A 57671-nucleotide genomic window follows, 5' to 3' on the forward strand; every position below is an offset into this window, starting at 1 on the left:
CAGAATTACACATCATTGCGACATTCTTGAAACTGGCAATGATTCTTACCGTTTCAAGCATCGAAAACAATGCATAAAGACCGATTAACCAACTATAAACAAGGTGGAAACTTTTCGACGCCGATAACTGGAAAATTTTCAATGCCGATTGACACTTCTCGATCCAGTCAGTGTTGTAACCTGCCTCATGCAGTAGCGTACTAGCAGTTCGGCGTAGATCATGCGGACCAAATTTTCCAAGCTGCTCACCATCTTTCTGCGCAGCCTTATACGTCGACGATAGAACACGATTCAACGTTGCAGCGCTCATAGGCAAGTCAGAATCATACCGAGACGGAAGCACGTAGTCGGATCCACCAGCAAAGGTTTTCAACGCGATGAAGATGTCGAGCGCCTGACGAGACAGGAACACCAGGTGCGGAGTTCTTCGTTTCATCCGTTCTTTCGGAATCGTCCAAAGCGCCTCGCTGAAATTGATCTCTGACCACGTCGCATTCGACAGCTCAGATTTCCTCACCATGGTCAGTAGCAGCAGCTTGATGGCAGCCCGGTATTGCGGTGATGTTCCTACCCGGTCCATATACCGATACATCAGGCCAATCTCTGCCGGTGTCAGCGCACGGTCGCGCGGCTCGAATCTGGCGATGGTGGTCGGTCGCACCATTTCCGCCGGATTCTCCACGTTCTGTCCGCGCTCGATGGCCCAACGATAGACCTGCAACACCACTTCTCGGGCATGCACCGCCGTTGCTGGCGCTCCCCTTTCGACAATGGCATCGGTCAATGCGCGCAGATCCTCATGCGTGATTTCGGTCAGCTTTTGACTTCCGAAACGCTTTTTCAATTCGCGGGTGTATACCGATTTGCGCATGTCGCGCGTTGACTCAGCCATCTGATAGCCACGCAGCCATTTTTCGGCCCATGCACCGAACGTCACAGCATTTTTCACGCGCTTCTTGTCGCGTGCCTTTTCCCTGGCTGGTGATTTCCCGGTCGCAATCATCTTCTTTGCTTCGCTGAGTCGTTCTCGCGCTTCCGCAAGCGTAACGCCACGAACACCATACCGGCCTATCGTCAGCGTCTCCTGTCGACCGTTAATCGCGTAGTTGTATCTGAAGGAGATACCTCCTGCTGGTGTCACCGCCACATAGAGCCCATCGCGGTCGTTCACTTTGTAGAGTTTGTCCTGCGGTTTCAAATTTCGCAGCTTGGAATCTGTCAGCATCACAAGTCCTCCCCCTAGGGGAAAAAATACCATGATCGTTCATGGCGTGTTTTTCTTATGTTTTTCGTTTTATATCAGTGACTTGGCGATTTTTAATACCATGAATGTGCTGAACAACATGGCATGGTATTTTGTCGAACCCCTGATCTTGAGGGCGACAATACCATGATTTATACCATTGAAAAAGTTTGCTTAGCGGTGCCTGCCAGTGCCAGCAGGTGCCAGACGGAAATGATAATTTACCAGCTAATACAATAAGTTATATTCTGATTGATGCCTGCAGGTGCCTGCCAGTACCAGACGTGGAATCATTCCCACTCAATCGTCGCCGGTGGTTTTCCAGAGATATCGTATACGACCCGGTTGATTCCCCGGATCTCGTTGATGATACGGTTTGAAACCTTGCCGAGCAGCGAATACGGCAGCTCGGCCCAGTTGGCGGTCATGAAATCCTGGGTTTGCACCGCGCGCAAAGCGATTACATATTCGTAGGTGCGACCGTCTCCCATGACACCGACCGATTTGACCGGCACAAAAACGGCAAACGCCTGGGATGTTTTTTGATACCAGCCAGCGCGATGCAGCTCTTCAATAAAAATCTGATCGGCGTGCCTGAGCAGCTCGGCATACTCGTATTTGACTTCGCCGAGGATTCGTACGCCCAGCCCCGGGCCAGGAAAAGGATGGCGATTGATCATATCGCGTGGCAGGCCAAGCGCCAGACCAAGCTCGCGCACCTCGTCTTTGAACAGTTCACGTAAAGGCTCGAGGAGCTTTAAATGAAGTGTTTCCGGCAAACCGCCAACATTGTGGTGTGATTTGATGGTATTCGCTTTTTTGGTCTTGCCGCCAGCCGACTCAATCACATCCGGATAAATCGTACCCTGCGCCAGCCACTGGGCATCGGTGATTTTAGCCGCCTCACTCTGAAAAATCTCGACAAACTCACGACCGATAATACGACGTTTTTCTTCAGGATCGGTGACGCCCTTAAGCCGCTCAAAAAAAATACGGCTGGCATCCACATGAATCACCTTAACCTCAAGATGATTGGCAAAAGTATCCATTACCTGCCTGGCTTCGTTAGCACGCAGTAATCCGTTGTCTACGAACACACAGGTCAGCTGGTTGCCAATCGCTTTGTGGATCAGTGCCGCTGCAACCGAGGAATCCACCCCGCCCGACAAACCCAGAATTACGCCATCATGCCCGACTGTCGCACGTATCCTGCCGATTGCCTCTTCGACATAATCAGGCATATTCCAGTCGCGACCGAGATTGCAAACGTCATGCAGAAAACGGTCAACAATCGCTTTTCCCTGCAACGTATGCGTCACTTCTGGATGAAACTGGATGCCATAAAAACGGCGCTGCTCGTCGGCCATCGCGGCAATCGGTGTTGCCGCATTCAGCGCCATTACCTGGAAACCGGGCGGCATCGTTTCGACCTTGTCGCCGTGACTCATCCAGACATCCAGTATGTTTTGACCCTGTGTGTCGGTACGGTCCTGAATGTCCATCAATAGTGTGCCGCTGCCTGTAGTCGAAATCTCGGCATACCCGAATTCGCGGACGACTGCATTTTCAACGATTCCACCAAGCTGGGCAGCCATCGTCTGCATGCCATAACAGATACCCAGAACAGGTACACCAAGCTCAAATACGATCTGTGGTGCACGCGGCGTTTCCATTTCAACCACAGAAGCCGGCCCGCCCGACAATATAATACCCTGTGGAGAAAAGCATTCAATAAATTCAGCAGTTACATCGTAGGGATGCAGCTCGCAATACACCCCTGATTCACGCACACGCCGGGCAATCAGCTGCGTATACTGGGACCCGAAATCCAGGATAAGAATTTTTTGGTGCATGTCGGCCTGGTTTACTTGATATGATAGTTAGGCGCTTCTTTCGTAATCTGCACATCATGTACATGAGACTCCCGTACTCCTGCGGCAGTTATCTGGACAAATTCAGCTTTTTCATGCATCTCCGCAATACTGGAGCAACCCAAATAGCCCATACTGGAACGTACGCCACCCATCAACTGATGAATGATTAATGCAATGCTGCCTTTAAATGGCACACGCCCTTCAACGCCTTCCGGCACCAGCTTGTCGTTATTTTTTTGCTCTTTCTCTTGAAAATAACGGTCGCTGGAACCCTGCTGCATGGCTGAAAGCGATCCCATGCCGCGATAGGTTTTATAGGAACGTCCCTGATACAGTTCAATCTCACCGGGCGATTCTGCGGTTCCAGCCAGTAAGCCGCCCAGCATCACCAGATCGGCACCGGCTGCCAGCGCTTTGGCAATGTCGCCTGAATAACGAACGCCGCCATCCGCGATAACCGGCACGCCGGTTCCGCTGAGCGCCTCGGAAACGTTATGAATCGCCGTTATCTGGGGAACACCGACACCGGCAACGACACGCGTCGTACAGATCGAACCCGGCCCGATCCCGACTTTGACGGCATCAGCCCCGCAATCCACAAGTGCACGTGCTGCATCTGCGGTGGCCACATTGCCACCGATAACCTGAATCCCCGGGTACTGCTGTTTGATCCATTTAATGCGCTCGAGCACACTTTGCGAATGACCATGCGCAGTATCCACGACAATCACATCGACACCTGCCTTTACCAGTGCTTCAGTTCGCTCGTCACTACCCTCGCCTACGCCGATCGCGGCACCAACACGCAAGCGTTCCTGGTCGTCCTTACAGGCAAGCGGATATTCTGAAATCTTGGTGATATCCTTGACTGTAATCAGCCCTTTTAATTCAAACTGTTCATTCACAACCAGCACGCGCTCAAGTCTGTGTTTATGCAGCAGGTTCATCACTTCATCGCGTGGGGTATTCTCGTTGACGGTAACCAGCCGTTTTTTGGGCGTCATGATATTTTTCACCAACTGATCCAGGTTGGTTTCAAAACGGAGATCTCGATTGGTTACGATACCGACAACTTTTTTTCCGTTCACAACGGGCAGGCCGGAGATTTTATGGGCACGAATCAATTCCAGCACCTCCCGCACCGTCATATTCTGATGAATCGTAATAGGGTCTTTGACAACACCGCTTTCGAAACGCTTGACTTTTGCCACTTGAGCTGCCTGCGCTTCAATCGGCATATTTTTATGCAAAATACCAATACCGCCCTCCTGGGCAATGGCAATTGCCAGGTCGGCCTCGGTAACGGTGTCCATCGCTGCGGACGCCAATGGAATATTCAAAGAAATTGTGCGCGTCAATTGCGTTACGAGACTGACTTCTCTCGGCAAGACTGCAGAATATGCGGGAATTAATAGAACATCATCGAAGGTAAGCGCTTCTTGAATTAACTGCATACGAAATATCGATTCATTGCAAAGCGGTATTATATCCAATTCATGAATATTTTTTGCAGCAATTCAACCATCGAATGATATGTTTTTCAAATTATTACCGTTTTAACGCTCACTTTATGATGGATTGATCCGTAATGAATACTGTTAATGTCGGTCATTTTATATTGACTTATCAGTTTTCTGGAGAAAAAAATGCGTTATCTTATTTTCGTAGTATGGATGTTGTTTTTCAGTTTGCCGGTATCGGCACAGCTTTTTAAATGGGTCGATGAACAGGGCAAAACACAGTATTCAGATCAGCCGCCCCCGTCTGCCAATGTTCAGAACGAACAGCAGCTTAAAATTCAAGCATCGCCCACACCTGTATCTGCTGCCAGCACGATGAGCGACACTGAGACGGACAAGACTGATGAGCTGGCCGAACAAAGACTCGAATACGACAAACGCCGCCAGGAAAGATTTAAAAAAGAAGCACAGCGAAAAACTGAAGCAGCCGAGAATCAAAAAAAATGTGTTGACGCACAGAGCAGATTAAGAGTATTTTCTGAGTCACCCCGGTTACGAATACCGGATGGCAAAGGAGGTCTGGTCTATGCCGATGACAACCTGCGTCAGCAAAAAATTGATGAAGCCAATGAAAGCATTAAAACGTTTTGCAAGTAAAATTTAATTTACAGCAATTTATCGAACATTAAATGCCGCATATCAAATTAACAACATTTTTGATTATTGTCCCTGTGTTGTTATTTTCCGGTGCCGTATCAAGCGATACGGCACCGCAGCATCATCCAGATCATTCCGACGAAACCCCTATCGATACACGATTATTGCAGGCGATTAACGCGCTGGAACAGAAAGCTGCTGAAGAAACCCGAATTATCGAATCATTGAACGAACGTATAGCACGTCTGGAACAAAAAATTGCCGTCCTCAATACTGCGGTCATCGATCAGCAAAAACCGGTGCAGACTATTCAGATAGAAAGCGATTTGGACAATCAGGGCGGTTCCCAGGAAACCGCCAAGGCCGAACCCGACCGGTTCATGGTTGGCTCAGCAACAACACAAATTCACTCCGAAACGAATATATCCTTTTTGGATGTACAATACTGGCGGACTCTCTTCTCCCGGTATTCGACATATTTGATACCCGCATCAGCCGGAATTATGGCTGCTATTATTCTGCTGCTTGTACGTCATGTCTTCAGTGTCAGGCGCGTCAAAAAAGCGCAGTCTGCAAACGAAAAAACGCCTGCAACTGCAGCAACTGCTTTTATCCATCAGAACCCGATCGCCACGAATGAAAAAAATGCAGTACTTGCGCAAAAACTGGCAGCTTTACGAAGCGCTGTAGCGCAGGGTAAACAGAAGCGTCAGGAACAGAAGTAATCAGACACTTAACAAATTCAGCCAGATCCTGAAAAACCGGTTTCAGACAAACACAAGCGCAAAAACACGTCACGCGCTGTAATAGCGCATACGTAAACGCATCATTTTGCTGATTAATCAGCAAGATGTAATCAGCGCAATAACGTGTTTTTAACTCTGTATTCAGATCACTCCGATCATTTCAGAGACAGGCTCTGCATTGCCTTTTCATGATCCCACTTGCCATGAAACAAATGGCCTTTTTTGGCCGGCACACGATCACTGGTCCATGTCAGGTAATTTCCGTCCGGTGTAAAAACAGGCAAACCGTCAAATCCAGGTTTATCGGTAACACGGACAGGCGATTTTTTTCCTTCTACATCTACGATGTACAATTCGAAATTTCTGTGCCCATGTATATTGGTCGAGAAAATAATATATTCGTTGGACGGGTGATAAAACGGCGCCCATGACAGTGCCTTCAGATGCGTAACCTGTTTTTGATCGGTACCGTCGATATTCATTGTGTATACTTCCGCTTCCCTGCCATTTGGAGAAAAGCGCCGCCAGACGATGCGTTTGCCATCCGGACTAAAAAAAGGACCGCCATCGTAGACATTGGTATGCGTGAGTCGTTTTACATTCGAGCCATCAGCATCCATGATATAAATATCGATCATTGAAGACGGATCCTTTTTGAACAATTCCGTCTCGGCTTCAGTCAGTTTCTCGGTATAGGCACGCCTGTTTGAAGCAAATGCAATATATTTACCGTCCGGAGACCATGACGCTTCCGCATCATACCCCAAAACATCGGTCAAATTCCTGATGTTTTTGCCTTCCAGATCGGTTTCGTAAATATCATAATGCTCATCATAATCCCAGGCATATGATTTTCGTTCACCCGATTTTCTACGCTCCAGTTCCGCTGTCATTTTGTTCTTTGCATCCGGATCTTCGTGCGTCGAGGAAAACAGCACTTTGTCCACCGATGGATGAACCCAGGAGCATGTGGTTTTCCCGATACCGGGTGATACCTGACGGATATTGCCGGTCTCAAGATGCTTCAGATAAATCTGGTAAAAAGGGTTTTCGTCTGCCACTTCCGCCTGATAAACCATCCATTTCTGGTCGGCCCGGTAATAAGCTTCGCCGACGCGCTTTTCTTTTTCGGTATCGGACAGCACGAAATCCTCAGTGATAAAATCTGTTTTACCTGCGTTGGCAAAGCCAAACATTACTGTTATCAGTACCGATAGCAGAACGCGGGCAAACATGCCTGACAAAAAATTGGAGATGTACAGTCTTTTTCTCATAGAATCACTTACTCACGTTAAAAAAATACAAACATTAGCATATCGTCCAGTCGATTTCGCAAACAATTGCACAATCAATTGCATCATATAAGATCAGACAATCGCGTACCATATGCTAATTACTGTGCAGTAAAAACCGGTCTGACGGCGCCGAATCATGTTGTCGACACCCTATGGCGCACCAGTCACCGCTTTTAGGACAGGAACTTTTATACCTGGCCACGATTCACATTGATAAAATCAGGAGCTGCCATGAATCAACAAGAATCCAATCAGATATTTCGCCGTAATGATTGTCCCTGGGGTAAAAAAGCCGTTAAATTATTACGCGAAAAAGATATTGATTTTAAAGATCACATCTTCGCATCCTCAACCGATGAAGATACATTCAAGGCAAAATGGAATGTAGAGACAACGCCCCAGATATTTTTGAACAATGAGCGCATTGGCGGCTATACCGAACTGGCTGCTTATTTTGATATCGATACCGATGACCAAAATGATAACAGCGATGAAACATCCTATATTCCGGTAATCGCCGTATTTGGTATCGCTCTGCTGATGGCATTGTCGACCGACACCATCATGTTCAGCTTCATGGGATATGCGCTATGTTTTCTGGCATGCCTGAAACTGATGGACATAAACAGCTTCATATCAGGGTTTAAAAATTACGATCTGATCACACAGCGTCTGCCGTTTTATGGAAAAGTCTATCCTTTTGCCGAACTGATCGCAGGCCTGGGTTTTTTGACCCCCCAATATCTGCATATTACCGGATGGGTATCATTGTTTGTCGGTATCGCCGGCGGTATTTCAGTGTTTAAGGCGGTATATATCGACAAAACCGATTTGAACTGCGCATGCGTTGGCGGCAATTCAAATGTTCCGCTGGGTGCCGTCAGCTTTACCGAGAATGCAATGATGGCTATCATGGGTGCCTGGGTACTGTTTGTGTAAAACCAACCCGGGCAAATAATCGCATTTGACGCAGAGGGCTACGTGTCACAGAATAGTTATGGCAATGCAGGATCGCCTGTATCAGATGTATTCTTACCGGCTGTCAACCGATCACGCTTAACTGAGACAAATACTGGAATGCGCTGTAAGCGCACGTAAACAAGGATATTTTATGCTCACGACACTGCGCCGTCACCTCCTGACCCGTCCTATCCTTAAACGTATGCGCAAGGCTCTGCCAGGCATATCAGATACTGAGCGTGAAGCGCTGGAAGCTGGGGATGTCTGGTGGGACGCAGAACTGTTCACCGGCAATCCTGACTGGTCAAAGCTTCTGCAGACACCTCCTGTCAGGCTGTCACAAGAAGAGCAGGCATTTCTGGATGGCCCGGTCGAAGAATTGTGCCGTATGCTCAATGACTGGGAAATCAACTGGGAACATAAAGATCTGTCACCTGAAATCTGGCATTTCATCCGTACCCGTAAATTTTTCGCGATGATTATTCCGCAGCAATACGGTGGGCTCGGTTTTTCAGCCTATGCCAATTCACAGGTCATCCGCAAAATCGCCAGCCGGTCCGTTGTAGCCGCAGTCACAGTCATGGTACCCAATTCACTCGGTCCGGGTGAATTACTCATGGAATTCGGCACTAAAGCGCAGCAGGACCACTGGCTGCCAAGGCTGGCAAACGGCACGGAAATTCCCTGTTTCGGATTAACCAGTCCGCAGGCAGGTTCAGACGCTTCCTCCATGGATGACAACGGCGTCATCTGCAAAGGCACTTTTCAGGGCGAGGAAATGACCGGTATTCGTTTAAACTGGCATAAGCGTTACATCACGCTCGGGCCTGTAGCAACCGTACTGGGCCTGGCTTTCAAACTGTATGATCCCGAGCATTTGATTGGTAACCAGGAAGAACTCGGCATTACAGTCGCCTTGATTCCGACTAACCTGAACGGCATCAATATCGGTCGACGCCATTTGCCATGCTACCAAATGTTTCAGAATGGCCCCAACTGGGGGAAGGATGTATTTATTCCACTGGATTTCGTCATCGGCGGACCGCAGCAGATCGGTAAAGGCTGGAAAATGCTGATGGAGGCACTTGCAGCCGGGCGAGGCATTTCACTCCCTTCACTTGCAGCCGCTGCAACCGCTTTTTCAGCACGAACAACAGGCGCCTATGCCCGCATCAGACAGCAATTTCATATTCCGATTGGAAAATTCGAAGGTGTGCAGGCCCGCCTTGGAAAACTGGCTGCAAACGCCTATCTGCTTGACGCTGCACGTCAATTAACCTGTGCCGGACTTGATCAGGGTTACAAACTCGCCGTAATTTCCGCAATCATGAAAGCGCACACAACCTACCGGATGCGTGATGCGATCAATGACGCTATGGACGTACATGCCGGCAAGGCTGTAATCGATGGACCGTCAAATTATCTTGGCAACCTATACCGGGCGGTACCGATCGGAATCACGGTTGAAGGTGCAAATATCCTGACACGCAACATGATCATCTTCGGACAAGGTGCTATCCGCTGTCATCCCTGGCTATTGCGTGAAATACTGGCACTGGAAGAAGAAGATCAGAAAAAGGCGCTTGCCGAATTCGATACAGCGTTCTGGGGCCATGTTGGACACAGCACAAAAACTCTCGGTCGTGCATGGCTTCGCAGCTGGACAAACGGAAAATATTCACCCGTACCATCCGTCCCTCAGCAACTGTTGCAGTACTATAAGCAGTTAAACCGCTATGCGGCTGCTTTCGCCCTGGTTGCCGATTTCGCGTTTCTGACACTGGGGGGAGCATTAAAGCGCAAAGAAATGTTGTCCGCGCGTCTGGGCGACATCCTCTCAGAACTCTATTTTATCTCTGCCGTATTAAAACGATGGCAGGACGACGGTAAAAAAAACGAAGACCTGCCCCTGGTTGAATATTGTGTACAGGAAAGTTTTACCGTTATTGAAAACCGGCTGGACGCCGTGTTCAGAAATCTGCCGAACCGCTTCATGGCCTGGCTGGCCCGCTTCATCACCATGCCTCTGGGACCGCGAACCTACGGCCCCTCGGACAATCTGACCAGGCAATGCGCGGAATTTTTGCTTGAGCCATCCACGCAGCGGGAACGTCTGACTGAAGGCCTGCATGCCGGTAATGAGCACGGCGCCGTGTCGATTCTGGAACAGGCCTTCAGATTAGTCGATGCAAGCAGCCCGATAACTGAAAAAATGAAAAAAGCGCGTATCTACAATATCGAACAGGCGCTCGAGCAAAACATTTTGTCGAATACCGAAGCCGAGAAACTCAAAGCAGCAGAAGCAGCTGTAGCACAGGTCATCGCGGTGGATGACTTTGATGCCGGAGTATTAACAGAAATACAAAAGGGATAACCATGGTGCAGACAACATTACATCAACACAATGAAACACAGGTACGTCAGGGACGCCCGGTGTATATCATCGACGGAGCCCGCACACCGTTTATCAAGGCGCGCGGCAAGCCCGGCCCGTTTACACCGGTGGATCTTGCCGTGCAATGCGGTCGCCCGTTGCTGTTGCGCCAACCTTTTCACCCCAGCGATTTCGACGAGGTTATTCTCGGCTGCGTCAGCGTTATATCCGATGAGATGAACCCGGCTCGCATCGCCGCATTACGCTTGGGCATGGGTAACAGCATGCCGGCGTTTACCGTACAAATTAATTGCGGTTCGGGCATGCAATCCATCGACACCGCATATAAATACATCCGCGCCGGTGATGCCGACCTGATACTCGCGGGTGGTGCGGAAGCATTAAGTCACGCGCCACTGCTTTTCAGGCGCCAGGCGGTTGAGTGGTTCGCCTCGCTAAACAGGGCCAGTTCTTTGGTCCAGAAAATCAAATCCCTGGCCGCCTTCAAACCGGGGTACCTCAAGCCCGTCATCGGCTTGCTGCGTGGCCTGACCGATCCTGTAGTCGAAATGAACATGGGGCAAACCGCCGAAAAGCTGGCATATTTGTACGATATCACACGTCAACAGGCTGATGAGTATGCAGTAGCCAGCCATTCACGGCTGCACCGGGCGCAGCAGGAAGGATTCCTGCAGAACGAAATCGAACCGGCTTTCAGCAGTTGCGGGCAGGTTTTTGAACATGACGATGGTGTGCGTCCGGATTCATCACTTGAGAAACTGGCGAAGCTCTCGCCTGCTTTTGAACCGCCACACGGAAAAGTAACGCCAGGAAACAGCTCCCAGATAACCGATGGCGCTTCATGGGTTATCCTCGCTTCAGAAGATGCTGTCAACCGATACAAGCTGGAACCCAGAGCAATAATAAAAGACAGCGAATGGTCGGCGCTCAGCCCCTCCATCATGGGACTGGGGCCTGTTTTATCCTCGACGGCCATCATGAAACGCCATCAGCTTACATTGGATAATATTGATTTGTGGGAAATTAACGAAGCATTTGCTGCACAGGTACTGGCATGTCTGAAAGCATGGAATGATACGGATTTCTGCAAATCGGTGCTGGGACTCGAACAACCGATGGGAGAAATGGATCAGTCCATTCTCAATGTAGATGGCGGCGCAATTGGACTGGGACACCCTGTTGGCACCAGCGGCAACCGTATTGTTTTGCATCTGGTCAACGCGATGCACCGCCTGGATAAAAAAAACGGTATTGCCACAGAATGCATCGGCGGCGGACAGGGCGGCGCGATGCTAATAGAAAAGGTATAAATCATGAAAGTTGACGTACTCGAGCATGTAGAGAACCTGAATCAATACGGACCATCGTATTCATCAGTAAAGCCTAACTGGCTCTCCCGGCTTGATGAGCGTAGCGTATTATGGCTGCAGCTGGACAAGCAGGACAGCAGCGCCAATACGCTGTCCGAAGACGTACTTCAGGAGCTCAGTGAAATACTTGATGATATCGACAATAAACCGCCTACGGCGCTGGTTATCGGTTCCGCCAAGTCCAAGGGATTCTGCGCAGGCGCTGATATCAAATCATTCGAGAGCTACGATGAATCCGAAATGGCAAATATGCTGCAACGCGGCCATGCAGTTTTAGACAGGCTGGCGTCGCTGGACATCCCTACCGTTGCCGTAATTCACGGACACTGCCTTGGCGGTGGTCTGGAACTGGCGTTAGCCTGCCAGCAACGCATTGGTGTCAAAAACGGACTGGAAATGGGTTTTCCCGAGATTCGTCTCGGCGTACACCCCGGGCTGGGCGGCACATACCGTTTGACGCGTTTGATCAACCCAGTCACTGCCATGACCATGATGCTGACCGGTAAATCAGTATATGACAGGCAAACCAAAAGCCGGGGGTTGGTTGACGATCTGGTCGAAAGCCGCCATGTCGAAAATGCTGTACGCGCAGTGATTGAAAAAGGCGCCAGGAAGCGCAGACGCAAATTCAGTAATTTTATGCTGAATACGCTGGCAGTACGTAGATTTGCCGCAAAAAAGATGCGTGCCGAGAGCGAAAAAAAAGCACCTTCCACCTATTACCCTGCGCCTTATGCACTGATCGATCTCTGGGAAAAATTCGGCAGCAGCACACATAAAATGCAGGCAGCGGAAATTCAGTCATTTGCCAATCTGATAACGAACGAAACTGCCCGGAATCTTGTGCGCGTTTTCTTTCTGCACCAGTCGTTAAAAAATCAGGTAAAAGCGCGCGCCGATATTCAACACGTCCATATCATCGGCGCCGGTTCAATGGGCGGTGAAATTGCGGGTTGGTGCGCCATGCAGGGCCTGAAGGTAACGTTGTCCGATCAACAGACTGAGCCTGTCGCCAAGGCCGTCAACAACACCGGGCAGCTTTGCCGGGACAAACACAAAACCGGCGCTGAGACACGCGATACACTTGACCGTTTGGTTCCGGACATGCGCAATGACGGTCTCGAAAGCGCGGACTTGATAATCGAAGCTGTTCCTGAAAAAATCGAGATCAAGAAAAAACTGTATCAAACCATTGAACCGCGCATGAAAGCCAATGCCATTCTGGTGACCAACACTTCAAGCATCCTGATCGAAAAACTTACAGACAGCCTGAGAACTCCGGAGCGCTTTATGGGTCTGCATTTTTTCAATCCGGTTTCCAGAATGCTTATGGTGGAAGCGATTGCTCATGACAATACCAGTTCGGATGTTGTTGAACGAATGCTTGCGTTTACTCGCGAAATAGGAAAAATTCCGGTACAGGTAGCGAGTTATCCCGGCTTTCTGGTCAACCGGGCATTGACACCTTATCTGCTGGAAGCGATTGTCATGCTCGAGGAAGGTATCGACAAAACACGTATTGATGAGACAGCTAAAAACTTCGGTATGCCAATGGGTCCAGTGGAGTTGATCGACCAGATCGGCCTGGATATTTGTATTCATGTGGCAGATATGCTGGCTGACTTACTGGACAAACCGATGGCCAGGATTCCAGACAATGTTCGCAAAAAAGCCGAAAACGGAGAACTTGGTAAAAAATCCGGTAAGGGCTTTTATCAATGGGAAAATGGAAAAATCAAACGTGACAAAAAAAGCGCCAACAAACAGGAAACGAATACACCCGATGATCACTTAACCGATCGGCTGATTCTGCCTATGCTTGATGCCTGTGTGGAATGTCACCGTTTGAGGATCGTCAATGATCCAGATCATCTTGATGGCGCAATGATTTTTGCGACCGGCTTTGCGCCTTTCCGGGGCGGCCCTATCCACTACGCCCGCACACGAGGCGCAAACGAAATTGTCACGACACTTGAAAAGCTGTGCCAGGAGCATGGCGAGCGGTTCAAGCCGGATCAGGGCTGGCAGTCGTTATAACTGTTTCATGGAAAAAAAGCCAGTTGTATACTCGTGTCCCGATGCGCTGGCGAGTGACATTATCAGGCGGGCGGGCAAACGCATCCAACTTGCTTTGCCGCTTGGTCTTGGAAAAGCCAACCATATTGCCAACGCATTGGTCGAACGTGCGCTAGCAGACCCGAGTATCAATTTACAGATCTTTACCGCCTTGACACTGGAACGCCCAGAACTGAACAGCGAGCTCAAGCGCCGTTTTTTTGAACCCGCACTCAACCGCCTTTTTGGCGATTATCCGGATCTGGTTTATGCGAAATTGCTGCGGATGGGAAAACTGCCACAGAATATTGTGGTGAATGAGTTCTTTTTTCTTGCGGGACAGTGGCTGAAAATCCCAGCAGCGCAGCAGCAATATATCCCGGTCAATTATTCACATGCTTTGGACTGCCTTCTGGACAACGGCGTGAATGTTCTGGCGCAGCTGGTAACGCACGAAGGTGATGAATACAATCTGAGTTGCAATCCCGATATTACGGCGGATTTATTAAGAGCCCGGCGCACAGGACGTGCCCGGTTTCTTTTTGCGGCACAGATCAACCGCCAGCTACCGTTCATGTACGGTGATTCGCAAATCGGAACACAGGAACCGGATCTGTTGCTTGAAAGCCCGGACAGTGAACACGAGTTGTACAGTGCACCCAAACGCCCTGTCAGCCTGGCGGATCAGGCGATCGGACTTCATGCATCCCGATTGGTGCGTGATGGCGGCACACTTCAGATCGGGATCGGCTCGATTGGCGACGCAGTCTCGCATGCGCTGATTCTACGCCACAAACATAACGCCACTTTCAGAAAACTGATTGACGATCTTGCCGGTCAGCATACTGCTGATAACAGTGACCACTATGATGACCAGCCGTTCCGGGACGGTATTTACGGCATGAGCGAGATGTTCGTTGATGGTTTTCTGAGACTGGCAGAAAATGGCATACTCAAACGCGAAATCAATGGTGCTGTTCTACATGGCGCTTTTTTTGTTGAATGCAGGGACTTTTATCATCGTTTACGCGAAATGACCGAGAAAGAAAGGGCGCGCTTTCAAATGAAGGCTGTCAGTTTTACCAATGAGATTTTTGGCGATGAGATGAGCAAGCGTCGTGCACGCTATAAAGCCAGCTTTATCAACAACGCCATGCTTGCAACCCTGCGCGGCTCTGTCATATCGGACGCATTGGAGGATGGCGCTGTCGTGAGCGGGGTCGGTGGACAGTATAATTTTGTTGCTCAGGCTTTGTCGCTCGACGATGCATTTTCTATTATCACACTGAATGCCACACGTCAGTCCCAAGGCCAGACGGTGTCGAATATTACCTGGTCCTACGGCCATGAAACGATACCCTGGCATCTGCGTGACCGAGTAGTCACAGAATATGGCATAGCAAAGTTGCGTGGCAAATCAGACGCACAAGCCATAGCCGCAATGCTGTCCATTACGGATTCACGTTTTCAGGGCGATTTGCTGAAAAAAGCGAAAGCGGCCGGCAAGATCGACCCGCACTGGACCATACCAGAGGCCTACCGCAACAATACACCGGATCGAATCAGGACAGCACTGCAACCGGCCAGAGAAGCGGGTATACTGCCGACATTTCCATTTGGCACCGACTTCACACAAACCGAACAGCGCCTGCTGCCGGCACTGGAAGTTTTAAAACAGAAATCCCGTTCAAAACATGCGCTGCTGCGTCTGTTTATCGATGGATTCATGTCAGGAGACCTGACTTCAGCCGAAACTGCATGCCTGGAACGCATGCAATTGAATAAACCGGCAAGCCTTAAAGAGTTCGGCTATCGAAAAATACTCACAGCGGCACTTCGGGAATCAAGAGAGCTATGAGTAAATTTGATCGTGGTGGATGCATGCTTGTGCCAGACAGCCACTATTGACTTGACGCAGTTTCTTACGGAAAGCGTAATATGGAAAAACACATTATTCAGCTGTACCCACAACCGGGCGGCGCACAACGCCTCAAAGGCACCTATCTCGCACATGATCTGCGCCAATTTGCTGCTAAAGACCAGGCATATGTCTATACCAACTTTATCGCTAGCCTGGATAACCGTATTGCGATAAGCCGCAGTGACGGAGAAGGTATGGAAGTTCCACAGTCAATTGCAAACGAACGGGACTGGTGGCTATTTCAGGAATTGGCAAGCCAGGCTGACATCATAATCAGCAGCGGCCGTTATTTGCGTGAATGGTCACAGGGAAACGCACAGGAAATTCTACAGATTGACGACCCAAGGTTTGCAGAACTGCGCGAATGGAGGCAGTCGAACGGACTCTCGCCACAGGCCGATATTGCTTTTATCAGCAACAATCTGAATTTTCCTGTTCCTGATGTACTGACAGCCGGTGGCAGGCAGGTTTTTGTGTTTACAACCGCCGATCTCAATCCGGACCGGGCCAGGGAAATAGAAAAAAAAGGCGTGCATGTGATTGCAGCAGGAGATCGCACAGGTGTTAACGGCAACACAATGATCGATTACTTGACCGAACAAGGCTACCGCATAATTTTTTCGTCTGCAGGACCAAAAGTCTTTCACTTATTGATGGCAAGCAAGGTGTTAAACAGATTGTATATCACATACGCCAGCCGAATACTGGGGGGCGAATCCTATGCCGATATCGTAAAAGGCGCATTGCTCGAACCCGCCGTCAATTTTAATCTGAACAGTCTGTATCTGGATCCGGCCGGACCCGATGGGCAAAGCCAGCTGTTCTTTGCATTCGACCGCCAGTGACAGAGCGGCCTTGCGACCGTCATGCCTTCAAAATCGAACTAACCATCACTCACTCCAGAGTTTTTGTTCTCAGGATCGTATGGCACGGGCTGCTTGGTAATATCCGCCTGACGAATTACCTGTACTCTGTAGCCAAAAGGGTCCCTGAAATCGCATTCGAAATCAGGGTAAAACGTGAGATTCCATTTCTCGGCGCGCTCGCGCACTGCTTCAAGGTTATCGACAACAACGCCCCAGTGTCCATCCTTGGGTGTATCCGGATTAATGGATGGGTCTTCAAATAGTGCCAGAAAATCAAACCGGCCGTTCAAGTCCAGCATTGCTGCCTTCTCGGTCCGTTTCATGACATTGACACCCAGTATGTCCCTGTAAAATGCAATGGCCTTGTCCAGATCATCGACATCCAGTGCGACATGATTAATTCCATAGACTTGCACCATAATTCACTCGCTCCCGGAAAATGATACGTTATAGGAAGAAAAGTCAATATACCAACAGTCTAACCGATTGGCTCTTCTACCGCCAGTTTGCTTCTGAACAGTTTTTTTGACAACCGGGCACGCCCGCTTCCGTGTATTCAACAATGCATGAATTACATTTGTCTCTTTAGTAAAAATATGATGATTTAGCAATGTTTAAAACAATATAATCATGCAATAATGATTTCAGAAGCACAATACACTTGATGCTGTTGATGATTCGTAGCTACTGTCTTGAAGGCATAATTTTCGCCTAATCAAACTACAAATCAGGCCAGCACCAACACAACTGAAACGTATTTGAATCTGTGCAGTCTATTTTAATAATGCAGTAAAAGAACTGAACCACGTGTAGACAACCATAATATGGACATGAAAACCTCAATCGAGAACAAGCTACGGACACTGCAGCCGCGTTATCTGGAAGTCGTTAACGAGAGTTACAAACATAATGTGCCAGCAGGATCAGAATCCCATTTCAAGGTAATTATCGTTTCCGATCAATTTAATGAAAAAAGACTTGTGGCCCGGCATCAGCTGGTCAACAATATTCTGGCCGATGAACTTGCCCATTCTATCCATGCACTCGCACTGCATACATTGACAACCGAAGAATGGCATGAAAACGATGGAAAATCCAAAGAGTCACCTCCGTGTCTTGGCGGCTCTAAAGCAGAACAATCTTGATACAACCGTTTTTTCAGGAGAAGCAATGAGTCAGTTTCAATAATATGATCAGATCTTTCGAATTCGATCGAATTTTCAAGACGAATTCTCAGAATATCGAACAGGCCGTTTGGTAAAGAACCATGTATAAAGTATAGGAGGTAAAGCAAATGAATGAGACATTTGACAAAAAAGCCGTACTGAAATGCCTTAACAAAATCCTCGAACTCGAGCTTGCAGGGGTAGTTCGCTATACCCACTACGCTTTTATGGTTTACGGCTACAACCGTATACCTATCGTATCCTGGCTGCAGGCACAGGCAGACGAATCACTGCTTCATGCCCGTGAAGCAGGTGAAATGATTACACATCTCGGCGATCATCCGCCACTGACGATCGGTCCTTTGCTTGAAACGCATCAGCACGATATTGGAGATATCCTGCGCGAGTCACTGGAACATGAGCGGACTGCTTTAGCAAGCTATAAAGAATTATTGTCTCTGGTTGAGGGTAAATTCGTGATGCTTGAAGAGTATGCACGCCGACTGATTGCTGCGGAAGAAATGCATCAGGGCGAAGTGGACAAAATGCTGCGCCGGCCGGGTGCCGTTGCTGCTTTCTCTGAAACGAAATAAAGCCATGACCTGACAACAGTATCAATCAATAACTACAGATTCAGATAAATTTTTCTGAAGCCAAAACACCCATTTGATTGCGATCTGGCATGCAATTCAAGCATGGGGCCGTGATGCAAACTGTTTTGCCGGAAACATTATTCAGAAAGGTATTTACTGAAGGGCTCATGGCATCAGGATGAAAACCAGACTTCAATCCGGAGATGCGCTGATTATTGTCGATATGCAAAACGATTTTCTGCCTGGTGGCAGTTTGCCGGTTGCTGCAGGAAAAAGGATTATTCCGGTGATCAATCAATATATCGCCGATTTCCAAAGTCGCGGACTTCCAATTGTTGCGACACGCGACTGGCATCCAGAGAATCATTGCTCGTTTGAGTCTAACGGTGGCCCCTGGCCTTCGCATTGCGTTGCACACACTGAGGGAGCCGCGTTTCCGGCAGCGCTTGAACTTCCTGACAGCGCCACAATAATTTCCAAAGCCACGACACAGGGAAAAGACGCATACTCGGCATATTCAGGGACGCAACTCAATGAATTGCTTCAATCGCACAACATAAAGCGGTTATTTGTTAGCGGACTGGCAACCGAGTATTGCGTTTTGAGTACAGTGGAAGACGCCATTCGCTTGCACTATAAGACATTTATACTCACGGATGCGGTATGCGCAATTAACCAACAGCCAGATGACGGTCGCAATGCACTGCTGAAAATGCAACGAATCGGGGTCGTTCCGGTCAATCACGAGGAGATTGAATGATGAATCCGTACTCAAATCCCTATGGGCAATTCAGTCCGTTGCTGACCGATCTGTATCAGCTGACCATGCTGCAAAGCTATATAGAACACGGCATGGAAGATACCGCAGTATTCGAAATGTTCGTACGCAAACTGCCAGAAGGCCGTAATTTTCTGGTTGTTGCCGGACTTGAGCAGGTGCTGGATTATCTCGAGTATTTACGATTTTCCGAGGACGAACTTACCTGGCTTGCTTCACGTTTTCCACCTCATGTTATCGAGTATTTGAAAGAGTTTCGCTTTGCCGGAGATGTTCACGCGCTGCCGGAAGGGACAGTTTTTTTTCCGGATGAACCAATAATCCGGGTTACCGCCCCGCTGCCACAAGCTCAATTGGTCGAATCCCGGATTATTAATCTGATACATTTCGAGACACTGATTGCCTCCAAAGCAGCCCGTTCGGTTCTGGTTGCACCTGATAAAACACTGGTTGATTTTGGCATGCGCCGTGCGCATGGCGCAGAAGCCGGACTACTGGCTGCGCGTGCAAGCTACCTGGCAGGATTCTCCGGCACTGCGACAGTACTTGCCGACGCTGTTTACGGCGTGCCGCTATACGGCACGATGGCTCATTCGTATATTCAGGCACATGACGACGAACTCGAGGCTTTTAAACACTTTGTGCAATCGCATCCAGACAATACCGTACTGCTCATCGACACATACGATACCGAAAAAGCCGCGGCCAAACTTACCGGTCTTGCCGACAAGCTCGCACGGAAACGAATTCAAATCAACGGTGTTCGACTGGATAGCGGCGATCTGGCCGAACATGCGAGAAATGTACGCAGAATACTGGACCAAGGCGGCCTGCACGAAACCACCATTTTTGCCAGCGGTAATATCGATGAGTACCGTTTACACGCGCTCATACAGTCCGGTGCCCCGATCGACGGTTTCGGGATCGGAACAGCACTCGATATATCCAGTGACGCACCTGCACTTGACTGCGCTTATAAACTTCAGGAATATGCAGACAAACCACGCCGTAAGCACTCGGAAGGAAAAGCCACCTGGCCTGGCAGAAAGCAGGTATTTCGCTGCTATAACGACAGCATTTGTTTTGCAGGCGATGTCGTGGCGCTGGAGGATGAGCAACCGCACACCGGCGAACCTTTGCTCAAACAATACATGCAGTCAGGCGAGCGCATACAGAATAACCTGCCGTTGAATGAGATTCGCCGGAAAACGGTATCGAACTATTCTCAACTGCCGCATGCCATGAAGCTTCTGGATACCGCACCCGCTTATCCGGTCAGGATCTCCGGAAAAATAAAACAGCTGGCGGAACAACTTGATGCCAGGTATGCAGCAAAACAACAGTCGTAAGGCAGTCATGAAATTATCATGCGATTGGACCCGCGCTTTTTTAAAAATCAGCGTCAAAACAAAAGGATAAACAGAGTAGTTTTGAGATATGTAAAGCATTTATCCTCATTCAAGACATACTGTCAATATAAGAATGAAAATTGCATGGTATTGATTTCGATACCAGCCGTAGAAAATCAAGCCGCTTTCTTTCAGTGTGTATGCTTACTAAAAATCATTGTTAGTTAATACTATCTCGATCCAGACATTATTTTTACCAGTTCTTGTGTTTTCTCAAAACTGTCGACAAGTTGTCTATAAACAGCGTTTTGCTCACAGCAATCTATACCTAACTGGTTTAAACGGGTGTTTTCAGATACATCTTCGCATTTATTATGCAATGCTGTTACCATGTTAGCCGCTGTTCCGACCAGAACAGCAACCTCCCAAAACGATTGCCGATAATGGTTGTCACGTTGAAATCTAATGGCTGTGTTCAATACATCAGGAAATTTCATTTGGCAACAGAGCAAGCTGCCTACTTCACAGTAATCAGTTCCTGTATGTTTTATCAAAGCCTTATTAACTGTTAATCCTGAATCTGTCTGGGACTCTCGTAATGCTTTGTTGGTCTCTTTGGGTAATTGATCTGCAAGCCACAGTAAGCCGATATTATGCAGAAGGCCAGCGGACTGGGAGGTTTGTTCAAAATCATTACATTCCACTTTATGAGATATTCTGGAAGCCAACAGACCGGCACCCTTACTGACCAGCAACGAAGTCGTCCAGAAGCGGTCTACTTTGAAGCCGGGGCATTTTCTTGTATCAAAACAAGAAGAAATTGACATGCCCAGACTTACACTCTTGACAATTGAATGACCCAAAATGAAACATGCCCGGTCTACGCTTGTTACAGGCTTTGCAGATGAAATCCATGCGGAATTGGCCAAATAAACCAGTCGCGCTGAAATTTCAGGAAATTTCATGATTATTTCTGCTAACTTCTGATGATTTAATTCAGTATCATCCAGTGCTTTCAACAGCTTATTTATATTTTTTGATAATAAGGGCAGATTTGTACTTCTTCGAGTACGCTGGATAAAGAGCTGACTAGTACAATTTACGTGATCGGTTATCATTATCAAACTGTCTCTATGCCATTTTTCTTGAGTCTGTTATCAAATGAGTAAAATCCATGCTCATCAATTCCGGAATTTTATCGCCCGGAACAGATGGGCTGAAAATATAACCCTGTATGATATGGCAGCCCAGACCATGCATGACCAATAATTGCTCCCTGGTTTCAACACCTTCTGCAATCAGGGTATAGTCAAGCGCATTGGCCAGCCCAATGATCGTGCCCAGGAGTACTGCTGTATGCGGGTTTGTTGTCACATCATCCAGAAAAACCTTGTCAATTTTAATACAGTCCAACGGCAATTCCTTTAATGATGCCAGACAGGAATAGCCCGTACCAAAATCGTCAATAGAAATTTTTATTCCGATTTGCCTGAGCTGTTTCAGAATATCGGTATGTTCTTTTGACTGTAATGCGCTCTCGGTAACTTCCAGCTCAAGATATTGTGCTGAAATATCATATTTCTCAAGCAAGTCCTTCACTATCTCGATTAATCGGGAATCCTGGAAATGTGTAGGCGAAATATTGACAGCTACTTGCAACGAAGACAAACCAGCTTTATGCCACTTAGCAATTTGCTGGCAAGCGGCTTTGAGCACCCAGTTTCCAAACTCAACAATTAAACCCAGTTCTTCAATCAGCGGTATAAATTCACCTGGGGGAATCATTCCTTTTTCGGGGTGTCGCCACCTTGCCAGCGCTTCGACGCTGACCATACGCCCGGTAAGCAGGCATATTTGCGGCTGAAAATGCAAAGAGAACTGCTCTTTTTCTAGCGCCTCGTGTAACATTTGCTCTTTTTCCAAACGAGAAACTGCCTCGGCGGCCATGTTATGTGAATAAAAAACAAAACACTGCTTGCCAGATTTCTTGGCTGCATACATTGCTGTATCTGCAGCTTTTAATAGCGCCACCTCATCGTCTCCATCATGTGGAAAAACAGCAATACCGATACTTGCACGCGGCTTTATCTGATGATTATTGAGAAACAGAGGCATATTGATCTTGTTCAAGCAACGAGCGGCCATATCTGAGACAGATTCGTTATCTTTAACATTGTTAACGATAATACAAAACTCATCGCCGCCCAGACGGGCCGCAAAATCTTCATCGCGGATTACTTCCTGTATTCGTTTGGCAATCATGATCAGCAACTGGTCTCCCAGATCATGACCGAGGCTGTCGTTGATATCTTTGAATCCGTCCAAATCAATAAACAGCAAGGCGAACTGTTCGTTACGATACTTTGCTATGCGGACAATAGCCTGGATACGCTCCTGATAATAACTTCTGCTGGGGATGCCGGTCAGATTATCAAAATAAGCTATGTGATGAATCTGCTTTTCATTTTCATTGTATAGACTGATATCCTGGACTGTACCGGTAATTTTGGCCTGATTATGTTCGATTATCTTGACCATTTCCTGGTGGACAAAGAAGGATTCAGATTTGGATCCCTGCAGCCTGTATTCCATGTGTTGTATAGTCTTATTATAAGGTGCAGCCAGAATCATGTTTTTTACTATTTCCCTGTCCCTGGCATCAATCAGGCGCACAAATCCCTCAAGACTTGCATCAAATGTCTCCAGATCAATTCCGCATAAATCTGCCAACTGCTCCGAGATCTGGAAATGATTATTTTTTGAATCCCACACCCAGTAGCCGATGCGGGCAATACGCTGAGCAGTGGAAAGCTGCAATTTGCTGCTTCTGAGTTCGTTGGCATTCAGGTCAGATCTGAGAACAAACCACAAACGATGTATTAATATTGGATAGTTAAGTGGCTTGACCATAAAATCAGTGGCCCCACATTCAAAAGCACGATTGATGGAATCGATATCGCCCAGACCCGTGGACATAATGATTGGAACATTGATCAGTTCGGGGTTACTACGCAACAGCTTGCATGTATCAAATCCATTGAGTTCCGCCATGAGTGCGTCAAGTATTATCGCATCAGGCTTACTTTCCTTGACTTTTTCCAGCGCCCGCAGCCCGTTTTCAACTTCATCAACAATAAATGCCGACGCCCTTAATACTGAGCCGGTAATCATACGATAGCTGATATCATCATCCACCAGCAAAATACGTCGGCTCTGCATTTTGAATTGATCTTTTAATACGGGTGGATTGGTCGGCTCTTCCTGCAATGACGCGGACACATCCGGCAATAAAGCGATTTCATTTCGCAGTGCTGATAGAACTTCGGGAAGACCCGATTGCATGGCTTTTAGAAATTCATCGGCGCCTGAAACATGACCCTGTTTGGCGACCGCCTCGAGTGAAGCAGCGTTTTGCGCAAATGACTGTATACCCAGATTTCCGCAAGTTGATTTGAAATAATGTGCAATCCTGGTTAATTCAGCTGTGTCCTGTCGATCCAATGCCTGCTGCAAAGCATCAATATCTTTGGGAGCAGCATCTAAAAACATTGTGATAGTTTTGGCGAGCAGGTTTTCACCATCTACTGTAGTGATTTCACGCAAGGTGTCCAACGCATCCGGATTTATCAATTCACTACCAGATTCGCCACCCGAAGAAAAATGTTTTGCCGGCGCCTTGTCTTGATCTGCACTTTTGTCCACCAGCCATTTTTCCAATTGCTCGCGTAATTGTTTTTTGTTAAAGGGTTTGCTCAGGTAGCCATCCATGCCATTATCAAGACACCGTTCTACGATTCCTTTTTGAACATCAGCCGTTAATGCGATAATGGGAATATACTTGTGTGTATTTCGTGTTTTTTCAAGCTCACGAATTTTCCTTGTTGCTTCAAAGCCATCCATTTCAGGCATGTGACAATCCATCAATATCAAATCGTATTCACTTTCCGATACAGCATTGACAGCCTCCAGGCCATTATTGACCACTTCGACCTGACACCCGATTGAACGCAATATTCCAACACCAACCTCCTGGTTTATCAAATTATCTTCGGCTAACAACAGTTTTCCAGAAATCTGAGACACACCGACGGAATTCGATTCTGATTCTGAACGGTTCTGCACAGGATTTTTCTGCGAACCTATCAGACTTAACAAACATTTCAACAGTTTTTGCTGAATGACCGGTTTATTTAAAAAATAGCTGATGCCGCATTGCCTGCTTTGAACGGAATCAACGGTTATACTGTCAGAGCTGAGCATTACCAGTGGTAGTGATTCGAGTTGTGGTTCGTCATGGATTGCTTTGGCCAGCGTAAGACCATCCATCTCAGGCATATGAAAATCGAGTATAACCACATGATATAATTTATTATTCTTTTTGGCGTCCAATAAATGATTTAGCGCTTGAGCACCACTTGAAGCGCAATATGAATACACGCCCCAATATTTTAGCTGTTCAGACAGAATTTCTCGGTTTGCTGCATTATCATCAACGACCAGAATGTTTTTCCCTTGCAATGCAGAGACATCCGCTTTTTCCGGTAGATGTTGAATACCGTATCCCAGTTGTAAACTGAAATAAAAGCAGGCACCCTGGCCCAAAGAACTGGTTAATTTCAGTTCGCCGCCCATCATTTCCACAATTTGTCTGGAAATACTCAACCCCAGTCCCGTTCCTCCATGACGGCGCGTAGTAGTTCCGTCTCCTTGTGTAAAACTTTCAAAGATCATTGCCTGCTGATCAGATGCAATACCAGGCCCGGTATCCCTGACCTCAAATAACAGACGCATCTGATCTCCAGACACGCCTTGATAAAGCCAACTGACTTTTAAAGTTATCTCTCCATGATGTGTAAATTTGATGGCATTTCCCAATAAATTTACGAGAACTTGCCGCAGCCGTTCTGCATCACCCTGAACAGTGGCATGCAGATCAGATGGCAAATCCAATACCAGTTCCAGACCCTTGTGATGAGCCTGAGTCGCCATTATTTCAGCCGTGTCCTCCAATAATTCGCGCACATCGAAATCATGTGTGACCAACTGAAACTTGCCCGACTCAATTTTAGAAAAATCCAGTATGTTATTAATGACACTCAGCAGAGATTCAGCCGATCGGTAAGCTATGTCTGCCAATCGTTTCTGGCGAACGTTCAGTTTCGTTGACAGTAATAACTCTGTCATTCCCAAAACACCGTTCATAGGTGTGCGTATTTCATGACTCATAGTAGCGAGAAACTCACTTTTCGCTTTATTGGCGGCCTGGGCCTTTTCAGCGAGATGACAGGCTTCATTGGTTTTGTGTTCCAGGTCAAGTGTACGCTTGACTACCTCTTCCTCGAGAATATTGAGGTTATTCGCAAGTTGCGTATCCCGTTGCTGTATACCATCCAACATTTTATTGAAGCCGATGGCAAGTGCATTCAATTCAATAATATTGCTTTGTTTGGCACGCGCCTGGTAATCAGAATTTATGGAAATCTGCTCCATGACATCTGAAAGGCCTGTTAATGGATTCAGTACCGATTTGTTCAAGCGCTGTACCAGGTGGTAGGCAGCAAACAAAGAGACTGCTGCCGCACCGATTGTGAATAGAATTTGCCATAGCAATTGCCAGTAGAGCGGAATCAGGCTTATTTCCAGGTAAAGACCGCCTACCTTCTGGTCCTTAAATAAGATAGGTTGTATGAATGTCTTGCTGTAAAGGTCTTCTATGATGTCTTCCTGCATAAATCCCAAAGATGCGGGAAATGAACGGTCATTTACTGAGTAAGAGGCAAATTTTTCTTGATCTTCATTGTAAATGGCAGCGGCACTCACTTCTTTGGAATTGCTCAGCGATTGCAGAAGGGTTTGAGCCGAACCAAGATCCTGAAACATCAGTGTTGAAGCAGCATTGTCTGTTAGCAATTTTGCTTTAGATTTACTGGATTCAATTAAAGCATATGAACCGATTACATAGCTGTTGGCAATTATAAGCAAAGTCACGAGCAGTAATGCCATACTTAAAGTAGTCAGGCTGATTCGCTGTAATTTCTTTTGCAGCGTGATAGCAGCCGATAAGTTACTGAACATTATTTATACACCTCTCTGGCAAAACGCAGTAATTGGGAACTGAGATCAAGACCCGAGCTTTTTGCTGCTGACAGGTCAACATCAAACTTGATTTTTCCATGTACTACTACAATATTTATGGTGACACCTTCATGAAGCCTGTTTAGGTTATCTGTTATTTTTAGTACCGGCCTGTCCTTCAAGTGATCAAGGATTGCCTTGATAATAAAAGCAGATGTATGGCTGATAAACACCATTTGACAATCACCCAGATCTTCTATCTGATTTGTATAATTGATAGAAATGTCACGCTGATTGATTTTCTTTTCCTGCATTTGATTCAGCTCGCTGCCAAAGAAATGTTCACCGTGGATACAAATATCAAATTTGTTACCAATATCATCAGGCCATTGTGTGTAATTCGCAAAATTGTAGAGAAACGCAGCCTTTACCTGATATTCAGGTAATGCCTCTGCCTGGGCTGCTGACGAAACATTCAGATGAAAGAAACCCAAAAACAATAGTATTAGTGCAAGCTGCTCCAGTTTCTTCAGGCAGCTTGACGGGTATTCGTCAGGCATCACCTGTGGCATTAAATCCTTTGGCAGGAAAACTCTCTGAAGCGGGCTGTTCTTCCGCTTCAGTCCAGCAACCTGGTGGAATAATTGATTTTTGGTCATTATCAAAATCAATAGATTCGTCAGATGAGTTGATCAACCCACCGTGATCTATTTTTAAAGCAGCAGGCTCTATTCAATTTTCCATGTCGATTTTCAGCTATTCGAATACTTTCCGCGCTACTACCAAACTCAACATCGATTACCAAATTTTCAAATGAATGAGATTTCATCTGCCAGCGCCAGCGAAAATCACCAACAATATAAAATTCATTTATGTTTTTAAAATAAACCATTGAGTTTTATCAACTAAAATTATTAGAGAATGCCTTGACAAGGATCCAAATACTGAAATGCAAAAAAATGAAACCAAACAATCTGTTGCCTTCAAAATCTCAGCAAAATTCTTCCATATACACTACGAGGAATCCCGGAATTCAGCACATCCTGCGCGGTGAATTCCTGATGTTGTTTATTTGTAATATTCTGTGCGACGACCGATAACTCCAGATCGGGTTTTGGTGACCAGGCCAGCCTTAAATCAAGACGGGCCTGGTCTGAAACATTGTGCGCACGGAGCCGGTCTGTGTAGTAGAACATGCTGTTTAATTCCAGGTTATAAGGCAGTTGTATATTTGAGCGGACAGAAAACTGGTGGCTCGGGTCCGAATTCTCTTTTCTAAAAATACTGTCTGACAATCCTGTTCCTTTTAAACGCGCATCTAATTCAAACCAGGTATAACTGGAAATAAGTTGCCAGAAACTGGTAACCTGCCATTTCGTTATTATTTCTGCGCCATAAGTTGATGCCTTTAGTCGATTCGCAAAATTGTTGGCAACTAATAAATGGGCTGGCGCGGGTTGTTGCTCAATACCGACGATATTCACGTCGAAATCCACCAAATCATCGTAATAGTTATAAAATAAAGCTGTATCAACAGTAAATGCATGTGACAGCTGGCTACGGTAGCCTAATTCAAACGCATATACTTTTTCTGAATTTAGATTTTTATTTCCAAAAGCGCTGATCAAGGTAGGCGGCATAAAAGGATTTCTGCTCGGTATCGTTTCAAGATTGACACGAACATCGCTGTCAGACCGGGACGGTATGCGAACTGCTCGCGAAGCAGCGGCCCAGACACTGTTACGCTCGTTTATTTCCCAGAGCAACCGGGTATTTGGCTGAAATTCGAATCCGGTAAAACTGTTATGCTCAATTTTTGAACCCAGCGTGAACCGTACTGTATTCGATAGTTGGATGTCATCCTGAACAAAAGCGCTGAAGGTTCGGGTATAACGTTTTTGCGGGTCAAATGTAAAAATATAATTTGATTCCAGATTATCAAAAACAGCGCGATAGCCCAGTCCCCAGACCACATCATGCCTGTCCAGCAACTTGAACTGGTTCTGAAGGTCAAGATCCAGCGTATTAACCTCGTTCGAAACACCGAGACTATGACGGTTGAAATGATCATAGTAGGCCTGAAAGCGCCATTTATTGTTTTCTGATTGATAATTTTCCCAACGAAACAGAATATTCCCAGACTGGTAATCAATCTGGTTTTCAATTCCATTACGACTGATATATTCAGTCAATGCAAACTGATCGGCCGTACCAACAGAATATCCACCCTGCAACATCCATTGATTATGTGCATTAAAATCACTATCAACACGAAAACCAGCCAGAAAATTACGCCACTGATCATTTGCCTGATGCAACTGCGTGTCATTAAAGTTTTCCACGTGCTTACCCTTGGCAAATAATCGAAAGCTTGTATGGTCGTTTATTTTCCCGCCATAGCGTGCACTCAGATTTTTTTCCTGTGAACCGCCCAGTAGCGTGATCTGTGTGCCTTGGGTCTGGTCTGCACTCTTAGTGATGATATTGATTACACCATTGACTGCATTGGCGCCCCAAATGGCCCCGCCAGGACCGCGAATCACTTCGATACGCTCAATATCTTCTAACAGCATATCCTGCATGTTCCAGAATACGCCCGTCAATAAAGGCGAGTAGACACTACGACCGTCAACCATCACTAACAGTTTGTTAGCAAAACGGTCATTAAAACCACGGATTGAGACCGCCCATTTATTGGCATCAACCTGCGCAACCTGAACACCCGGAACGCCGCGCAAGACTTCCGGTAACGAAGTGGCACCGGAACGGCGAATATCCTCTTGCGAAATTACATGAACGGCTGCAGCAGTTTTCATGAGGGTTTGAGTTTTTTTACTGACCGAAGTCACTTCAACATTCACTAACTGCTCTAAATCCAGAGAATAGACATCCGTATTGGAAAAAACCGATAACGGACAAAAAGCCAATATCAATGCCAGACTGAATGGAAGTCTTTTTGCAAATCTTCGTATATGGAAAGGAAGTGATCGGGTATACATTTATGCTGCAACAAAAAAATTTTGATGGCAGCTATGCTAATCGAAAGGTGTCAATTCCATAGATTCGATTAGAGCACGGAATCCATCATTTTTCGTTGCTATTCAATCATTCCCCAAAATAGCTGCCACTCTAATCTAATGCTAGAATTTACTGCAGACAACAGTAACAAATCGACCATAAGAACCTGGAAACGGGAATTGACACACGCCGTATTTTTCGTGCCAATGTGCGGCTAATACCCCTACTTTTTTTCATCGACTTCCAGAATATTTTTTCAATGTTGAATCCAGCATATCCCACATAATTTTGCATGCTGCATTACACACCAGGGTATAGGCGGATGATCAAGAAGCTGCTGTTTGACGCTTGATCTTTACAGATGGTTACACGGAGCTGCCGGGTATGTAGCTGTCAGATATGCATTCTGGTAAATTGCACTGACGCAAGTTCAGCACCGTGGCGTCAAGTAAATAGTGTTTAACTACATCGATGGTCAGAAAGGCTTTCAAAACGCCATTGCCACAGTTTATCCAGAAAGCTGTTACTACCTACTTAAAACACTTCTATTAAACAGTAATTGAGGATGAGGCTTTACTAGCGCTTTACCAATTAGTCGTAAGTTGAAACGAAAAAAACCTTAGATCAACAGGTCATTGCATGCACATTGGAGCAAATTTATACGATCTTCAAATACCTCAGGTTTGTCAACACTATCGAGTCACTCAACAGCATTACCGAAAAGCAATCAAAAAACACAAATTGTTTCCTACCGATTATTGCATTAGAAAAACCATCTTTCTGATGATTAAGAAAACTTCCATAAACTGATAAAAACCAATAATTACTTGAGAATCTGAATTAATTTTCAGCCGCAATTTTTTTGTCGCATATCAAACTGATCGTTAACGGGTTTGGATGAAGATCATATACAGCCCCCGTACCATAATCGATGAACCCACCAAGCATTGCACCTGCACCAGCTAAAGTTGGCATCATAGTAGCTGTTTGCTGATGACATCCATCTTTTGTTACAGATATTTGCAAAGACTGATTGCGCTTAGTTTTGATCACACATGGAGATATACAACTTTGTCCGTTACTAAATTGAACATCAGCACCTGGTGGGTTTGTATTCACAGAAACTTCTTGTTCAGTACCTCTAATCATCGTTGCACATCCTGAAAAAATAAATAAAACACCACATGCAACTAATATTGTTTTTTTCATTTTATTCTCCATTTTATTAGAAATAACATTCTGGACTGATCAAGACCACCTAAGTATCAGCAGGTTACACGCACGCCAAAGAGTAATCAACCACAACGACAATACGGTAATCACTGTTGCTGCACCAGCCTGGCCAAACTAGCCGACAAACACCTTCATAAAAGCTAGTTGATCAAGATTTCAGAAACCCCATGCTTCATAATTTCATATTAATTTTGTGTAAATAATGTCTGTGATTTTCTGGCATTGAAGTTTCCACTAGACCTGCCGGAAACCGGTGAAGATTTTTTTCGTGTCAATCATTGAAAATCATGCACAAGGATCGGCTAGTCGACTAAACCAGGCGGACAATTCTCAAGGTTACAAAACGGGCACTCTGGAGCTGATTGGCATGAGTCATCGACATGACAGCCTGATACCATGACAAAAGTTGATATAGTTTGGTCATTTGTCTGGCGGTTTTCTACCCATGATCAGGCGCTGATTCGGGTCTGGCATATCCGCCAATAAAGCTCATAAACGGATTTATTGCAAAAATGGCGCAATCCATGGGATATACGAGCTGTGATATTGTGCTGCGACTGACTGTCAATCAGTTCGTACCCCGGTTATTACAAGATAGTTTCAGCGCCAATTACAGGGATCAGGCGTTCTGAATCGATGTCATTTAATGCATAATGCGATGAACTGGCACTAATTTTCACCCCCTGGCTTTTTCAAATGCAGACAAATAGAGAATTTTTCAACCTATACAACCACGGTTTTGTGCGCGTTGCTGTTGGTATACCCGAAGTTCGCGTAGCAGATGTCGAATTCAACGCGGCAGCTACAATTGCATTAATGCATCAGGCGGTCGACCGGCATGCAGCGCTTGTTCTTTTTCCGGAACTGGGATTAACCGCATATTCATGCGACGATCTATTCCATCAGCAGCCCTTAATCATTGGGGCGATTGAAGCACTTCATAAAGTACTAGAGGCCTCAAAATCACTCAACCTGGTGACAATCATAGGACTACCGCTGCAAATTGATTCCTCTCTTTTCAATTGCGCGGTAATTGTTTGTCAAGGCAGCATTATGGGTGTTGTCCCGAAAACATTTCTGCCCAATTACCGGGAATTTTATGAACTGCGACAATTCGCTTCCGCTGTTGCCGCTAACCGGAACACAATATCACTATGCGGTCAAAGCGCCATTCCATTTGGCACATCACTTATATTCCGAGCAGATAACAAACCAAATTTTTGTTTCTTCGTGGAAATTTGCGAGGATCTGTGGGTACCAATCCCGCCTTCATCACATGCGGCCCTGGCAGGTGCAACTGTACTCCTTAACTTGTCTGCTTCCAATATTACGACTGGCAAATACGATTATCGTCATAGCCTGGTGGCCAATCAATCAGCGCGCTGTCTTTCTGCGTATCTTTATACTTCGGCCGGGACAGGAGAATCGACCACAGACCTGGCGTGGGACGGGCATGCAATAATTTACGAAAATGGCGCGCTTGTTGCTGAGTCCAGAAGATTCCACAATGGCTCACAGTTATTATCTGCCGATGTTGATCTGGATCGATTAACACAGGAACGGATGCGCCAGAACAGTTTCAGCCAAAGCGTGCATTTCTATCGAGAAAATATTCACCAGTTCCGGGAAATATTGTTCAAAACTGACCTGCCTGTTAAAGAGCAATTGCTTTGCCAGAGGTTATATGATCGTTTTCCTTATATTCCTTCTGACCCCAAAACGCGAAATGACCACTGCAACGAGATCTTCAACATCCAGACCCAGAGTTTAGTAAAACGGCTCAGACATACAGGTATCCAAAAGATTGTTATTGGAGTTTCAGGCGGATTGGATTCGGCTCTCGCTTTAATGGTCGCGGCCCGTGCCATGGATACGCTACAATTGCCGCGCAAACAAATTTTGGCCTATACAATGCCCGGATTTGCTACCAGCGATCGCACACTTGCCAATGCTAACGCCATTATGCTGGCCATGGGATGTACAGCACATGAAATTGATATTCGACCGGGCTGTAAAAAAATGCTTCAGGTTCTCAATCACCCTTATATGCATGGCAAGCCGGTATATGACGTAACATTTGAAAATGTACAAGCAGGCGAACGAACATCATACCTTTTCCGTTTTGCGAATTATCACAATGCGTTGGTACTCGGTACTGCCGATCTAAGTGAACTGGCACTGGGCTGGTGTACATACGGCGTCGGCGATCAGATGTCTCATTATGCTATTAATGCCAGTGTACCGAAGACACTGATTAAATTTCTTATTCGATGGATCATCGATAGCAAGCAGTTCAGTCAAGAAATAAACACTATCCTTTTATCAATCCTGGAAACTAGGATCAGTCCTGAGCTTCTTCCCGGAGAAACAGAAAATGGACGGCCTGCACAACATACAGAGGCGATCATCGGTCCTTATGAATTACAGGATTTCAACTTGTATTACACAACCCGGTTTGGTTATCTTCCTACTAAAATAGCTTTTCTTGCCTACTGCAGCTGGCATGACAGAACCCGGGGCAACTGGCCAGAACCGTTAGCAAACAGTCGAAATCAGTATACCATAGGTGAAATCAAGCATTGGTTGCAGGTGTTCGCATATCGTTTTTTTCAAAAAAATCAATTCAAGCGAAGCTGCATTCCCAATTCCCCAAAAGTTGGTTCGGGAGGTTCGCTCTCGCCACGAGGCGATTATCGTGCCCCGAGTGATAGCGAAGCTACCTTATGGATCAACAATGTAAAATCCATACCGGATATCAGATCATGAGTTTAATCATTCAACAAGTGATAATGTTACGTTGACAGCATGCTGGTCTGGACCCGCTGTACATCGCTGCGATAATTGTAGATGTTGTAACGAGCAGACCCGGTCATGACAACTTTTTTCCAGCAAAAAAATATGTACGGCTTATCGCATGTTCATGCTGAAGTATTTTCAAGCAAGATTGCACAATTAAACATCTTCAGTTTCAGACATTGTGTTCTAACGATGTTTACATATTTCACACTGAATCGCATTATGCCCTCGCTTCGAATTTTTGAATCCATAAAAAGAATGAATTTCTGCCATTTAATTGTTTCTTTGGTGCCAACGTATTACCGTAAAAAAGCGAAATTTGTACTTGCAGTTAATAAACAGTTCCACGGAAGCACGCATATTGCGCAGACCGAAACCATCAAGCCAGACACACAAAACCACATAGCAATCAGACTCAGTTGATTGTTTTGACGTATTAATTATTCGGCACAAATGAATCCAGTCGTTTCAATCTACCAATGAATGGGTCAATATCAGCAAGAGCAATTCTGCCCATTTAATTGCTGGCCTGCACTTCTGGGTCATTCAAACAGATATCCATTCCCCCAATTCGCAGCAATGCATAAGAAGGCCATTCCAAAAGAATAAATTTAAGAATCAGCGTCCGCAGTCGATAATCAATAGCAAATAATTGTACTTGTTATAACTAATTGTTATTGCGGAGAACTGAATGGAAAATATTTATCTGGCCAAACAACCTATTCTGGATCGAAACAAAGATCTGGTTGCATTTGAGTTGTTTTTTAGGTCGCAAGAACTGGAAAACTCAGCAAACCCGGAAAACGGACTTTCTGCAACTGCAAATGTCATTGTGAATGCATATGGCCACCTGGGAATTCAGAATGTACTCGGTCAGCAACGCGGGTTCATCAATATTAACGGGGATTTGATCAGAAGTGACCTGATCAATCTTTTGCCTTCAAAACATGTCGTACTTGAAATAAACAGTTCGGAAATAATTGATGATGAACTGATTGCACACTGTACCGAATTAAAAAAATCAGGCTATCAGTTTGCACTTACAGGCATCACTTCGATCAATGAAAATGTTCAACGTATTCTTCCCCTGATCAATATTGTAAAAATTGATGTTTCAAGACTGAGTCAAAATGAGCTCACCGAACTTGTCAAGCAAATGAAACGCTGGCCGGTTCTATTCCTTGCAGAGAAAGTTGAAAGCCATGATACGGCAAACCAGTGCATGCATATCGGTTTTGAAATGTTTCAGGGCTACTTCTACGCCAAACCTGAAAGTATTTCCGGAAAACGTGCCGACCCGGCAAAACTGTCATTGTTGAATTTACTGACGCTGGTGATGAGCGACAGTGATCTGGATGAAATTGACAAAGAATTCAAACGAGAACCCGGTTTGAGCTATAACCTGCTGCGTATGGTCAATTCGGCAGCTGTCGGCATGCCAAAAAAAGTCAATTCCATTAAACAGTCGATCATGTTGCTGGGACGCAAACAGCTGCAGCGATGGATCCAACTGCTGTTGTATACCACAGAAAATTCCAAAAACAAAGAAAGTATGGACAATGCACTGCTTAAAACGGCAGCGGCCCGAGGCAAGCTAATGGAGCTTATTGCTGCAGTTGAACGACCACATGACAAAAATTATCAGGAAAGAGCCTTTATGGTCGGCATTCTGTCTTTACTGGATACAGTACTTGGCATCGAAATGCAGCAGATTATCGATAAATTGAGCATACCTGAGGATATGAGTCAGGCATTGCTAATCCGCGAAGGCAGATTAGGTCTGGAGCTTCAATTAATTGAAGCGAACGAAACGGGTGAAGTCAAAACGATTCAATCCCTGCTGAAAGAATTGGATTTCTTGAATCTCAGCGAACTGACCAACCTGGAACTTGCAGCTCTGGGATGGGTGAACAGGATCGGAGAAGCTGCAAACTAGCAGAGGGAGTCGAATATTCTGAAAGCTTCCAAAGAGGAAAACATGACGACAAACGAAAACCAGAATGACGAGCAGTGTCAGCACAGTAAAACTGATGCTGAATGTCTCGCTCGCGATCCTATTTACACGGAGGAGATCAATGAATATTTTTCAATCATCCAAAAGGATTTGCATCAAATCGATCGACTGGTAAACGATGCGGTTTCAAATCTGGTGTTCAATTTCAAGTACATCAATGAACTTTCCCAATCGCACCATAAAATGGTTGTCGCGATTGAGAAAATGTCAATCCCTAAAGAAAACACTGCCATGCTGGAACTGTTAAGCAAACAAATGGAAATCGCCAGCAAAATTGAACATGAGCTGGACTCAGCAGTAATTTCTTTGCAGTTTGGCGATCTGGTTTCTCAGTTGCTAGCGCATACGGCAAAACAAATTGAGAACCTGAATGCGTCGTTACTGCACATTGATCATGCGAGTAGCAGCGTGAAGAATTCGACATCGCTTCAGACGACAAATACCAAACTTTCAATGGCGGTACAACGCGCCAAGACGAACGAATCAAGCAAACCCGTTGTACAACATGAAATGCAAAAAGGCGAAATAGAATTATTTTAGCCATTCACATAAAGGTTTTGATTTTTATTTAACACGTTATATTTATTGGTTCGATAGCAGGAGAGCAAGCAAATGGAAAAAACGATTTTAACTGTGGATGATTCAGCCTCAATCCGTCAGATGGTTTCATTCACTCTTAAAGGCGCAGGGTATCAGGTTACTGAAGCAGTAGACGGTCAGGATGCACTGGAAAAAGCACACCGGCAATCATTTAACCTAGTACTTACCGACATCAACATGCCCCGCATGGATGGCCTTAAATTGCTGGAGAAATTAAGAGATCTTGCAAGCTATAAGAACATACCGATTCTGATGTTGACGACAGAATCCGATGATGAAATGAAAGCCAAAGGACGTGCAGCGGGCGCTACAGGCTGGCTTGTCAAACCCTTCAACCCTGAAAGTCTGCTGGAAGTTATTAAAAAAGTCACCAATTAAAATGAAAAAGACACTGAATTATCAGCTTAATTATTAATTTGCTTCAGGATCGAATTCACTATCATGCTTTTTTTAAAATTTAAATTATGAATACAAAATTCAGTTATAAATTTTTATCAAATCCGGTCAGTCTTTTCAGGGATACCTGTTTTAGACAATAAATCGAGCTTTCATAGAATGAAACTGTGTAGATTGGTTACAACGTATCGATGCTTCCAGAATATCGTATCAGCTATAACGCCCTCAGCAACTAGAAAAACTCGATCAGCTTTGATTGCAGACGGTCGCCTCAAGCATATTTGCAACTTGAAACAGTATGAAATCATGCTCTCTCATTCAATTGATGTTTCAAAATTTAGGATAAGAAATGAGTGCAGATCTTGAACAATTTTATGAGGTGTTTTTTGAAGAATCCTCGGAATTACTTGCAGAGATGGAAGCACGTTTGCTTGGGCTCGATATTAACGCTCCGGACCCAGAAGACTTAAACGCTATCTTTCGTGCTGCACATTCTATCAAAGGCGGGGCAGGCACATTTGGTTTTACAGACATGACGGAGATGACGCATATGCTGGAGTCGTTACTGGACAAGCTACGCAAGGGCGAAATCGTAATTCACAGTGAAATGATTGACACTTTTCTTAAAGCTGGCGATGTAATCAAAGGGCAATTGGCCGCTCACAGAGGCGATGGAACAGCCGATGAAGATGCAGATGCAACAGTCCGCAGTGAATTGATGCGGTTTTCTGAACAGGCGTCCGAACCAGCCAGGATGAATACTGAAACAGCAACAGCATCAACAGATCAGACGAAGCATACACCGAATGAAACGGAACCTGCTGATATAACAAATTCTTCTGATTCCGGAACCGCGCCTGAAACCAAAAACGAATGCTATGAAATAGCGTTCTCCTCAGATGGTATCAGTCAAAAAGTCATGGATAACCTGCTTGCCAATTTAAACATGCTTGGTACGCTGGTAAAGCTGTCTCAGATCGACGGAGAACAAAATTGTAGAATACGCCTTACCACCGGTTTGGAAGAAGAAGATATCTGGGAAGCTCTGGCATTCATCGTTAATCCGTCACAATTAACGATCGAAAAGCAGTTTTTCCCAATATCATCAAAATCTGTCGATGCACACGACGCTGTTCCAGGCCAGGCCGACAACACAACGTCTGAAAATGCTCAAGAAATCGAACCAGATAACATCGAAAGCACTGAATCTGAACTAACCCAGCCCTACGGATTCTTCCCGGGTGCGCCAGCTGCACCAAAGGAATCCAATCATATAAAACCAGAAGAAGCAGGTTCAAAGGCTCCCGAATCACCAAAAACCTTAACCGAGCCTGTCAATTCCGGTATTGCCCAGAAACAGGCCAAATCAGGCACTTCAGTCAATGAGTCATCATCCATTCGTGTCAGTATCGAAAAAGTTGACCAAATGATTAATCTGGTCGGGGAACTGGTCATCACTCAAGCCATGCTTGCACAGACAGCTTCCGAGGTTGATCCGGTTCTCTATGAAAAACTGAATAGCGGAATGAATCAGCTCGAGCGTAATACTCGCGATTTGCAGGAAGCCGTTATGTCAATTCGTATGATGCCAATCAGCTTTGTTTTCAGCCGCTATCCGCGAGTGGTTCGTGATCTGGCCGCCAAACTCGACAAAAAGGTTGAACTGAAAACAGTTGGCGAAGGTACAGAACTGGATAAAGGATTAATTGAGAAAATCGCTGATCCACTGACGCACCTGGTAAGGAACAGTCTTGATCACGGCATCGAATCGCCCGAGAAGAGAATTGCAGCAGGAAAGATAGCCAAAGGAACCATTACCTTACGGGCATTTCACCAGGGTGGCAGCATTGTCATCGAAGTTGGGGACGACGGCGCAGGGCTCAACCGTGACAAAATCATCGCAAAAGCACTGGAACGCGGAATACCCGTCCATGAAAACATGTCAGATCAAGAAGTCTGGATGCTTATTTTCGAACCCGGCTTTTCTACAGCCGAAAAAATCACTGACGTTTCCGGTCGAGGTGTCGGCATGGATGTTGTCAAACGTAACATTCAGAGTATGGGCGGGCGCATTGAGATTGATTCGGTATTCGGTGTTGGAACACGCATCACGATCCGCTTACCACTGACACTGGCCATACTGGACGGTCTTTCAGTGGCTGTCGGGGATCAGATGTTTATTGTTCCCTTAACCTACATTACCGAATCTCTCCAGATTAAAAATACCGATATCAAAACTGTTGGAGGCAAAGGTCGTGTCGTTCACGTGCGCGGTGATTACCTGCCGGTAATCGCGCTCCATGAATTTTTTAATATCAAACCTAATTCAACCAATCTCGAAGACGGCATTCTTGTCATTCTGGATGCAGAGGGACATAAGGCAGCCATGTTCGTAGATGCACTGATTGGCCAGCACCAGGTTGTCATCAAGAGCCTTGAAAAAAACTATCGCAGAGTGATGGGTGTTTCCGGAGCAACAATCATGGGTGATGGCACAGTTGCCCTCATTCTTGATACCACCGGCCTGGTCATGGCTTCACAAAAAGCATCAAAGTAACCGGTTACTCAAAAAACTTTATGGACAAATTCCAATATTTTTAATTAAGGAGGAAGACGGTATGTCACAGCAACAGACACTCATCCAACCCGAAACAGCAAGCAACGCGCCAGCAGTAAGCACCAATGAATTCCTGACCTTTAGACTGGGAAGTGAAGAATATGGCATTGATATTCTAAAGGTCCAAGAAATTCGTGGTTATGATGCCGTTACTCAAATAGCCAATTCACCTGATTTTATAAAAGGTGTTGTCAATCTGCGTGGCATTATCGTTCCCATTATCGACATGCGAATCAAATTTCGATTAGGCAACACCGATTACGACCAGTTTACGGTCGTCATTATTCTGAATGTATCAGGGCGTGTAATGGGTATCGTGGTTGACGGAGTATCTGATGTTATCAGTCTCGATATGGACCACGTACGGTCAACACCAGAGTTCGGTTCAGTCATTGACACCAAATACATTATGGGGCTGGGAACCATTGATGAACGCATGCTAATTCTGGTTGATATTGAAAAACTGATGGCCAGCGACGACATCGGATTGATTGATCAAACACTCAATTAGGCAGCACTTAACGAGCATATACAGGAGATTCAGATGTTTAGCAATATGACAATTAAATCACGCTTAATAATAATGATCAGCATCTTGTCGCTGCTGCTTATAAGTGTTGGCAGTATTGGATTATTTGGCGTCAATCAATCCAACCAAGGATTAAAAACTGTCTATGAAGACCGTACGATCCCGGCTGTAGATCTGGGAAAGATAAACGATCATTGGCAGATCATGCGAATGAATGCAGTGGTAGCTGCCAACCTGAATGATGTTGAAATTGCAAAGACACGTACAGTGGATACGGCCAATAGATATGCTGAAGTCCGAAAGATATGGTCGGTTTACATGCAAACGGTGCTGACACCGGAAGAAGCGGCACTTGCTGAATCATATATTCAACATGAAAAAGCTTATGTTGATTCACGCGATCTTACATTCAGGCTTGCAAGTGCCGGTGATTTTGAAGGCGCACGGGATAACGCAATGAGTGATGCAGGACCGAAATTCGACATTCTTCATAAAACTGTTTTCGATTTAATTGATTTGCAAGGCAGAGTCGCCAGTGAAGAATATGCACGAGCACAAGAAAATTTTGAATTTCTTTTCTTTATAATTAGCTGTGCTGCAATTACAGGTGTTATCTTGGCAATCGTAATTGGCATGATGCTTATTCGCGCGATCGTAGAACCTATCAACGAAGCAGTTGCTGTTGCCAATGCCGTTGCCTCGGGAGACCTGACCAGCCGGATAGAAGCCAATTCAACCAACGAAACAGGTCGTCTCATGCATGCATTAAAGCAAATGAACGACAATCTGGTCGATCTGGTCGGCAAAGTACGCATTGGAACCGATTCTATCTTCGTCGCTGCGGGTGAAATATCTGCCGGCAATTCAAATTTGAGCGAACGTACCGAGGAACAGGCGTCGAGTCTGGAACAAACCGCTTCCTCCATGGAAGAATTGACTTCTACAGTTAAGCAAAATGCAGATAATGCATACCAGGCCAATCAGCTGGCATCCGGAGCATCAGAGGTTGCAATTAAAGGTGGATCTGTTGTCGGCCAGGTCGTCCAGACCATGAGTGAAATCAACAATAGCTCAAGAAAAATCGTTGATATTATCAGCGTCATTGACGGTATTGCATTCCAGACAAATATACTTGCATTAAATGCCGCTGTAGAAGCCGCTCGTGCCGGAGAACAGGGGCGCGGCTTTGCTGTCGTGGCTACAGAAGTGCGTACGCTGGCACAACGTTCAGCTGCCGCAGCCAAAGAAATCAAAGAACTGATCAGTGATTCTGTCAGCAAAGTTGAAGACGGTACGCGATTGGTTGACGAAGCCGGGACAACCATGGATGAAATTGTCAGTGCTGTCAAACGTGTAACAGATATCATGACTGAAATTTCTGCGGCTTCTCAGGAACAGAGCTCTGGAATCGAACAGATTAATCTGGCTGTCACACAAATGGATGGGATGACACAACAAAACGCCGCGCTTGTAGAAGAAGCTGCTGCTGCTGCAGAATCCATGAAAGAACAGGCAGAAGAACTGACCAAGGCAATCTCATTGTTCAGATTATCTGAGAATATGGCCATAAAACCGGTTAACAGACACAAGAAAAAGACAAATGTAACCCAGCTTCCTGATCGTACGACAGTGAATAAAAACGCTGCAAATAAAAATACAGAAAATACCGCAGGTTCAATTGCATCAAAGCCCAAAAAAGTTGCAACAGGCGGTAATGATGAATACTGGGAAGAATTTTAACAGATTCAAGTAATTTATTATTGATCTGGCCATCTGACCGCGGATAGCGCTTGTCATATCCCGACCATTTTGGTCAGATCAACAGCCTTGCTGTATCAGTTTGTTTTTTTCATCGATCATCATTCAACCGGACCGAAGGCAAAATGTGGGATGTTGAAATAAAAAAAAAGGAAGAAGCATCCCGTGAATATGTTTTCACTCAGGCAGATTTTGAAAAAACCAAAAGAATGATATATGAATACGCCGGCATTTCATTATCAGACTCCAAACAAAACATGGTTTACAGCCGCCTGACCCGTCGGCTACGGTTTCATGGTCTTAAAAGTTTCAAGGAATATCTAAAATTACTGGAACGTAAAAACTCCCTGGAATGGCAGGAATTTGTTAATGCGCTGACTACAAATCTCACATCTTTTTTTCGTGAAAATCATCATTTCTCAATTCTGGAACAACACCTGATATCGTGCAAAAGATCCAGTTCAACTGATGCAAACGATTTTTCCAGCCCGGGCAAAAATTTTCACGAAAGAGCGAACCAGCATAAAACCCATCTCTGGTGCACAGCATCCTCCACTGGAGAAGAACCCTACTCTATGGCTATCACAGCCATCAGAGCGTTCAATACGCTAACACCCCCGGTTCATATTCTGGCTACTGACATCGATACCCAGGTACTAAAAAAAGCCAGCGAAGGAATTTACCCACTTGACCGTGTTGATAAGTTACCACAAAGCGTACTTAAAGAATTTTTCTATAAAGGCAAGGGACGCAACGAAGGTCTTGTAAGAATACGGGATGATGTCCGTAAACTGGTCACGTTCAGAAGAATTAACCTGCTTGACGAAAACTGGTATATGCGCGGCGTCTTTCAAGCAATATTCTGTCGAAATGTCATGATTTATTTTGATAAAAAGACACAATACAAAATACTGAAGAAATTTGCACCATTGCTGGATGAAGGCGGCTTGCTGTTTGCCGGTCATTCTGAAAGCCTCCAGCATGCGTCAGACCTTTTCAGGCTGCGTTCAAATACTGTCTATGAAGTTGCCAAAACACAGGAACCAGCATGATCGAAATAGAAAACAAAAACATCACATTGACTGATAAGCAGGCAGCAACTCACTTTTACTACGACAACGAATTTAAAGCGCAAGCAGTCAAACTGTTACCTGGCGAATATTTTGTAACAGATCAAGACAAACTACTTGTCACGGTTCTCGGATCATGTATTGCAGCCTGCATACGGGATATTCGTAGCGGGATTGGCGGCATGAATCATTTTATGCTGCCGGATACCGGCTCTTCAAATGCCAACGCTCAATTAAGCGCTTCCGCCCGTTATGGCACCTACGCTATGGAAATACTGATTAATCAGTTGTTGAAATCAGGCGCACGCCGTACGAATCTTGAAGCAAAAGTTTTTGGCGGTGGCAATGTTTTAAAGGAGCTGACCAACTCAAATATAGGTCAGCGTAACTCCGATTTTGTTTTGGCGTTTCTTGCCACTGAGAATATTCGTGTAGCAGCGAAGGATTTGATCGATATTTATCCGAGAAAAGTATTTTTCTTTCCCAAGACCGGGAAAGTAATGGTCAAGAAACTCAAAGAGGGTCAGTTCAACAACGTTTCAGATAACGAAAAGAGATACTTTACACGGGTTAATCAGTTTAGTCAGTCAGGGAATTCAGGCGGAACGGTCGAACTTTTTTCGTGATAACGCGCGCTTTTTTCTTGTGTATCTAGAAGACCATGAACAAAATCAGAGTTCTAATTATTGATGATTCCGCTCTCGTGCGAAAAATGCTTACTGAAATAATTAACAGTCAGGCAGATATGGAGGTAATTGGTGCCGCACCCGATCCGTTGATAGCACGGGAAATGATTCGCGAAATGAATCCGGATGTATTAACGCTGGATGTCGAAATGCCAAAAATGGACGGCCTTGATTTCCTGGAAAGACTAATGCGATTAAGGCCCACGCCGGTATTAATGATTTCAACACTGACCGGGAAAGGATCAGAAGTAACATTTCGTGCACTTGAGCTTGGCGCAGTTGATTTTATTGCAAAACCCAAAATAGATATTGTCTCAGGCCTGCAAGATTATACCAATCAAATTGTCGCCAAATTGCGTATTGCCAGGCATGCACGCATTAAGCGACTCACTCCCGCATCTGTCTCAAATACCTCGACATCGTTACAGACACTGTCTACACCTAAAAATCATATAGCCTCAACCGAGAAACTGATCGTTATCGGTGCATCAACTGGTGGAACAGAGGCTCTAAAGGATTTTCTCATACAACTGCCGTCTAACTGTCCTGGCATATTAATTGCGCAGCATATGCCAGAGTTATTTACGAAATCTTTCGCCGATCGCTTAAACAAACTGTGCAGAATAAGAGTCGTTGAGGCGCAGGGCGGCGAACGCGTATTACCCGGCCATGCTTTTGTCGCCCCCGGGCATTCCCATCTCTTGCTGCGTCGAAGCGGCGCCAACTATATGACCGAATTAAATCAGGACGCCCCCGTCAACCGGCACCGCCCCTCCGTAGACGTACTTTTCCATTCCGCTGCAAAAGTCGCAGGAAAAAATGCAATTGGCGTGATTTTGACAGGTATGGGCAAAGATGGTGCCGCCGGCATGTTAGCAATGCATGCAGCAGGAGCCTACAATTTTGCGCAGGACGAGGCCAGCTGCGTGGTCTATGGTATGCCTAAAGAAGCGGTGGCTGCTGGTGGCGTTGACGAAATCATTCCATTATCTGATATGGCAAAAAAAGTGTTATCACGAGCCTTTCATATCGGTGCGCAAGCGGTACGCGTTTGAAAACATATTACAACGAAATTTTGCTTGCATACAGATTATGCAAGTGGACTGTAAATCATATTACCTTGAAAACCAGGTATTCATGGTCGCAGTATGTTAATGGAGGAAATGAATTATGCGTGTAAACCTGCCAATCACAACAATCGAGAAAGATTTTCGCGAACAGGATGGATTAATATCCAAAACTGACTTAAAGGGACGAATCACTTTCGTCAATGATGCATTTGTTCAGGTCAGCGGTTTCTCGCGCGAGGAATTGCTGGGAAAACCGCATAACATAGTGCGCCATCCTGACGTACCGGAAGAAGCTTTCAAAGATTTGTGGAATACCGTCAAATCCGGCAAGCCTTGGACAGCGATTGTAAAAAACAGATGCAAGAATGGTGATTATTACTGGGTTGAAGCTAATGTAACCCCACTGCGCGAAGGGAGTAAAATTACAGGATATGTTTCAATTCGCAACAAACCAACGGACGAGCAGATTCAAAGTGCCGAGACGCTATATCAACAAATAAAAGACGGCAAGGTTATTCTAAAAGAAGGCAAATCCGTTAAAAAGGGCTTTGCAGAAGTGTTGAGCAACCTGACCAGTCCATCGTTGAAAGTAAAACTAGGACTTGCTTTTGCGTTTCCAACTTTCGCCTTCCTATTGGTTGGAGCAACTGCATTGAGTGGATTTGCAACACAACACCCGACTGCATTTTTAGCCGGTATCGGATGCGGTTTTTTGGTTTCGATACTGTTGAGCTGCTATACAATCGCTTCCATTGTCAAACCTTTAGAGAATATTTCCGACGCTGTATCACGTGCAGCGTCCGGCGACTTTTCTCATACAGATTATCCATCTTCTAAGGGTGAACTGGGCCGGTTGCTTGAATTATTGAATACTATGAGCAGAAACCTGCGCCGTATCATATTGAATGTCTATTCCAGCACTAACATCGTCTCACAAAGTTCGGAAAGCCTGGTTCAAGGAAATGATGAATTGAACCGGCGCACGCTGAACCAATCGGCTAATCTTGAAAAAACCGCGGCATCAATGGAGGAACTGACTTCAACGGTGAAACAAAATACCGAAAATGTACAAGAAGTCAATAAACTTGGAATTCAGGCGCGTACAGTTGCATCCAAAGGCGGTGAAATCGTCAATGACGTCGTGCATACCATGAATTCAATTCATGAAAGCTCCAAACAGGTTGTCAACATCATCAGCGTCATTGATGAAATCGCCTTTCAAACCAATATACTGGCATTGAATGCAGGTGTTGAGGCAGCGCGTGCAGGAGAACATGGCCGCGGTTTTGCAGTTGTGGCCTCTGAAGTTCGCATGCTTGCCCAGCGCTCTGCAACTGCTGCCAAAGAAATTGCAACGTTAATCAATAACTCAGTAAATCAGATTGAAACCGGTACAGAGTTAGTGGGCAAAGCTGGACAGACAATGAACGAGGTCGTCAATTCAGTCCAGAAAGTAACCGAAATCATGGCTGATATCGCAAATGCATCGCATGAGCAGAATTCGGGTATTGAACAAATCAACGAAGCGCTGATCAATCTGGATACTGTGACCCAGCAGAACACTTCTTTAGGGCAGGAAATTGCCAAATTGGCGAAATCATTGCAAGAACAGACCGATAACCTCGCTCAGGCCATAGCAGTACTAAAACTCGATGCAATCGAACACGACGAAACAGAATTTGACCGTCGCAATAATTCGAGACTCGCATGGAAAACATCTCTGCAAAACAACTCCGATAGGAGAAGCGGGAAACGCCCGGCCAATATTCATCGCATCCATGGACGTAAAAACAGCGCCACAGGCTAATTGAGTACATGTGCGCTCTGCCTAATAAGAGGAAGAGCGCATATACGCGTCTTTCTCAATCTCGACGAAAGTGTTGATTAATGAAACATGTTTAACTTCGTGATTTGTCGCTGACAAGGTTGATTTTGCAATCTGTTTTGGTAAGATTACAAATGTTTTGTTAAAAAAAACATCAACCATGTACTATCAAAATACAAAACGCTTTACGAAAAATACATATATTTTTTGTATCTACTTCATATTGATATTGACAGCTTCAGGATGTAGTACACTTTCTGAAAAACAGGCAGGTAGCCCTTATCAGCTGAAATCCGGAACTATAGAACAATCACCGATAAAATCAGTTATTAATAAACTGTATCATCAACACCAGGAATGGGCAGGTGTCCGTTATAGACTGGGAGGGATTAATAAAAACGGCATTGATTGTTCAGGATTCGTCTACCTGACATACAAATCAAAAATGGGCATACATTTGCCAAGAACGACACGTCAACAATCAAAGATGGGGAAAGTGATTCAGAAGCATGAATTAAACGCTGGAGATCTGGTATTTTTTCGCACCGGGCCGACATCAAAGCATGTCGGGATTTATATAGAAAAAAACAAATTTCTCCATGTCTCTCAAAAGAAAGGGGTTACAATTTCTCGATTAGATAATGTCTACTGGAGAGCAAAATACTGGAAATCGGTCCGGGTATAAGCATATAACCAATGAAGCACCAGCGAATAAGATTGATTCCTCCAGCGCTGGTAATGGTTCTTTTTGCGATTGCAATGTGGTTTCTTGCCATTTTATTTCCTGTTTCTCTATTTAAAACGGAACCGCATGCACTGTTTCCATTACTGATGATAGCTGTTGGGTTATTGGTAATACTGTTATGCGCCGCTACATTCATACGCAAAAAAACCACGCTAAATCCGATAAGACCGGAGTCAACCACAATTTTAATAAGCAGCGGCCTGTATCAATACAGTCGCAACCCTATTTATCTGGGGTTTGTCATTATCTTGGCTGGGTGGGGCATGTACCTAAACAACATACCCGCATTATTGTTGATTGCAGGTTTTATTTTCTATATGGATCGGTTTCAGATTGAACTCGAGGAACAATTGTTGAGCCAAATCTTTGGAGATCAATTTGAAATATACAAACGAAGCGTACGGCGCTGGTTATAAACTACAAAACTCACCAAATATTATTTATTCTATTGATGGAGTTCAACCATACAAGTGACTGAAAAATCTTTACAAAAAAATGAAATTCTGGTCCGTGGATTATTTATGTTATTTTTTACCGTAATCTACAGCATCTCAAAATTTCTTATTATTGGCGTTATGCTATTCCAATTTGGTACGATTTTAATGACAGAAAAACCAAATGAACAAATCCTCAAATTTTCGAATGGACTGAGTGCTTATATTTATCAAATAATTCAATTTCTGTCATTTAACAGTGAACAACGACCGTTTCCTTTCAGCAAATGGCCGAATGGTACTCAGCAAATTAATACTAACTCCTCGGATCATTTAGCTGATCAGTAGTCATTTACTGAAGACGCTAGCAGGTATTATTACAGCTATCCTGGCATTAGTGATTATTTGAAACTACTGGTTATAAGCAATCAGAATTGACAAACACAATGCGCATTGATAAACCACATATTGTGTTTACATTGACATAATCTGATCGTAAACACCCAGATAATTATTTGTCATGGCCTTCATACTAAATTCTGATTCGACCTTCTGACGTGCTGAGATACCCTGCAGTCTGACTAACTCTGGTGTCATGTAGTAATCGAGAATCGCACTTGCAAGCTCTACGGTGTTACCGGATGCAACCAGTTTACCCGTACTTTTCTCATCGACCAATTCTGTATTTCCGCCTACTCTAGTTGCAACAACAGGTAATCCGCAAGACATCGCTTCCAGGATTGTATTCGATATACCTTCTGCAAGAGATGGTAAAACAAACAAATCCATCATACGCATAAGCTCCGAAATATCGGAACGTTCTCCTGGGAACCAGACAAAATCAGCTACGCCGGCTTCCCGCGCCATGTCAAGACATTCATTCCGGGTGCTGCCATCGCCAACAATCATCAGGCGCAATCTTTTACCAGTTTCAGGATTATTTTTCAGAATAAGTGAAAAAGCGCGCACCAGATTTGGATAATCCTTGACAGCCTCCATTCTTCCCACACTACCGATTATAAATGCATCATCTGTAAAAAAACCTTTCGGGCCCTGCCGACAATAGTTTGTTATGCTTGGTGAAAAACGGCGATTATCAACGCCATTATAAATCTGGCTTATACGTTCAGGCGAGACATTCAGCAAACAAGTAAGCCACGATTCCAGGTCTTTACTCACCGTAATGAAATGCCCTACAAATGGGTATATTACCCTGCGCAACATATTGTATTTAAAATTTTCACCTTTTAAGTCCATTATGTCGCGGCCATGCTCACTATGGACTCGCTTCTTGATTCGTGCAGCAGCAGCAATCAACTGTGCCTCCAACGCTGCCAGATTACGTGTATGAATAATATCCGGTTTCAGTTCACGTAATACAGAAAAGAGCCTCAGATATAATTTAAGGTCATATCCCTCACGTTTATTCAGTGCTATGATCTTAATATTATCTTGAGTAATTCGGTTTCGAAAGTCGGTATATCCTTCAAGACAAATAATTGCGTGGCGATAACGACTGGAGGGAATAGAATTAATCAGATTAACCAGGCCATTCTCGAGACCACCCACGCCCAGACGGTGGATGACATGAGCAATTAAAGGAGTATTTTGCATTAAACCCTCTTGTTTACAAAATTCGCCAAGTCCTTACGGTGCTCTCAAATTTTGAACAGATTCGCACAATTCCAGATGAATAAACATTATTGTCCGCTCACCGCGTATAAACTGTTTGTAATCTCAGGCAGCATATCTTCAAGGAACTGATGAAGTGCCGGCATTGCTTCATCGGGTTGCAGTGCAAAAGGTGCTGCGATAATCACTTCAGCGCCAAAATCACTATCTGTCAGCAATCTGTTCTTAGCGAGCAACAATTTTGCTTTATATGTACTGATTGTTTCATCATTACCTAATACATACCAGCGCCATACCAGCAGATTTTTATCATAAGAACTGAGCTGTGCCTGTAGATAGCTGACCTTGTCCGAATTGATCATAGATGATTGTTCGCTCTCGCCAATCTGCCTCCATGGTGAATCCATTTCATATACCAGCGCATTTCCCGAGTTTATTAACTCATTGCCCTGACGCTGATTTTGATAGTAAGTAATAAACAAACTGACCTGCTTATTTTCATTGTTGGTAAAATGCGCCTCGAACTTCCCTGGAGAACCAATGTAAACTGGATTCCAGTCAGATACCGGTTCATCTATCATGCGCCATTTTTTCTCTGAATAAGAGAAATTAAATTCTGGTTGAAGAAAATCCTCATCATTATCGAGATACGCTGCGTACAGCGGCCATACTAATGCGACCGCAAGTACTGAACCGGTAAACAAAATAGTTTTCCTGGCCGAAACATCCGAGGTTTGCTCGTCGACTCTACGATTGTCATTACTTTGAATGGTATGTGCAGTTGCATTGTCTTCGCGCCATAAAGACCCAACCCAAAAAAGTATTAACATGACTAAACCGAAAAAAACCCAGCCATATATCAAATGATCCACACCCACAGCCAATTGCATGTTGCTCAAGTGCCCGGTCATAACGATTAAATACGCGCGTATACCATTCGCGATGATTGGCACCAGTATCGAAAACGCGATAAAAATAATACGCTTGACCAAGCTGTAATAGGTTAGATAAGCATATAGCGCACCCAGCGTAACCGATGCAATTAGGTATCGCAATCCGCTGCAGGCCTCAACTACAGACCAGTTTCCAGTGGGCAGAGAAAAAAACGTGCCTTCACGGTAAACCGGTATGCCACTGAACTGCAAAGCACTCACAGTGAAATCTGCTGTAAAATTAATCAAGGGTGGTATCAGCATGTCCCCAAATGGCACTGCGAAAAACAGATAGGCCAGAGGGAATGCCAGCACAAGCATTATTCTGTAGCCTAGAATGACAGCAACCACTATAGGCAACATGGCTACAACTGCGTATTGCATCACAACCTGAACGCTTGCCAATTCTGCAATCAGCCAAAACGCGCCCAGAACAAATAAACCAAATAAGGCAACAGGGCTCGGCTGCTGATTGAGAGTGACAATGCTGTGTCGCTTGGTCCATACCATATAGATTACAAATGGCAGTATCAGAAATCCATGTGCATAAGTGTCCGACCTGTACCAGGTTTCCACCATGGACCAAATGGTCTGATAATAAATGATCAGAATCCCGGCAATAGCCATTACTGTCATCAGAATGGCAAAATGAATCGAATTACGATTTGAATTTTCTGATACAAAAACAGTATTCATCCGGTTTCACTCTAACAATTTAGTATTTTTCACGTACAAAGTCAGCCCAAACTTTTAACGATAAACGGACCAATCCAATTGGCGACAGAACGCGGCAACTTTTGCCAGGTCTGAATAAAATATTTATATTTCGGATTTGAAGGGCTATGATTAGGGATATGAGATGCTTTAATTAGCTTGTATTCATAATGAAGCGGTTGCGCTTCGAATCCCCAGTTCTTTTTAAAACTATAAGAGCCGGTATCACGTTTACTTCGCCCAAAATCGAAAGTTTTATAACCATTTTCACAGCTACGCCGCATTAGTTCCCAGTACATGAAATCGCTCGCAGCCCAGTTTCTGGCCTCTACTGTTCCGCCGCCATAATAGGGCAACACTTCATTTCGAAAATAAAAACTCATCACGCTACTTAGCGTAACGCCGTTTTTATGAATAGTCATAAGTTCACAGTCTTGTGCAAATGTTTGTTTCAGTAGCTGAAAGTATTTCTTTGAAAATACAGGTGTACCCAACCGGTGCACACTGCTTGAATATGCAAAGAAAAAGCGTTCGATATCTTCATCGATATCACTTTTCAATCCAAACTTGATTCCTTTCCTTACCATCGCGCGCTGCTTGCGCGGTATCTCCAGAAGATTTTTCTCAATGTCGGCATCAAGCGTTTTTCGAAAAGTGACATATAAATCCTTGGTAGGCCAGTTCTGGTGTACAGGTTTCATGTTACGGAATTCAAGGTAGTCAACCTTTAATTTATCGGCAAGTTCAATAGCTGCTTGCTCAAGTCTTTCTCTTACCGTATCACTACAGGCAGCAACACCACCGTAAACGCAAAAAGGCAGGGAGCCCAAGAAATGTCCGAAAAGAAAACTTTTGATTTCAGCCAACGGCAGCACGCCCTGTATCTCGCCGTTACATTCGGCATACAAGAACCATGTTTTATGATTAAACGCGCGTTCAATCACATTTTTCCAGCCTGCTTTGTGAAAGAAAGTCGCTTCTGGGCACGTCAGTACAAACTGGTCCCAGCGTTCACTATCTTCCGGCTGCATTTCATTAACAGTTATTTGCACACTTGGATTTTTTGTATCTGACACCCCTGCCAACACACTCATTTATAGAATATTTTGTTAGTTTAGAAAAATTTTATCTACTCTGTCCCATTGGAAATCATGGATCAACGCCCTTAATCTCTTTTCCATGCGGTGCAAATTCAGATAATGTCTGAACCGGGTTTTAAACCCGACTCCTTGTTGGCGAGGCTGATCCACATCAATTTCCCACGGATGAAAGTAAAAAATTGCAGCATGAGATTCGATACCGTTCAATCTTTTAATAAACCATTTAGAAACTGTATATGGCCACAACCGGAAATATCCACCACCGCCAGCGGGTACGTTCCTGCCCCATAATCTTACAGTTGTCACGGGTAATTCAAGCACTCCGCTCTCACCCCTTGGGAAATATGCAAACCTTGGTGCATCGGGCATGCCATAGTGATCATGTTGCACTGGATAGATGCTAGAGCTGTATCGATATCCCGCGTCAGCAAGGCAATCAAGCGCCCACAAATTTTTACTGTTTATAGAAAAACTGGGAGCACGATAGCCCACAACAGCCCGACTGCTGATATCCTCCAGTACCGCTTTGCTTCGAATGATATCTTCTTTGAATTCCGAAGGTGTCAAATCTGTAACGCGTGCATGCCCCCATCCATGACTGGCAATTTCATGACCGTTTTCAGACATCCGCGTGATCATTTGTGGATATCTTTCTGCAATCCACCCCAAGGTAAAAAAGGTTGCCTTGATTTGCTTTTCATCCAGCAGACCAAGAATTTTTTCAATGTTGTGTTCCACTCTGCACGGAATACTATCCCAAGATGATCTTGGGATATGTTTTTCAAAAGCAGATACTTGAAAATAATCCTCGACATCAATGGTCATCGCGTTTTTAATTAAGGTACGGGCATTAGTCTGGTTCATAGTCTATCTTTTGTTAAAATCATTTTTAGCATTACCAAATGACAGGTTCTGCTTTAATAAATCAAGAACAAAAAGTACAGATTTTTCCATTCTGACTAGCCGGCTTTCCATTTTTTCAAGATCAGCTTTTGCCGGATAGCTATCCACCTGCACGTCTGTCACGGACTGCTTTGTCATATTTGTCTCGGTTTCAACGTTGGGTGAGTCAAATTCCTGTTGAAAATCATTGACTACTATCTTAACGGCATCTTCTCCAAAATGATGCAATTCTTCCAGGCAGCCCATCATAAACATCCGGTCACACAGCAAATTAATTTTTCGTGGAATTCCGCCAGTTGATAGATGGATTAATCGAAAGGCATTGTCTTCTATAGCAGGATCATTCTGCCAACCAGCGGTTTTTAAACGGTGCTCAATATATGCTTTGGTTTCCTGCTCATCCAATGGACCCAGGTGATACGTAGCAATCACCCTTTGCCTCAACTGTTGCATCTTTTGATTCAAAAGTGTCTTCTTAAATTCGGGCTGGCCAAGCAAGAATGTCTGGAGCAACGGCGCATTTTCCGTCTGGAAATTGGATAACATTCGCAGTTCCTCCAGTGTTTCAGATGTAAGGTTCTGCGCTTCGTCAACAACCAGCAGTACCCGCTTTCCCTGCCGATCGCAACGCTGCAGAAATTGTTCAATCTCGAGCAACAAAGCAGCCTTGCTTGTTTTAGCATACGGCAAACCAAAAGCTGCAGCTACCAACGTCAAAATATCATTGGAATCGATATGCGTGTTTACTATCTGAACCGCAACAATCTTATCTGATTCGAGTCTTCGGAATAAATTGCGCATCAATGTGGTTTTCCCTGCGCCAACTTCGCCGGTCAAGACTATAAACCCTTCTCCTTGCGAAAGTCCGTATTCCAAATAAGCCATTGCCCGTTTATGTCCCTTGCTGCCGTAAAAAAAACTGGGATCAGGTTTTAACTGAAACGGTTTGGCGCTTAATCCATAAAACGATTCATACATTGCACGATTCCACTAGAAATTCTTGGTTAAGGAAACAGTAACGGCATTGGCTGACAAATCAAGATCCTGGGTGCCAGACTGAATATTCGAAAGGCGGTCTATGCGCTGATATTGCAGCATACCGATTAAATCTGGAAAAAAATCCTTGGTCACATTCGCTGTAAAAAACAGATTATCATTTGTACTATTTGCGGACAAAAAGTCGAATCTAACAAAACTAAAGTTCATATTGAAATTTGTCCGTGGCGATAGCCTGTAACGCCAGGCAACATTTCCACCTAACTGTCGCGTATCATTAAAAAACAGAGGGAGGCCGAGCAAATCTTCATCAAGCTCTTCGGCAGTGTAAGGCTTTCGCTTTAATTGAAATACATTCAGTGTCAGGTCATTTCTTGATCCGTTTAAGGTTACCGATGCATTAAAGCGTCTTTGCAGGAAAACACGGTTTGTTAGAAAATTGCTAAGACCCAACAGCAAATTCTGGGCATCAATACTCCCAAGATTCAAAGCGCCTAGCGCACCAAACTGACCTGCTTGCTGGTTAAGCGTTGTAATATCCTCGATATAAATAATCTGCCAGGTGGATAAACGTGTTCGGTAATTAACTGTAGCTGAGTAAGTATCACCGAAAAATCGCTGCCCTGCACTAAAATGCAAATCCGTTCTTTTATTGGGCGCCCAGGCAAAACCTGCGGTCCAGGTCGGGCTGCTTGGTTTTCCTCGAATTGAAATGAAACTGTTTCGTTCATAGCCGCCAGTAGCAGTCAATGCAAAGCGTCGCGTTAAATTATAACGGAGATTCCCTATATAACTTTCAAGTTCAATTGTAGTATTGGCACGATCCAGATGAATACGATTGTTGTTGTAATTGAATCCCCAGCCTAGTTTCCTGAAAGCGCTACCGCTGTTCAATAAAAACTGATAACTGTCTCTTTGGCTGTTGATAAATCCGTTGAACCCAGACTTTACATATCCCCGCGTATAGCGCGCTTCGGCTGTAGCAAAACTCTGGAAACGATGTCGAAGGTATGGACTGACACTGTAAATCTCAAGGTTGGCACGATTTCCTGTTGCAAAAACGTTGTTCGCCGTCTGCGGCGCCAGCAAACTGACATTCTGTTGTAATATTCTGGCATCGCCGTCAATGAAAAACAAATCCTTCAGAACTTCCGTTGTTGCGTTGGCATTAAGCATATGCCTGATCTGGGTCAACTCATTATTTTTGGCAAAAATGAGATTGTTCATGACGTATTGTGCATTGACTTCATACCGCCTTCCTTGACCAGTCACCAGCATACCCGGATTGATCTGCGTAATAAAGTCGCCCCCACTTGCTCCAGCACCGCCAAAACCGATACCACCAGCACCGCCTGCGATCAAACCACCACCCAACCGTACGTTATCAGTATAGGTTTCACTGACAGTCAAAGTCGGGCTAAATTCCAGTTTTCCGACCGCAACTTGTGCATAAAATAACAGAAAAAAAACGCAAACAACGCTTAAATTAATAAACAGATAATTGTTATTCTGTTTAATTATGAAATTCATGAGTAGTAATACCCATAGTATTCACCACTGGCGAACGTTCTAACCTTGTTATAAATCAGATTTATATTAGCCCGGGAATTAAATTGACTGATCATATGATTCACCGCCTGTTGCGTTGTGCGTTCAGCTTCAACAACCAGAACAATTTGCCCCATCCGCTCAGCCAATACACGCGCTTCGCTTGTTAGCAAAATTGGTGGTGCATCAAATATCACTATTCTGTCATTATAGCGCTGAGCGAGTTCCTCAAGCAGCAAGGCCATCGTTTGACTAGCGAGCAACTCTGTAGCATGTGAATGCGCGGTTCCAACAGTAATCAGGCTCAGTTTTTCTACGTTGGTTTTTATCAAAACATCGGAAACATCGTTTGTTTCACCCAGCAGGATATCCATCAACCCTGCTTGAGTTTGAAAACCCAGCAGATTGGGTATAGAAGGCCTGGCGACATCCGTATCGATCAGTAAAACCCTGTGGTCCATCTCGGAAGCTATGCTCATTGCCAGATTCACTGAACAGAAACTCTTACCTTCCCCTTGCAGCGCGCTGGAAATCATAATCAGATTGTTATTTTTTTTAGCAAACGCTTTTGTTAACAGAGGTCTTTTGATAATTCTGAATTGCTCGGCAATTTGTGTTTTTCCTTGTATCGGAGTCACAATTCCCAAATGATTGAGCCGGTCCAGGTCAATATCGATATAATTTGTATTGGTCGAATCGGTTAAATGCGCATTCAGAACTGGTCCATTATCCGGCTTGCGATCAAACTCTGGTACCGCAACTGGCTTTTGTTCTTTATCAGACTTTATCCTTGATTTAGAACGACCGGAAGCCTTTGCCGCCTTATTGCCAACTTCCTTTTCCAGTTTACTAATCACTCTTTCAATGATACTCATGTTAATCCTTGATGAAATCGGAACAAATCCCGCGTATTGCTTGTTAAACCGGCGTTGCTTTTAAAAAGGTAGCATATTCACTATTCCGCTCAGTTTTCTGAAATACAGCATCAATAGCGCATATACTACCGTTAACAACAAAATAGCCACTCCAAAGATAAAAAGCCTCCGCTTCCGCTTGGCCTTCTGCTGAGACGTCCATATCATTGGCACGGACCCTAATACTGGGAGACCTGTAACTTCTCGCAGATTACTCTGACTGTAAAATGAAGGCCTGACCTGACTGATAACAAACGCAACGGCAACACCCGCCAGCAGCGCGGCAAAAAATGCCATAGAGAACATAACTCTATGGTTTGGACCAACAGGAATCTCAGGAACCTGGGGTGGATCAATAATCCTGAATGATAAAAGCCCGGAAGCCGATGTCAGTTCTCCCGACATTCTTGCGGAAACACGACGTTCCAGCAATTGTTCATAATTTGTCTTATTGACGGTATAGTCACGGTTGAGCTGGGTAAATTCCGCCTCCACTCGTGGAATAGCCGCACTTAATGACTTTAACCGCTCATATCGAGCGGTGTATTCTTCAACCCGCGCAGCCATTGAAGCGACTATAGCCTCTGCATCTGCCAACGCAATATTCAATTGCTGCAGCATTGGGCTATAGTTTCTGCCGGGATCCTTGGTACCTGAAAAATTATGTTTGGCTTCTTCTTTTTTTTGTTCTTCGAGCTGCTCTATGAGTCTTTTGGTGGAAACGATATCCGGATGTAATTCAGTATAATTGAGCCGCAGCGTATCCAGTTTCTCATTCAGGCTATGTATGCGCGCATCAATTTCCGGATTAACAATAGTTTCGTCCTCAACGATGAATGGTTCCAAGACCAAGACCGGCTCATCACCGCTAATTTGCTTCCTGATGGCGTCACGACCTTTTTCAGCTTCCTTGAGCGCCAATTGAGCCTGTCTCATGTCTTCCTCGGCTTTTAGCAATTGCGCATAATAATCGCCACCCTGCCCTGGTAACAGCCCCAGATTGTTTTGCTTGAATTCTGTCAAGGCATTTTCTGCGGCTATTAACTTTTCTTCATAGGCTGCTATTTGCTGATCAATAAATCTTAGTGCAGAAGAAGAATCATCTTTTTTGCCATCCAGACCTTCCTCAACAAAAATTGTCAATAACGATTGCACTATATCTCTGGCCAATACAGGATCTTTATTGTTATAGGTGATTGTGAAAATGTTATCGCCGACAGCTGCTCCCAACTTGATTTCCTCCATAAGGCTGGCTATCAGTTGCTCCTTTTCCTTCTCGTTCGTGATCTGCACGTCGAGATCAACCATACGTATCACTCTCTCAACATTTGGGCGACT

At 45.0% G+C, this 57671-nt stretch carries 44 protein-coding genes (1 of these 44 running past the window's edge); 26 read left to right on the top strand and 18 right to left on the bottom strand.

From position 1 onward, the window contains the following. The 3 genes from BMX44_RS06310 to guaB form a co-directional block, all read right to left on the bottom strand. A partial coding sequence (locus tag BMX44_RS06310) for a tyrosine-type recombinase/integrase (protein WP_245738852.1) occupies positions 1-1225 on the bottom strand: 1225 nt, incomplete at its 3' end. 308 nt (positions 1226-1533) lie between these two features. Next, on the bottom strand, positions 1534-3096 hold the full coding sequence (gene guaA / locus BMX44_RS06315; protein WP_090629776.1) for a glutamine-hydrolyzing GMP synthase: 1563 nt from the start codon (positions 3094-3096) through the stop codon (positions 1534-1536). 11 nt (positions 3097-3107) lie between these two features. Beyond that, positions 3108-4571, bottom strand: coding sequence for an IMP dehydrogenase (gene guaB, locus BMX44_RS06320; protein WP_090629781.1), 1464 nt, complete (start codon positions 4569-4571; stop codon positions 3108-3110). Between the two features lie 192 nt (positions 4572-4763). On the opposite strand from guaB, the gene BMX44_RS06325 reads away from it, so the two are divergent. Together BMX44_RS06325 and BMX44_RS06330 are read left to right on the top strand one after the other, a co-directional pair. After that, positions 4764-5234, top strand: coding sequence for a DUF4124 domain-containing protein (locus BMX44_RS06325; RefSeq protein ID WP_090629786.1), 471 nt, complete (start codon positions 4764-4766; stop codon positions 5232-5234). 32 nt (positions 5235-5266) lie between these two features. Then, a complete protein-coding gene (locus tag BMX44_RS06330; RefSeq protein WP_090629790.1) occupies positions 5267-5959 on the top strand; it encodes a hypothetical protein in 693 nt (230 codons plus the stop codon). Between the two features lie 176 nt (positions 5960-6135). Here BMX44_RS06330 and BMX44_RS06335 read toward each other — a convergent pair whose 3' ends face one another. Beyond that, positions 6136-7254, bottom strand: coding sequence for a TolB family protein (locus tag BMX44_RS06335; RefSeq protein ID WP_245738853.1), 1119 nt, complete (start codon positions 7252-7254; stop codon positions 6136-6138). Positions 7255-7506: 252 nt separating this feature from the next. On the opposite strand from BMX44_RS06335, the gene BMX44_RS06340 reads away from it, so the two are divergent. The 6 genes from BMX44_RS06340 (at position 7507) to BMX44_RS06365 (ending at position 16821) form a co-directional block, all read left to right on the top strand. Continuing rightward, entirely contained in the window at positions 7507-8214 is a 708-nt protein-coding gene (locus BMX44_RS06340) for a MauE/DoxX family redox-associated membrane protein (protein ID WP_090629795.1), read from the top strand. A 172-nt stretch (positions 8215-8386) separates the two neighbouring features. Beyond that, positions 8387-10609 (top strand): acyl-CoA dehydrogenase, encoded by a 2223-nt coding sequence (locus BMX44_RS06345; protein ID WP_090629800.1) that lies wholly within the window; start codon positions 8387-8389, stop codon positions 10607-10609. Between the two features lie 2 nt (positions 10610-10611). Beyond that, positions 10612-11940, top strand: a complete 1329-nt coding sequence (locus tag BMX44_RS06350; RefSeq protein WP_090629803.1) for an acetyl-CoA C-acetyltransferase — start codon at positions 10612-10614, stop codon at positions 11938-11940. A gap of 3 nt (positions 11941-11943) precedes the next feature. Then, a complete protein-coding gene (locus BMX44_RS06355) occupies positions 11944-14037 on the top strand; it encodes a 3-hydroxyacyl-CoA dehydrogenase NAD-binding domain-containing protein (RefSeq protein ID WP_090629808.1) in 2094 nt (697 codons plus the stop codon). A gap of 7 nt (positions 14038-14044) precedes the next feature. Further along, complete coding sequence (locus BMX44_RS06360) at positions 14045-15913, top strand: acetyl-CoA hydrolase/transferase C-terminal domain-containing protein (RefSeq protein ID WP_090630339.1); 1869 nt, start codon at positions 14045-14047, stop codon at positions 15911-15913. Between the two features lie 80 nt (positions 15914-15993). After that, complete coding sequence (locus BMX44_RS06365) at positions 15994-16821, top strand: RibD family protein (protein ID WP_090629812.1); 828 nt, start codon at positions 15994-15996, stop codon at positions 16819-16821. Positions 16822-16859: 38 nt separating this feature from the next. Here the strand turns inward: BMX44_RS06365 and BMX44_RS06370 are convergent, their stop codons facing one another. Beyond that, positions 16860-17261, bottom strand: a complete 402-nt coding sequence (locus tag BMX44_RS06370; RefSeq protein WP_090629817.1) for a VOC family protein — start codon at positions 17259-17261, stop codon at positions 16860-16862. 411 nt (positions 17262-17672) lie between these two features. On the opposite strand from BMX44_RS06370, the gene BMX44_RS06375 reads away from it, so the two are divergent. From BMX44_RS06375 to BMX44_RS06390, 4 genes are all read left to right on the top strand, one after another. Next, entirely contained in the window at positions 17673-17987 is a 315-nt protein-coding gene (locus BMX44_RS06375; protein ID WP_245738854.1) for a BolA/IbaG family iron-sulfur metabolism protein, read from the top strand. Positions 17988-18136: 149 nt separating this feature from the next. Then, positions 18137-18601 carry a ferritin-like domain-containing protein gene (locus tag BMX44_RS06380; RefSeq protein ID WP_090629827.1) on the top strand — a complete coding sequence of 155 codons (465 nt, stop codon included), beginning with the start codon at positions 18137-18139 and terminating at the stop codon, positions 18599-18601. A gap of 178 nt (positions 18602-18779) precedes the next feature. Further along, entirely contained in the window at positions 18780-19361 is a 582-nt protein-coding gene (locus BMX44_RS06385) for an isochorismatase family protein (RefSeq protein WP_090629831.1), read from the top strand. Then, the gene (locus tag BMX44_RS06390; RefSeq protein WP_090630344.1) at positions 19361-20728 is read left to right on the top strand and encodes a nicotinate phosphoribosyltransferase; all 1368 of its coding nucleotides are present in this window, start codon (positions 19361-19363) and stop codon (positions 20726-20728) included. The genes BMX44_RS06385 and BMX44_RS06390 overlap by 1 nt, the downstream gene beginning before the upstream one ends. A gap of 230 nt (positions 20729-20958) precedes the next feature. Here BMX44_RS06390 and BMX44_RS06395 read toward each other — a convergent pair whose 3' ends face one another. The 5 genes from BMX44_RS06395 to BMX44_RS06420 form a co-directional block, all read right to left on the bottom strand. Beyond that, complete coding sequence (locus tag BMX44_RS06395) at positions 20959-21846, bottom strand: HDOD domain-containing protein (RefSeq protein ID WP_090629835.1); 888 nt, start codon at positions 21844-21846, stop codon at positions 20959-20961. A 13-nt stretch (positions 21847-21859) separates the two neighbouring features. Further along, positions 21860-26803 carry an EAL domain-containing protein gene (locus tag BMX44_RS06400; protein WP_090629840.1) on the bottom strand — a complete coding sequence of 1648 codons (4944 nt, stop codon included), beginning with the start codon at positions 26801-26803 and terminating at the stop codon, positions 21860-21862. Then, on the bottom strand, positions 26803-27462 hold the full coding sequence (locus tag BMX44_RS06405) for a YfiR family protein (protein WP_090629844.1): 660 nt from the start codon (positions 27460-27462) through the stop codon (positions 26803-26805). Before BMX44_RS06405 ends, BMX44_RS06400 begins: the two co-directional genes overlap by 1 nt. 324 nt (positions 27463-27786) lie before the next feature. Further along, positions 27787-29802, bottom strand: a complete 2016-nt coding sequence (locus tag BMX44_RS06415) for a TonB-dependent receptor plug domain-containing protein (RefSeq protein ID WP_090629854.1) — start codon at positions 29800-29802, stop codon at positions 27787-27789. Positions 29803-30661: 859 nt separating this feature from the next. Further along, positions 30662-31030 carry a hypothetical protein gene (locus BMX44_RS06420; RefSeq protein ID WP_090629857.1) on the bottom strand — a complete coding sequence of 123 codons (369 nt, stop codon included), beginning with the start codon at positions 31028-31030 and terminating at the stop codon, positions 30662-30664. Positions 31031-31750: 720 nt separating this feature from the next. Here BMX44_RS06420 and BMX44_RS06425 point away from each other — a divergent pair. The 14 genes from BMX44_RS06425 to BMX44_RS06495 all read left to right on the top strand — a co-directional run bounded on the left by BMX44_RS06425 (position 31751) and on the right by BMX44_RS06495 (position 47942). Then, entirely contained in the window at positions 31751-33820 is a 2070-nt protein-coding gene (locus tag BMX44_RS06425) for an NAD(+) synthase (RefSeq protein ID WP_090629862.1), read from the top strand. A gap of 721 nt (positions 33821-34541) precedes the next feature. Next, a complete protein-coding gene (locus tag BMX44_RS06435; protein ID WP_090629868.1) occupies positions 34542-35786 on the top strand; it encodes an EAL and HDOD domain-containing protein in 1245 nt (414 codons plus the stop codon). A gap of 42 nt (positions 35787-35828) precedes the next feature. After that, positions 35829-36404, top strand: coding sequence for a hypothetical protein (locus tag BMX44_RS06440; RefSeq protein ID WP_090629871.1), 576 nt, complete (start codon positions 35829-35831; stop codon positions 36402-36404). 72 nt (positions 36405-36476) lie between these two features. Beyond that, positions 36477-36842 carry a response regulator gene (locus tag BMX44_RS06445; RefSeq protein WP_090629875.1) on the top strand — a complete coding sequence of 122 codons (366 nt, stop codon included), beginning with the start codon at positions 36477-36479 and terminating at the stop codon, positions 36840-36842. 367 nt (positions 36843-37209) lie between these two features. After that, the gene (locus BMX44_RS06450) at positions 37210-39417 is read left to right on the top strand and encodes a chemotaxis protein CheW (protein ID WP_090629879.1); all 2208 of its coding nucleotides are present in this window, start codon (positions 37210-37212) and stop codon (positions 39415-39417) included. A gap of 61 nt (positions 39418-39478) precedes the next feature. Further along, a complete protein-coding gene (locus BMX44_RS06455) occupies positions 39479-39988 on the top strand; it encodes a chemotaxis protein CheW (protein WP_090629883.1) in 510 nt (169 codons plus the stop codon). A 33-nt stretch (positions 39989-40021) separates the two neighbouring features. Then, positions 40022-41746 (top strand): methyl-accepting chemotaxis protein, encoded by a 1725-nt coding sequence (locus BMX44_RS06460; protein WP_090629888.1) that lies wholly within the window; start codon positions 40022-40024, stop codon positions 41744-41746. Positions 41747-41889: 143 nt separating this feature from the next. Beyond that, a complete protein-coding gene (locus BMX44_RS06465) occupies positions 41890-42816 on the top strand; it encodes a CheR family methyltransferase (protein WP_090630349.1) in 927 nt (308 codons plus the stop codon). Further along, positions 42813-43460, top strand: coding sequence for a chemoreceptor glutamine deamidase CheD (gene cheD / locus BMX44_RS06470; protein WP_090629892.1), 648 nt, complete (start codon positions 42813-42815; stop codon positions 43458-43460). Before BMX44_RS06465 ends, cheD begins: the two co-directional genes overlap by 4 nt. A 35-nt stretch (positions 43461-43495) precedes the next feature. Continuing rightward, entirely contained in the window at positions 43496-44575 is a 1080-nt protein-coding gene (locus BMX44_RS06475; protein ID WP_090629896.1) for a protein-glutamate methylesterase/protein-glutamine glutaminase, read from the top strand. A gap of 115 nt (positions 44576-44690) precedes the next feature. Beyond that, on the top strand, positions 44691-46397 hold the full coding sequence (locus BMX44_RS06480; RefSeq protein WP_090629901.1) for a methyl-accepting chemotaxis protein: 1707 nt from the start codon (positions 44691-44693) through the stop codon (positions 46395-46397). A 178-nt stretch (positions 46398-46575) separates the two neighbouring features. Continuing rightward, on the top strand, positions 46576-47100 hold the full coding sequence (locus BMX44_RS06485; RefSeq protein WP_090629905.1) for an NlpC/P60 family protein: 525 nt from the start codon (positions 46576-46578) through the stop codon (positions 47098-47100). Positions 47101-47111: 11 nt separating this feature from the next. Continuing rightward, complete coding sequence (locus BMX44_RS06490) at positions 47112-47576, top strand: methyltransferase family protein (RefSeq protein WP_090629909.1); 465 nt, start codon at positions 47112-47114, stop codon at positions 47574-47576. A gap of 54 nt (positions 47577-47630) precedes the next feature. Next, the gene (locus BMX44_RS06495) at positions 47631-47942 is read left to right on the top strand and encodes a DUF4389 domain-containing protein (RefSeq protein ID WP_281246243.1); all 312 of its coding nucleotides are present in this window, start codon (positions 47631-47633) and stop codon (positions 47940-47942) included. 126 nt (positions 47943-48068) lie between these two features. Here the strand turns inward: BMX44_RS06495 and BMX44_RS06500 are convergent, their stop codons facing one another. The 8 genes from BMX44_RS06500 to BMX44_RS06535 form a co-directional block, all read right to left on the bottom strand. Then, positions 48069-49208, bottom strand: coding sequence for a TIGR03088 family PEP-CTERM/XrtA system glycosyltransferase (locus BMX44_RS06500; protein WP_090629913.1), 1140 nt, complete (start codon positions 49206-49208; stop codon positions 48069-48071). Positions 49209-49294: 86 nt separating this feature from the next. Next, a complete protein-coding gene (gene xrtA / locus BMX44_RS06505) occupies positions 49295-50854 on the bottom strand; it encodes an exosortase A (protein ID WP_090629918.1) in 1560 nt (519 codons plus the stop codon). A 41-nt stretch (positions 50855-50895) separates the two neighbouring features. Continuing rightward, entirely contained in the window at positions 50896-51903 is a 1008-nt protein-coding gene (locus tag BMX44_RS06510; RefSeq protein WP_425433712.1) for a FemAB family XrtA/PEP-CTERM system-associated protein, read from the bottom strand. A 78-nt stretch (positions 51904-51981) separates the two neighbouring features. Beyond that, on the bottom strand, positions 51982-52836 hold the full coding sequence (locus BMX44_RS06515; protein ID WP_245738856.1) for an XrtA system polysaccharide deacetylase: 855 nt from the start codon (positions 52834-52836) through the stop codon (positions 51982-51984). Positions 52837-52839: 3 nt separating this feature from the next. Then, positions 52840-53853 (bottom strand): XrtA/PEP-CTERM system-associated ATPase, encoded by a 1014-nt coding sequence (locus BMX44_RS06520; RefSeq protein WP_090629927.1) that lies wholly within the window; start codon positions 53851-53853, stop codon positions 52840-52842. Positions 53854-53865: 12 nt separating this feature from the next. Then, positions 53866-55401 (bottom strand): TIGR03016 family PEP-CTERM system-associated outer membrane protein, encoded by a 1536-nt coding sequence (locus BMX44_RS06525; RefSeq protein WP_090629931.1) that lies wholly within the window; start codon positions 55399-55401, stop codon positions 53866-53868. Beyond that, positions 55398-56294 carry an XrtA-associated tyrosine autokinase gene (locus tag BMX44_RS06530; protein ID WP_090629935.1) on the bottom strand — a complete coding sequence of 299 codons (897 nt, stop codon included), beginning with the start codon at positions 56292-56294 and terminating at the stop codon, positions 55398-55400. Before BMX44_RS06530 ends, BMX44_RS06525 begins: the two co-directional genes overlap by 4 nt. Positions 56295-56354: 60 nt before the next feature. Next, on the bottom strand, positions 56355-57671 hold the 3' portion of the coding sequence (locus tag BMX44_RS06535; RefSeq protein WP_090629939.1) for an XrtA system polysaccharide chain length determinant. 249 nt of this gene lie beyond the right edge of the window; the window shows 1317 of its 1566 coding nt (coding positions 250-1566); its start codon lies beyond the right edge, outside the window; the stop codon is at positions 56355-56357.

The organism is Nitrosomonas marina (genome assembly GCF_900110145.1).
GTDB classification, from domain to species: Bacteria; Pseudomonadota; Gammaproteobacteria; order Burkholderiales; family Nitrosomonadaceae; genus Nitrosomonas; species Nitrosomonas marina.

Excerpts from the sequence above, each read along its gene's own strand:
- BMX44_RS06530 (WP_090629935.1), bottom strand. The coding sequence starts at position 56,294 with ATGAGTATCATTGAAAGAGTGATTAGTAAACTGGAAAAGGAAGTTGGC.
- BMX44_RS06415 (WP_090629854.1), bottom strand. The coding sequence starts at position 29,802 with ATGTATACCCGATCACTTCCTTTCCATATACGAAGATTTGCAAAAAGA.
- BMX44_RS06420 (WP_090629857.1), bottom strand. The coding sequence starts at position 31,030 with ATGAAAAAAACAATATTAGTTGCATGTGGTGTTTTATTTATTTTTTCA.
- BMX44_RS06445 (WP_090629875.1), top strand. The coding sequence starts at position 36,477 with ATGGAAAAAACGATTTTAACTGTGGATGATTCAGCCTCAATCCGTCAG.
- BMX44_RS06335 (WP_245738853.1), bottom strand. The coding sequence starts at position 7,254 with ATGAGAAAAAGACTGTACATCTCCAATTTTTTGTCAGGCATGTTTGCC.
- BMX44_RS06380 (WP_090629827.1), top strand. The coding sequence starts at position 18,137 with ATGAATGAGACATTTGACAAAAAAGCCGTACTGAAATGCCTTAACAAA.
- BMX44_RS06490 (WP_090629909.1), top strand. The coding sequence starts at position 47,112 with ATGAAGCACCAGCGAATAAGATTGATTCCTCCAGCGCTGGTAATGGTT.
- BMX44_RS06350 (WP_090629803.1), top strand. The coding sequence starts at position 10,612 with ATGGTGCAGACAACATTACATCAACACAATGAAACACAGGTACGTCAG.
- BMX44_RS06525 (WP_090629931.1), bottom strand. The coding sequence starts at position 55,401 with ATGAATTTCATAATTAAACAGAATAACAATTATCTGTTTATTAATTTA.
- BMX44_RS06440 (WP_090629871.1), top strand. The coding sequence starts at position 35,829 with ATGACGACAAACGAAAACCAGAATGACGAGCAGTGTCAGCACAGTAAA.
- BMX44_RS06475 (WP_090629896.1), top strand. The coding sequence starts at position 43,496 with ATGAACAAAATCAGAGTTCTAATTATTGATGATTCCGCTCTCGTGCGA.
- BMX44_RS06395 (WP_090629835.1), bottom strand. The coding sequence starts at position 21,846 with ATGATAACCGATCACGTAAATTGTACTAGTCAGCTCTTTATCCAGCGT.
- BMX44_RS06485 (WP_090629905.1), top strand. The coding sequence starts at position 46,576 with ATGTACTATCAAAATACAAAACGCTTTACGAAAAATACATATATTTTT.
- BMX44_RS06500 (WP_090629913.1), bottom strand. The coding sequence starts at position 49,208 with ATGCAAAATACTCCTTTAATTGCTCATGTCATCCACCGTCTGGGCGTG.
- BMX44_RS06515 (WP_245738856.1), bottom strand. The coding sequence starts at position 52,836 with ATGAACCAGACTAATGCCCGTACCTTAATTAAAAACGCGATGACCATT.
- BMX44_RS06340 (WP_090629795.1), top strand. The coding sequence starts at position 7,507 with ATGAATCAACAAGAATCCAATCAGATATTTCGCCGTAATGATTGTCCC.
- BMX44_RS06455 (WP_090629883.1), top strand. The coding sequence starts at position 39,479 with ATGTCACAGCAACAGACACTCATCCAACCCGAAACAGCAAGCAACGCG.
- cheD (WP_090629892.1), top strand. The coding sequence starts at position 42,813 with ATGATCGAAATAGAAAACAAAAACATCACATTGACTGATAAGCAGGCA.
- xrtA (WP_090629918.1), bottom strand. The coding sequence starts at position 50,854 with ATGAATACTGTTTTTGTATCAGAAAATTCAAATCGTAATTCGATTCAT.
- BMX44_RS06435 (WP_090629868.1), top strand. The coding sequence starts at position 34,542 with ATGGAAAATATTTATCTGGCCAAACAACCTATTCTGGATCGAAACAAA.
- guaA (WP_090629776.1), bottom strand. The coding sequence starts at position 3,096 with ATGCACCAAAAAATTCTTATCCTGGATTTCGGGTCCCAGTATACGCAG.
- BMX44_RS06375 (WP_245738854.1), top strand. The coding sequence starts at position 17,673 with ATGAAAACCTCAATCGAGAACAAGCTACGGACACTGCAGCCGCGTTAT.
- BMX44_RS06405 (WP_090629844.1), bottom strand. The coding sequence starts at position 27,462 with ATGACCAAAAATCAATTATTCCACCAGGTTGCTGGACTGAAGCGGAAG.
- guaB (WP_090629781.1), bottom strand. The coding sequence starts at position 4,571 with ATGCAGTTAATTCAAGAAGCGCTTACCTTCGATGATGTTCTATTAATT.
- BMX44_RS06480 (WP_090629901.1), top strand. The coding sequence starts at position 44,691 with ATGCGTGTAAACCTGCCAATCACAACAATCGAGAAAGATTTTCGCGAA.
- BMX44_RS06425 (WP_090629862.1), top strand. The coding sequence starts at position 31,751 with ATGCAGACAAATAGAGAATTTTTCAACCTATACAACCACGGTTTTGTG.
- BMX44_RS06355 (WP_090629808.1), top strand. The coding sequence starts at position 11,944 with ATGAAAGTTGACGTACTCGAGCATGTAGAGAACCTGAATCAATACGGA.
- BMX44_RS06325 (WP_090629786.1), top strand. The coding sequence starts at position 4,764 with ATGCGTTATCTTATTTTCGTAGTATGGATGTTGTTTTTCAGTTTGCCG.
- BMX44_RS06330 (WP_090629790.1), top strand. The coding sequence starts at position 5,267 with ATGCCGCATATCAAATTAACAACATTTTTGATTATTGTCCCTGTGTTG.
- BMX44_RS06385 (WP_090629831.1), top strand. The coding sequence starts at position 18,780 with ATGAAAACCAGACTTCAATCCGGAGATGCGCTGATTATTGTCGATATG.
- BMX44_RS06450 (WP_090629879.1), top strand. The coding sequence starts at position 37,210 with ATGAGTGCAGATCTTGAACAATTTTATGAGGTGTTTTTTGAAGAATCC.
- BMX44_RS06465 (WP_090630349.1), top strand. The coding sequence starts at position 41,890 with ATGTGGGATGTTGAAATAAAAAAAAAGGAAGAAGCATCCCGTGAATAT.
- BMX44_RS06460 (WP_090629888.1), top strand. The coding sequence starts at position 40,022 with ATGTTTAGCAATATGACAATTAAATCACGCTTAATAATAATGATCAGC.
- BMX44_RS06365 (WP_090629812.1), top strand. The coding sequence starts at position 15,994 with ATGGAAAAACACATTATTCAGCTGTACCCACAACCGGGCGGCGCACAA.
- BMX44_RS06390 (WP_090630344.1), top strand. The coding sequence starts at position 19,361 with ATGAATCCGTACTCAAATCCCTATGGGCAATTCAGTCCGTTGCTGACC.
- BMX44_RS06345 (WP_090629800.1), top strand. The coding sequence starts at position 8,387 with ATGCTCACGACACTGCGCCGTCACCTCCTGACCCGTCCTATCCTTAAA.
- BMX44_RS06510 (WP_425433712.1), bottom strand. The coding sequence starts at position 51,903 with ATGCAGCCGGAAGATAGTGAACGCTGGGACCAGTTTGTACTGACGTGC.
- BMX44_RS06370 (WP_090629817.1), bottom strand. The coding sequence starts at position 17,261 with ATGGTGCAAGTCTATGGAATTAATCATGTCGCACTGGATGTCGATGAT.
- BMX44_RS06520 (WP_090629927.1), bottom strand. The coding sequence starts at position 53,853 with ATGTATGAATCGTTTTATGGATTAAGCGCCAAACCGTTTCAGTTAAAA.
- BMX44_RS06360 (WP_090630339.1), top strand. The coding sequence starts at position 14,045 with ATGGAAAAAAAGCCAGTTGTATACTCGTGTCCCGATGCGCTGGCGAGT.
- BMX44_RS06400 (WP_090629840.1), bottom strand. The coding sequence starts at position 26,803 with ATGTTCAGTAACTTATCGGCTGCTATCACGCTGCAAAAGAAATTACAG.